This is a genomic window from Methylobacterium komagatae (assembly GCF_042661665.1).
Taxonomy (GTDB): Bacteria; Pseudomonadota; Alphaproteobacteria; order Rhizobiales; family Beijerinckiaceae; genus Methylobacterium; species Methylobacterium komagatae.
In genome coordinates this window covers 2,091,267-2,148,937 of the sequence record NZ_JBHSWN010000001.1, presented here as the reverse complement: position 1 = coordinate 2,148,937, position 57,671 = coordinate 2,091,267, and the positions used below count along the sequence as shown (strand labels likewise).

Below are 57,671 nucleotides of genomic sequence, written 5' to 3'. Positions count from 1 at the left end.
CGGCTCGGGCCATCCCGTCGAGCAGGGCGTCGAAGGCGTGCGGCCAGTCCCGGGCGGTGGCGAGACCGGCCGAGAACACCTCCGGATGGCGCTCCGCCGGAAACTTCGAGAGGGCCCCGTCGGCGCCGCCGAGCAGGGCGACGCCGAACCGCTCCATGGCGTCGCAGGCCTCGGCGAGCGTCAGGCCGTCGAGGAGGGGCACGCTGGTCCGGGCCATGCCGCCGAGTCGGCCGACCACGTAGGCGTCCGCCAGCGTCGTCGCGGGCGGGACCCTGGCGCCGTCGCAGGCGAGAAGGGAATGGCCGTTCCTGCAACGGGTCAGCGAGCCGGCTTCCCAGGTGACGCCCGTCCGGCAAATCGGGCAGGACGCCTCCAGGCGGACATGATGGAGGGGACAGGTGCCGACGGCGGCCACGTCCCACCAGAAGCGCCGGTGGATGTTCCAGTGCGCGTGTCGTCCCGACGGCGTCCTGCGAAGGTCGTCCTGCCAACAGCAGGGGCACCACCGCCGCACGTTCGTCGTCCAATCGTCCCGGTGGACCACCTCGTCCGCGATCACCACCTTTTTCTTGGTGATCTCGGTGGGCGTCCAACCCCGGAACGCGTCCTCGCCACGGCCGAGCCGATCCGCGAGGGGGCCGGCGGCGCGACCCTGCAGGATGTCGCTCATGGAATGGCCCGCGGTCCTGAGGCGTTCGCGGCTCCACGGCTCGCCGTTGACGTCGAAGGCGCGCAGCAGGTGCGCCGCGGCGGATTCCCCGTCGATGACGGGCGGGATGATTGTCAGCCGCATCGGTTTTCCCCTACGCGTCGTCGGCTTGCGTCTCGACCCCGGCCTCGGCGGTCCCCGTCAGGCGCGTGAGCCTCTCGAACTCGATCTCCTTCATCTTCGGCAGGGTCGAGATATCGACCACCAGGAACGGGTTCCTGCGCGGACCGAGCTCGAAGATCTCCTCGAAGACGAAGCCGAGGTGGTCGACCTGCCCGATGCTCGGCTTGCCCGACTGGATGGCGCGGAAGGCCGCCTTCTTGACGAGGTGCATCATGCGACCGGTGTAGCCGTTCGAAGCCTTGAGCATGCGCTGCACCATGTCGTGCTCCGACAGGCCGCACGCGGCCGGGAAGCCGAGCCTTGCCTCGACCAGCGACAGGAATTTCGTGGCCTTCTTCACGCAGGCTTCCGAGTGACCCAGCGGCTTGATCGGCTTGAAGACGCAGCGCCGGAGGAGCCTGGAAATCCTCCTTCAGCACCTTCTTGAGCCAGGGCATGCCCGAGAGCACGAGGGAGACGGGGCGCAACTCCGCGCCGGGCGGTCGAAGCGGGTCGTCCGGATCCGGGATGACGAGGTTCTTCAGCGTCTCGACCAGGGTGCGCCGCTCGTCACCGGTGCGTCCACGGAAGGCATGATGGAATTCGTCGATCATGATGATGGAGACGAGTTGGGCGTGCATCTGGTGGCGCACCCGGGTCCAGATGTCGTGCTCCTTCAGGTTGGCGCTGAGCTCCTTCTCCGTCATGGCGAGGTACAGCGCGAGACCCAGCGTCTTCAGCGTGCAGGGGCTCGGCGCCTTGATGTAGACCAGCGGCCGCACGGGGCCGAACTCGTCGCGGAACGGCACGAGCGCCGGGCGGATCTGCAACCGGGCGAGCAGATGCGACTTCCCGGCCCCGGAAGCGGCCGGGATGACGAGGCATTGCCCCTCGACATCGTCGCCGAGGTCCTTGAGCATCTCGTCGAAGCGCGCGACGGTCTTGATCACGACGTCGGTGTTGACGTGGATGGTGTCGACGCGTCGCTTCCAGGCCCGCCGTTCGAGGTCCTGCGGGCTCAAGCGGATCGCGAACCGCTCACGGCGGACCGGGGCGGCCTGGGGGCCGGGGAGGATGGTGACGTCGGGGCGGAAGATCTCCCCGTCCTGGCTTTGCGGCATGCGATGGCCCTCACTCGGCAGTCCAGTTGTCGGGATCGTCGGGGTCGAACTCGGCGCCGACGTCCGCCGTCACGCTCCGCGGATCGGCCTCGGCGGCGACGGGCCTCGGACCGGCCGGCCGGGCCGCCGGCGCGGCGTCCTGCGGGGCGCTGGCCGGGCGCGGGGCGGTCTTGCGGCCACCCTGCCCGACCCGGGGCGCGGGTGCCGCGTCGGCCGCGGCCGGCGGCGCGGCCTTCCGCGGGCGTCGGGTCCGCAGCCGCTCTTCCTCGTGGGCGCCCTCGTCCGCGGCGTCCCAGGCGACCTCGAACATCGGGTCGTCGGCATGGTCGCGGAACCAGTCGACGTCGACGCTGGCCAGGCGCTTCGGCTTGACGCCGGCCTTGCGGCATTCGGCGCGCAGCAGCTCCATCGCGCGGACGAGCGTCGCGCGGGCGACGCGCTGGCCTTCCTGCGTCATCCGACGCGCCGTGCGGACCACGTCTCGCCACTCCGCCAGGGACGTCCCGTCGGCCAACCCGTCCTCGCAGGGGACCTTGATCCACCGGCCTCCTCGTCCACCAGGACGAGGAGGTGGCCGAGATCGGACGCGTCGGCCTTGACGAGGAATTCGTCGCCGAAGTGGAAGCCCTTCCTGCGCCGGACGCCCTTCAGTTCGTCGGACTGGTAGGTGAGGCCGAGGAAGGTGATCCCGTTCCGCTGGATGGTCCGCGGGACCACCAGGGCGATGAGCGGGTCGAGGTCGTCGGCCGACGGCGGCAGGCGCGTGCCGTAGCCCGCCAGGTCCTGCCAGCGCAGCAGGGGCGTTCGTCCGAGCAGCCCGCCGTGCTTGCGGTTGTGGTAGATGTCGACGACCCAGATCGTGAAGAACTCGACGAGCTGGGCCAGGGTCAGGGCGGCTTGCCCGACGCTGTCGTAGTCGCCGCGCTCGCGCACGTCGCGGAAGGTCCGGCCGGGAAGGTAGGCGCAGAAGTCACGCGCGATGGTGCCGAGGGCGCGCTCGACCTTGCCCTTCAGGTGGGGCTTGCGCCGGGGCATGTAGCGGAGCTCGAACCGCAGCTGCCCGGCGGCCGCCTTCATCGACCGGGAGTGGAATTCCTTCCCGTTATCGAGCTTGACCACCTCCGGCACGCCGAACACGGGCCACGCCGTGTCGACCCGGATGCCGGTCAGGTCCTTCGGCAGCACCGCCATGCGCAGGCAGTGCATCACCGAAGTCCAGGAGGGACGCTCGTCGCTGAGGTGGAATCCCACGATCATGCGGGTCGCGGCGCAGATCGCGACCGTGAGCCAGACCCGCCTCGTGCGCTTGTCCTTGCGGCGCCGGTCGCGCGCCGGCGTGCCGTCGCCCTCCAGGACCAACACGTCGAGGGGCGTGTGGTCGACCTCGACGATTTCGAGCGGCCGCGTCGCCTGCGGGGCCTTCTTGACGTGCCGGAAGGCCTGCTCCGCCGCGGCGGGGCCCTCGCGATGGTAGATCACGTCGAACTGGCTGACGTTCGCCTTCACCCAGCGCCGGATCGTCATGCCGTCGGGCACGTCGAAGGGCACGGTGCGCGTCTTGTTCTCGCGCTCGATCCTACCCTGGATGAAGACGATGACATGGCTCAGCGGCGGTCCGTTCCGGGTGAGCCAGTCCTCGCGCACGCGCTCCGCGATGATCATCTCGACCTCGGGATCGAGGCGGAAACCCGCCCGTCCCTTCAGGTCGTCCAGCGGGATCAGCGCCACGATGGACTTGCCGCCCTTGCGCCAGCGCCCGTACCAGCCCTTCAGCGAGGAGCCGCTCACCCGTTCGAGCGGCACGTCGTCGGGATGGGAGCCCTCGTTCTCGATGGCCCGCTGCCGGCGCTCGGCCGCGACGAGCCTCGCGATGTCGGCGTAACCCTTCGGGACCTTCCTGTGGGTCCGCTCGGCGAAGCACCGGTCGCACGCCTGCACGTAGTCGAGGCGCATCAGCGCCGCGTCCTGCTGGCGAACGTCGAAGGTGTCGATGTTGCGCAGGAGGTTGTCCCTGACGCCTTGGGGGAGCCCGGCGGCGGTGTCCTCCACCAGTTGGAGCCGCCTGGGCTCGCCGAAGTAGAGGTCGGCCAACTCGGCATGGGTCTTCGTGACCGTGACCGGCCTCGCCCCGAGGGTGCGCAGCGTGACGCCGGCCTCGTCGCGCGAGAGCACTTTGTGGTAGACGCCCTCGACGATGACGAGCGCGTCCGCTTGGAGACGGATCTGGCACGCGCCCATGGTCAGCGCCGCCCCCCGCATGCGCCGGGTCCCGCCATGCGCACCCTCCCGCCGCGGTGGAGGTCCACCAGGACGGCGTCGCTCAGGACGACGGTCTCGGAACCGCCCGCGAGCCTGCGCAGGGCGAGGCCCGCCCGCTCGCGGGCGACGGGTGCGTAGGGGACGCCGTCGACGACGACGACCGCGCCGATGGGAAGGCGGAACTGCTGGTCGAGCCTGTTCAAGGTGCACTCCTGGGGTTCGCGGGACGGCGGATCACGGCGTTGTCGTCGAAGGGCCGGCCGGGGTCGGCCAGCTCGGCCTCGCCGCGCGCGACCAGGGCCACGACGGCCCGGAAGGCGCGGGCCTGGAGCCCCGACGCCGCCCGGAGTTCCCGGACGAGACCCCGGCCGCCGAAGCGGTCGAGGACGACGCGCATGGTGTGCTGCTCCGCCTCGTCGGCCACGAAGGTGCGCTCGCTCGCGACGAGCGCGGCGTTCGCGACGCGGAGCGCGTCGATCTCGACCTCGGTCCAGGCTCGAAGCCGTCGTAGCCGGCGGCCCTGGCGCCGGCCTCGATGCGGGGCCGGAACCCGTCCCAGCCCAGCCTGATCACCCGCTTCCGCGGCTTGACCTCGACGGCGACGCGCCGCCCGTCGTCGATCTCGACGGCGAAGTCGGCCGTGTAGCTGCGCCACCGCACGCCGTCGTGCCACCGGAAGGGAGCGGGTTCCTCCTGGTAGCGCAGGACGGCATCGTCCTGCTCCAGGATCAGGATGAAGTCCCGCGCGAGGAGGCCCTCGTAGGCCACCATGCGGTAGCCCATCCCCGCCTTGCCGGAGGGGACCTCGCCCGTGATGCAGTCCCGTCGGCCGGTGACGACCGGGCGCGACGGGCTCGGCTTGCCGACATGGCGGCTTCGCAGGGTCGCCGCCATCAGGGCCTCCGCCGGGCGTCGCGGCCGTCGGGCCCCTGGGCCGCGTCGGCGCCGCCCGATTCCTCGCCGGCCGGGATCGCGGAAGCGGTCCCCGGCGGCAGCCGGATGGGATAGCGAGCGACCCCCTCCTGCCAGCGATCCAGCGGGGTCCGCCGGTCCGCTCCGGAGCGGCGGAAGTCCAGATCGGCGAGCCAGGCGTGGGCCCCCGCCATCAGGCTTCCTGCGTCCCCGACCGCCTCCCCCCGGGCCGTCAGCCAGCGCTGCAGGCCCGCCACCCGGCAGGGAGCGCCCGGATGGTCGACCCCGGCGAAGTGCAGCCGGATGCCGAGCGCCGCCGCGGAATGCCGGAACGTGGCGCCGTGGAAGGCGGGATCCCGGTCCAGCACGAGCACCTCCGGCAGCCCCATGCACAGGCGGGCGGCGCCGAGCGGCTCCGGGGCCGCCGTCGCGGTCCGCGCCCCGAACAGGCCGAGTAGGTCCTCCCCGTCCGGCGGCGCGGTGCCGAGCGCCGCCGCCACGATCACGCCGCTGTAGATGTCGCGTGCGGTGACCAGGTGAACGCGGTCGGCGCCGAGTTCCGGGATGGCGAGCCGCAGGGCTTCCCGGGCGACGACGACCTCGGCGAGGGGACGCCCGCACGAGAGGTGCCGGAACCGGTACGCCTGCTGCAGGGGACGCAGACGGTCGCCGACCATCCGCACGAGGGTGCGGAAAGCGGGAACGTCAGCGGCCGCGCCTTCCCGCGCATGGGACGCTTCCAGGCACCTCGCCTGTGCGAGGCGGGCCATGGCCGTCAGCGTGACGCCCCGGCGCGGGTCGGCCTCGGCCACGACCTGGTCGACAAGCTCGCCGATCCACGGGGCCCAGTGGGTCTGCTGCCGGGGCGACCGCGCCATCCGCCGGTCGACGAGGCTGGCCGGGTTCCCGCCGGCCTCCCGGAGCCGCGCTTCCCATGCCCTGACCTGGCGCGGCGTGGGCGGATCGACGTCGTCGCTCAGCTCGCAGACGGCGCGGATCGCGGCCCGCAGGTGGCGGTCGCCCCGCCGTCCCGGCGGGAGGTCCTCGACCGCCCGCACGTAACGGTGGCGGCGCAGCGCGGCGGCGCGCTCGCGCTCCGTCATCTCGTCGAGGGCCTGGATCTCGGCCCGGAGCCGGTCGGCGTCGGCGGTCGTCGGGGGAAAGAGTTCGAGCTGCGTCATGATCGCGCGGATCCTCGAAAGGCGGACGGGGCCGGCCTTGGTGGTGGGATGGGCGGTGACCCCGGCCCGGAGGCCGGGGCTTCGGCGGCGGCTCAGAACTCGGTGGGCTCGCTGGCCTCGGTCTCCGGCTCGAACGACCCCCGCGGGACGCCGAGCAGCGCGGCGACGTCCCCGTCCCAGGCATCGAAGGCCCGGTCGATCAGGGGGGCGAGGGGCGGCTGGAAGTCGGCCGTGAGGGGCTCGACGCGGTACGGCTCGTTCATGGTGCTCTCCTCGGATGGGGTCGCGCGGGGCCGGTCCGGATCCGTCGCGGGGACGGTCCGGGCGCGGCCGGCTTGGGCCGGCGGATCCCGAGGAGGCGGAGCGCAGCCCGCTTGCTTTCGCAGGCGAGAGCTGGCATACGTCATCGGTCTCGAATGTCGGCCTTGATCCCGGTGGTTGGCCGGTCTGGTATGCGGCGGTCGTGATCACGAGGTCCGGCGGTGACGTGGTCGAGAGGGCTCAAGCTCTCGTCCGGCGTGCCGGACCTTATCCGCTACAGCCTTTCGGCTGCGTAGCGGGCAAGCTCAAAGCGTGCGGCCCGGATCGGGCCGTGCGCTTTTATTTTGCCTCGACGATCACTCCCTGGCCTGGTGGGTCGCGGGAGCGCGCGCGGAGGGCTGCGCGATATCGGTTGCGCATCGGAATTCTCCTCGATGATTGATGAGTTGTTGGATCTAGACTGATCTTATGATGCTGAGGACTTCGTTGGATCTTTTAGATACCAATGTTGTGCCTTCCGATCATGGTAAACGAGGTTTTTATTCTTAAGACGGGTCTTGTTTTTCTCCGAGGCATCGAGCGTGAAGCCGGCGTCCCGGACCGCGTCGTTGACTTCAGTCCCCGACAACCCCTTGGCGCCAGCCTTCGCGAGAGCGTCGACGATGACCTGGGCGACCAGGCCGGAGACTTTCGGCGCCGGCATCCGTTCGGCCTCGTCCGGTACCGGCTCGTCGTCCGGCGCCGGCCGGGCCTCCGCTTTCGTCTCGGCCTGGTCGGCCGCCTGGGCCGGTTCCGGGGCGTATGCCGCCCCTTGCCGCAGGGTCGCGATCACCTGGTCGAGGCGGGCCGCTTTGGCGGTCTCCGCCGCGATGGCGCTCACGTGTTCCAACACGAGCCCTGAAGCTGCCGCGTCCTGTCCGCGGCGGCTTGCCGGGCCCGGTCGCGCTCCTGGCACATCTGGGTGATCACATCCATTCGACACCCCCGACCAGGTCCAGGTCCGCATCCAGGTCCGGAGGAGCTCCGCGACCTGATGATCGGACCATAGACCGGGTGCCCGCCCAGCCGCAAGTTCTTTCGCCCAGGTCCACCGGACGTGGTAAACGGAAGCTGACCCGGTCGACCCGGTTGAGTGGCTGAATAAAACCGGGTCGCGCCCCCGGCCAACCTTGTCCGTCCCGTCCCCGGGTCATCCTCCGGCCGAGTGTCGCGTGTCTCCAACGGCGGGCGGCCGTCGACGTACCCTAGGACACCCGCAAACGCGACGTCCGCGTTCGTGGATCTTCAAATCGACGAAGCATTCATTCGAGCACAGGCCGCCGTAACAAATGTCGGTCTCCGTATTCTGATCAGCATCGGCGCCGAGACGAAGGCGTATGCCGCATTTCATCGAGCTGGCCCTCGCGGGTCGGCGGGTAGCGCGACCCTCGCATTGGCCGAGCGGCATTGCCGTCGACAGGGCCCCCGATCCGGCCGGCGACCCGGCCGGGACGTCTCGGACCTGGTCGTCACGGGCCTGGCCGACCGGTGGGTTGAACGGGGGCGCGGAACAGGCACCGACCGGCCGGCCCGTCGTGCCACTCGAAGCCGATCTCGACCAGGCCCGACGCCAGCACGAGGTCGCGGACCGGGTCGAACCTGACGGCGCTCCCCTCCTCGTCGGCGGTGCGGACAAGCTCCTCCAGCAGCCCGGCATCCAGCGCGTGAACGGCCTCCGGAGCGACCTGGGCTCGCCGGTCCCGTTGACTTGCATGGGGAGGAGTGATGCGCCGTCCAGCCGCGAGAGGCGACGCATCGCGCGATGTGCGGGCGTGTTGAGCTCGTCGGGGATGGACGCATCGAGGAGCGCATCGGCGTCTTCGGGCGCGAGCGTCGTCGGCGCGCCGTCCGACGAGACGACCGCGGATGATTGCTCGAACCGTCCGGCGGCGACGTCGAAGCGGACCGCCAGGAGCAGCCTGACGCCGGCGCGGGACAGGGCGAGGTCCAGCCGGCCTCCGTGTCCCTCGCCCCGGGCATAGCGGGCGTCCCCGATCTCCAGGCCGGCATGCCGGCGCAGCAGTCGACCTGCGGCCGGCGCGAGCGCCTCGTCGATCAGGTCGCGCGAGAGCGCGCCGGCGAGGCTCCGGCGCCATTGCGGACCGCCCCGGTCCGATGTCCGTGTGCCGCGCGCGGGCGGCGCGAGGAGCGCGGCGGCCGTCCAGCGCAGCGCGGGGACGTCGGCCGCGGCCGCGGGGCCGCGGTGAACCAGGTCGGCCAGGTCGCCGATCAAGGATGGAAGGCCCGGCGACAGCGCCGCCTTGAGCCGGCGCTGGACCAGTGCGGCGGCGTCGGCGAGGGCCGACGAACCGGGTCCGGATGCGGGGCGGCCCGTTCGTGTGGCGCCCGGCGCGAGGCCTTCGAGATCGGCGAGGGCCTGTAGGATGAGCGGCAGCATCCGCAGGTACTCGAAGGCCCGCCCGAGCTGCGCCCGCGTGCCGTCGGCATCCTCGGGGACCCAACGGGCGATCCGTTCCAGGGCGGCCAGCACCTCGGCGTGGGCCCTCAGGGCGAAATCCTTCGGGATCGCGTCGAGCACGGCGCGGTCGGCCGGATGGCGCGACCGGGCTAGGGGGGCGACGATGCCGTCCATCCAGGCCTGCCTGACGTGTTTGCGGATGGCGCTCTGCAGCCCGGGGATCTTGGAGACCTGGAGACCGCCCCCGGAGAGCGCCGCATGCAGGGTGCCCATGGCCGTGTCGACGATGGGCCGCGTGTCGGGATGGGCCAGGGCGGAGATGGCCTGCCGCGCCCGCGCGAGTTCGTGCACGTCCGCCCGCATCGGGCGGACGTCGGCGGGGGAAAGCGGGAAGTCGGGGTCGGGATGCATGGCCGGACGGTGCCCCAGGCGCGCGGGCGTCCGGTCGAGGCGCACGGCACGGCCTCGCACCGGGACTGTGCGCGGAGGCCGGGCCGGGTCGGTCCTGTCCTTGGACGGCGCCCGGGAATCGGGCGCACAGCCCATTGTGCGAGGCGCGCGGCAAGGCACAAACGCCGTCCCCGACCCTGCCGGGACGTGCCGCCGCGCCGCCGTCGGCCGCGACGTTCCCGACGGCAAGCCCGGTGAAGTTCCGCTCGCGCGTTCCGCCATGTCCCGCCTCGACATCCAGGGGTTCTCGGGGACCGGGCCGCCTCAGGCGGCCCGGCGCGAACGCATGGGGCGCCGGACCGCGGCGCGCCGCTTCGGCATCCGTCGCACGACGGCGCCCGCGGTGGGCGTCACCGGTCCGGGCGCGGGCGCCGCCGGCCGGTCCGTTGTGCCGGCGACGCCGCGCGGCCCGGGCCCGAGACGCGGCGATCTGGACCGGGGCCCCGAGCCCGATCCGGGTGCCGCGCCCCGCGCCCTCGGGAGACGGGGCCGGGACCCGAGGGCGAGGGTCATCCGCCCCGGCGGTCCCTGTCGACGACGAACGCCGGCCGCGTGTCGGACAGGCGTCGCCAGGCGTCGAGGTAGGCGCCGAGATGCGGTCTGCGGGTCCGCTCCAGCCCAGGTAATCCTGGAGGCCCGCGATCGCCCTGTCGTGGGCCGCGGCGTCGGTCCGCCCGGCGAGATACGCATGGCGGACGTAGATGCCGAAGGTCGTCATCGTGTCGGTCTCGCAATACGCCCGGACGCGCTCGATCTCGCCGGCGGCGACCATGTCGGCCACCAGCGACCCGTGCTCGCCGAGTTTGCCCGGCATGCCGACCAGCGCGGCGGCCTCCTCCAGGGTGAGCCGGCTGGCGCACCCGAACCCGGACATCTCGTCCATGACGTCGACGTGGGCGCCGCCGTACCGGTTGCCGTAGCCCGACCAGCGCGTGCCGCGCCGGAACCAGGCTTCCGCCGAGATGCCGTGGAGCATCGTGCGGTGGAGCAGCGTCGGCATGTCGAAGCCGCGGCCGTTCCAGGTGACGAGCCGGAACCTGCCGGAGGCGAAATGCCGCCAGAAGCCGCGCAGGATGCGGGCCTCGTCCCAGCCCGCCTCGCCGCCGCTCCTGCAGGCGGTGACCCGATATTCCTCCAGTCCCGTATCGCCGTCGCGCAGGATCTCCGCCTGCACGAAGCTGACGGCGACCACGGCGTGCCACGCGCATTTCGGAAACCTGTCCCTGGCCCACACCTCGGGCGGCGGCATCAGGGTTTCGTCCGGCACGGTCTCGATATCGACGACGAGGAGCGCGTCCGCATCCGCGCCGGGTTCCGCCGCAGGCCGACGGTCGTGGCGGACGGCGGAGCGCGCGCCGGCTGCGGGTGCGCTCGCGTCGGACATGGAGGGGAGCCGAAGCCGGGGCGACGGGGAGCGGGTCTCGTGCATGGGGCGGTTCTCCGGGGCGGCTGTCAGACCAGGATCGTGCGGCTGGCGTCGAACCCGTTCGTCGGGTCGTCCGGGTCGTAGGGGTTGCTCACGACGCGCGTGCGCCCGAGCCGCAGGTCGCAGGCCTGCGGCACGTTCCCGTGGATCCAGACGGCCGGGGCGCCCCACCCCTCCATCACGGGTTCCAGGGCGGAGGCGTGCCAGCAGACCCGCCACGGGTCGAGCACGGGCCTCGCCAGGGTGGGCGGCAGGCAGGACCGTGATGGGGCGAAGGCGGTGACGACCGCGGCCCGGTCGCCCGGGCCGATGTCGCGCAGGACCGGATTCGGCATATGGCCGTACGAGCCGGCACCGACGGCGACGGCGTTGAGGGCGTCCTCGATGAAGGCCCGCGAGCGGGCGTGCGCGCCGGCCGCGTCGTGCGGGCAGAAGGGCACCCCGGGCGCGCTCGCCGCCCTGTCCGTCACCGTCCAGCGGCTGCGGGCGTGGGCGCGGGCGGTCCGGGCGTTCTCGACGCCGTCCAGGGCGAAGTCGGTCCAGAGCGTCGCCCCCAGGATGATCAGGCCGGGCCGGAGCGGATCGCCGAGGCGAACGGCGCCGTCGTGGAGCACGGTGATGCCCAGCGCCGCCCCGAGCGGCACGGCCTCGGCGAGCGCCTCGCCCACGGGTTCGCCGTCGAGGTACTCCGCCGGTCCCGGGACGAGGACGACCGGCCGCCGACCCTGGCGGCCGCCGAGCGCGTCCGCAAGCCAGCGCACGGACCGGCACAGGCCGGGCGCGATCCCGCCCGGGACGAGCAAGGCGTCGAAGTCCGGCAGCGGGTCCGGCAGCACGTGCGGCGCGCGGTCGACCCTGAGATCGGACAGGGTCCACAGACGGAACGGGACGGGCTCCGACGGGGCGGACCGCGCCCCGGGGGCGGCCGGCACGGCGGACGGGCCTTCCGTCGGTACCGGTGCATGCACCTCGGCCCGGGCCACCGGATCGGGAACGTGGAGCGTCACGGCTGTCCTCCGTCCTGCGCGGCGCGGTGTTGGTCCGCCTCGGCGATCAGCGCCCGGAGCGCGTCGCCCGAGACCAGGCGCCGCGCGATCAGCAGCTCGGCGACGGCCGCCACGGCGGTGCGGTTCGCCTCCATGACGGCCAAGGCCTCGCCGCTCAGCCGGTCGAGGTCGCGCTCGACCACCCCGAGAAGGGCGGGGTCGAGCGACAGCGCGACCGCGACCTCGTGGGGGGCGCCGCGATACGCCAACCGGTCGCCGAGGCCGAGCGAGGCGTGGTTGCCGGCGAGCAGGGTCGTCACGCGCGCGAGGTCCGAGCGGCTATCGCCGCCCGCCCCGGCGCTCGGCTCCCCGAGGAACAGGATCTCGGCGGCCCGTCCGCACAGGAGCGCGACCGCGAGGCCCTCGATCTCCGCGCGGGTCGGCGACTGGCCGAGGCGGGTCGCCACGGAGGTCGCGCCGAGCGAATCCCGGCGCGGGACCAAGTCGACCTGGGCGACGCGGGCGCCGATCCGCTCGAACGCCACGGCGTGCCCCGCCTCGTGGTACGCGCTCCGACGTCGGTCCGCCGGGCTCCCTTGATCCGGCGGCGCGACGCGGCCGAGCAGGTCCTCCGGGCGCATCGGCCGTCCGGCGGCGCGCGCGGCGGCACGGGCCTCGGACACCCACCCGGCGACCTGGGCGCCGCTGGCGCCGAGCGCAAGCGCGCCGAGCGGCGCGAGGTCCATGTCGGGCACCTCGCCGTCGTCGAGGTGTTGCCGGAAGATGACCGCCAGGTCGGCGGCCGAGGGCGGCTTGATCTCGATCACCCGGCCCAGCCGTCCGGGCCTGATCAAGGCGGGATCGAGCCTATCGCCGTAGTTCGTCGCCGCGATGATGCACACCTCGGGGGCGCCGGGCGCGTTGAGCGCATCGAAACCGAGCAAAATGCTCGTGCACAAGGGGGTCCACCACTCGCGTGCGTGGTTGTCCATCGTGGCCCTATTAGGAATACTATCAGCTTCATCTAGGAATAAAATACTCGGCGCCAGCGCGCACGCGTGCGTGTACGCGGCATCCCAGGCGCGGAGCACGCCACCCAGGTGTCCGTCGGATCCGGTGAACCAGGCGCCGACCGAGGTCGCGACCAGCGGCAGGCCCGCGGCCTTCGCGAGCGAGCGGACGAAAGATGATTTTCCTAGTCCCGGGGCGGAGCTGAGGGCGACGTGCCTATCGAGCCGCTGGAACGCGGGCGCGCCGCCGGAGGCGCGCCAGGTCGCGATCTCGTCGATGAGGCGCGTGCCCCAGGCGTGGGCATCGCCGAAGCCGACCAGGGTCGCGAAATCGGGCGCCGACCCGACGGCGGGATCCGCGGTGGCCTTCGAGCGCGCCGCCGCGGCGAGGCGCGCGACGCAGGCCCGCGCCGTCGTCCCGCGCACCGCGGCGGCGATCTCGAAGAAGTCCAGCCCGCGCGCGATCCCGGGCGGCAGGGTCGGACGCCGCCCCGTGGCGGCCCGGACGACCCGCGCGATCACGGCGTCGGTCGCGCCCGGGAGCCGCACGTGCAGGTCCGCCGCGGCGACGAGGGCCGAAGGCAGGTAGCGCGCGGGCGATTGCGAGACGCCGAGCACCCGGTCGCCGCGGGCGAGCCGGTCCGCCACCCGGTCGTTTCCGCGGTCCGCACGGTCCTCGCTTCTCGAAGCGCCGGTGCGCGCCGCCACGTAACCCCACGCCGCCAGGCGCCCGCACGCCTCGCGGACCGGCTCGACCCAGTCTGCGGCCGGAACCTGGACGACGAGGGCGAAGGCGGGGTCGGCGGCGATGCGGCGGCGCTGGGCGGGCGAGAGCGCCGCTTCGAGCGCGAAGGCCGCGAGCGTCTCGGTCGCGGGACGGCGCTCGTCGGCGGCGACGTCCCCGGTCTCCGCCTCGTTCAGGTCGTCGCGCAGGAATGTCAGGTGGGGCATGGTCGCCTTGCTCCGAGGATGGGTCGAGGTCCGGGGCCGGGTCACGTCGGGCCCGGGTCGCGGCAGGCATCCGCCGGCGACGGCCTACGACGGCACCTCGACGACGCAGGCCGGGTCGAAGGCGGGGTTCTCGCCGTCGTAGCCGAGGGGGTTGCACAGGATCCGGGTCGGACCGATCCGGTGGTCGCGGCTGGCGTGGACGTGGCCGTGAAGCCAGAGGTCCGGGCGGCTGGCGGCGATGAGGCCGCCGAGGTCGCTCGCGAAGGCCGGGTTCAGCACGCTGCCGGCGAAGCTCGGGTCGAGCGAGGCACGGGCGGGGGCGTGGTGCGTGACCACGACGTGCGGTCGCGCCCGCGCGCCCGGCGGGTCGACCTCCAGCAGCGCGCGTTCCAGGAAGGCGCTGCTGGCGGCGTGCAGGGCCGCCGCGTCCCCCGGCCGGAAGGTGCGCCAGCCCGGGTTGCGCGTCGTCGCGATGCAACGGTGATCGTTGAGGCCGGCCTGCGCGGCCGCCATGGCCCGCCGGCGGTTTCCCGCGCCGTCGAGCCCGTAGTCGGTCCAGAGCGTGCCGCCGGAGAAGGCGACGCCGCCGATCTCGACGGTGTCGTCGTCGAGCAGGGTCACGCCGTGCCGTTCCGCGGCCCGGCGTCCGAGCGCGCGCTCCTCGTCCACGGCCGAGCCGTAGAATTCATGGTTTCCCGGCACGACCACGACCGGCATGATCGGTCGGATGGCTTGGCCCAGCCAAAGGATGGTGTCCGCCAGGCCCTGCCCGACGTCGCCCGCGACGACGGCGACGTCGGCGTCGGGGATGTGCCCGGGCGTCCACGGCGCCCGCGACAGGTCGCGGTGCAAGTCGCTGAAGGTCCAGATCCGCACGTGATCGACTCCTGGTTTCTCGGCATCGTCCCGCTGTTCGGGAGGCGGCGGTGGTCACCGCCGCGACGGGGGGCGGCGCCCGGGCCGCCTCCTTCCGGGTCGGCCCGGACGCCCGCCGCGCAGGTCCGGCGGCAGGCCGGCGAGGACGTGGGCCAGGACGGTGCGAGCCGCAGCATCGCCCCGCCAGGCGGCGACGAGCACCGTCGAGAGCGCGAGGTCCACGACGGCGGGGTCCGGTTCGGCGCGCCGCGTGAGGTCGAGCGTGACGGCGATGGCGGCCGCGGCCTCGCCCCTCCGGGCCGCGGGCCAGGACCGATGATGCAGGCAGACGCCGCCGGCGAGGGCTCGGCGGACCTCCCGGATCGCGGAGGGCTCGATGTCCGGAAGCCGTTCCGTGCGCCAGAGCGCGAGCGGATGGCTTCCCGTGGGCGGCTCGCGGCGCGGGAGGGTCCGGTCGCAGGGATGGGAATCGTCGCTCGCGCGCATGCGTCCTCCGGGCTCGTGGCGGGCAAGACGGCCCCGCTCCCGCGCGCCGAGGCGCGCGGGCGGGGTTCGTCGGACGGGATGGCGGTGGCTAGTGCCGGTCGAGGCGCTCGGCGCCCGTGTCGGGTTGGCCCAGGACGAAATACCTCGACAGGGTGCGCGCCCAGCGCCGGCCATCGGACGCGTACAGATCGCTCGTGGTGATGCGGCGGCCGTCGGGGAAGTTCGGATGCCCGTGGACCTCGCCGGTGAGCACCCTCACGGACCGGGTGGAGGCCCGCCATCGCTCAAGGCGCGGGGCGCCGTGCAGGTCCTCCCGCGTCGGTTTGACTTGGTCACGGATCCCCTGGGCTCGTCGGCGAGGTCGCGCAGCCGGTCACCGGCCTCGCGCTCGTCCGGCGCCCGAGACTGTTCGACGTCGACACCGAGATTCGCGGCGAACGCGGCGGGGTCGACCTCGGCGGCGTGCGGGTTCGCGGCGGCGGCGCGCAGGGCGGCGAGCAGCGTGACGGAGGCCCCGAGGCTGCGGCTCGTGCGATCCCCTTCGGCGATGCGCTGTGCCTCCCCGCGGCCGAACGCCGGCACGACCGTCGGCAGGGTCCGGACACGTCCTCGACCCGGCACGAGCGCCTCGTGCCCGCGCATGACGCGGCCGAACGCGTCGGCGGCGGCGGCGCCGCCGCTGCGCCCGCACCCGAGGAGCCAGGGCGGCGAGACCACGTCCAGACCGAAATCCTCCGACGGGTTCATGCCCGCGAGCGCCGACGCCGCGGCATGCTCCTCGAAGGGGGTCGGGCCCACCGGCAGCACCGGCGCGTCGATGCGCGCCCTCAGCCCGAGGTTGCCCAGGCACGCCGCGGGCAGGTCGAGGACGAGTTCATCGTCCCGCCCCACGGCCTCGGCCGCGATCTCGCCCGCCTCCCGTGCGTCGCGCGCCTCGCGCTCGCTGACGGTGAGGCCCTCCTCCGTGACCGTCCGGCCCGGCAACGGGGCGTCCTCGGGGAACTTGACGCGCAGGAACGTGACGGGGCGGCCGAGAACGCCATAGGCGTCGGCGAGGAGGAGCGCGGCGTAGGCGGCATGGGTCCGGCCAGCGGAACCGAAGAAGGCAGAGATCAAGGGCAATCTCCATGACGGAATCCGGACGCCGGCACGCCCGGTGGAATGGCCACCGGGCGTGCGACGTCGGACACGTTGTGATTGATCCGTGAATCTTAAGGCAAAAGAGCGGAAATGAACAGCATATTCTGCCTGTCATCAAGAGCCATATTTTCGGGATAGTTAACGGCGGCGTGGCGTACAGTCTTGGGTGCCTCGGATTACTTACGCATACGCGCTTGGTAGGCCGGCGTGACGGCGCCGGAGGTCCGCTCCCCGCGACCGGCGAGAGGCATCGTGTGACACTTCCGGACCGCGCCCGGCGACCCGAGCGGCTAACCGCGGTCGAAGCCGGCCGGTCCTTGGATTTCCCCGCCCCACGCCGTCGTCGCGCGGATGACCCGCTGCGCCCCTGAGAGCCGGCCTTGACCGACCGTCGTGACCGCCGGTTCGGCGCGACGGGCGCCCGTTCAGGCGCCGATGCCGGGACGAGCCGGCGGCCGCGTCGCACGGCGGGACCACACCTCAGTCCGTTCAGAGATTGACGGGTGCGGATGTCGCGGGCGCTGACGGACGCGACAAGGCGCCGTGCCCACGACCCGGCCTCCGAGGAGGGCGGGACGCCGACGGCGGTCGGCACGAGCGCGGGATTGCGCGAGGCGCGATGGACAGTGCGCTTTGGGCGGCCAGGGATCCGATAACCAGTAATTTCGATACTTCTAGATTTATAGAAATAAAGGTGGCAGGATTCCCTCGATGCATCGGCCCAAAGGAGGACGCCGTGATCGCGACCATCCATTCCAACGACCGCACCGGCCTCCTGGCCGCAGCGCTGGTGGCCGGCGGCCTGACCGCCGCCGGCACCCGTCCGACCGTCGTCGCCGTCGGCGCCAACGGCGCCCAGGCCTGTGGCCTGGCACGCCTCTCGGGTTCGTTCGACCTGCTCCGCCCCGATCCCCGCGACGCGGCGGCCATCCTCTCGGGCCTGGCGGCGCGGTCGGAACGCGACGTGATCGCCGTCCTGCCGACGGACCTGCTTCGCGAGGGCGGTCCGGGCGAACCCGGACACCTGCGCGTCGTGGCCACGGCGTGCCGGCTGACCGCGGCCCAGGCCCTGCACGCGACCGCGTCGGGGGCGTGGCACCTTCGGTGCGACAGCGAGCTCGGCCAGCCGGCCTGGCGGATCGCCCCGCGCGTCCTGCCGCTCCGGCTGCCGAGGCTCTCGCCGCTGGAACAGATGCGGCTGCTCGCGGGCGATCTCGGCGAGGGCATGCGGTACGCGGCGGTCGCGCTCGCCGCCACCCTCCTCGCCGTGTCGGCGGATCCGGACGCCGAGCGCTTCGAGGCGGGTGACCTGGCCGCGCTCATGTCGCCGCTCGCGCCGGCCCGGGACTGTGCCCTGCACGAGCGGCTCCTCGACTGCGCCGCCGCCCTGGGCGACCCGGTTCTCCGGGACGCGCCCGTCGACACCGCCGAGGCCGCCGGCGACCGCGTCCGCAAAGCCCGCCCGACGCCGGTGGCGACCGCTCGCCTCCGCGCCACGCAACCCGCCCGCCTTCGCGCCTGACGAAAAGGACCAGAGCGATGATCAACCGCACGAAGCCGAACCGCGTCTCGTTGGCTCCCCGGCCGCGCGTCGCCTCGCCCGGGACCGCTCGTCCCGGTCGCTCCGGAAGCGCTCGCCGGGTGCGCGCCGGGGCGGGCTCCTCGCACGCCCGGATCAATCAGGGCGACCTATCCCGCGACCGGGCGCCGACGGCGGCCCCGCGCCGGGACGCGAACGCCTACGAGGCGTTCTACGCCTTGTCGGCGGACGGGGTGGGCCTGCTCGATCCCGGGTTCGACGACTGGGACTTGGACCCGTGCGTCCTCGTCGGCCTGGCGCCGAACGGTGGCGGCGAGCGGGACGACACGTGACCGTTCTTCCGAGCGGCCCGCGACCGGCGTCCGGACGACGCGGGCCGGGACAGGCCGGCTTCCGCTTCGCCGCGGGAGCCGCGGCCCGGCGAAGGATCAGCCTTCCGGGTTCCGGAATCCGTATGGCACCTGTGACGGGTATCGCTACGCATAATCCGTTTCGGGTTGCGATTTCCGGGCATGATCCGAGAGCCGGGGAATGGGGAAATTGGCCGCGAGCGGAGAGCGCTCGGTCGTGTGCGGCCCGAGCCGTCCCCATGAGGGCGCCTCGGAATCGCCGCGTCGGGATTGCCGCTTTGCCGCCAATGACCGAGGTAGACGGTGGAATCGGCGACGGTTCGGGTCCGCCCGGCGTGCCGGAGTATGGAGCCGGGCGGCGTGGTCACACGTCGGCTCGCGGCCGATCTCGGCGCCGATGTCGGTCGATCCGATACCCTCACGACGTCGCGCCGAGCTGATGGGGCGAGACTTCCGAACGCGAAGCAGCCCCGCCGCGGTCGCGAAGGATCGCACCCTCCGGCATCGACGCGCCTCGCCGAATGCCGATAGCGGTGCGGTCGTGCTCGACGCATCGAGTAAGGGGTTGCGCGGCCCGTTACGCTTCTTCATGCTAATTCCATGGAGATCGAATTAGCGGCACGACAATTGGAGGCGCTCGGCAATCTGACCCGCCTAAAGGTGTACCGTACGCTCGTCCGGGCGGGCCATGACGGTCTGCCGGTCGGTGCCCTCCAGCAGCGCGTCGACGTGCCGGCCTCGACGCTCTCCCATCATCTGCACCGTCTGATCCATACCGGACTGGTCGTCCAGGAGCGCCGAGCCACGACCCTGATCTGCCGGGCGGCCTATCCGGCGATGACCGATCTGGTCGGCTTCCTCGGCGAGGGAGGGCACGGCGGGGGATCGGCCGGATCCGCTTCGTGAGGACGTGATGAGTACGAGACGACGACGGGGCATGGAAGCGTCGTTCGAACGGCGCTGTTCGACCGCGGCGGCCCGTCGTGGCCCGCGCACTTGCGCGCGGGCGGGCGGCCCGGACCTTGACCGGCGCGGGATGCTCGCAGCGGGGGGCGCAAATCCCGGGGCCGAAGCGGTCCGCGCCCAGATCGAGCACGCCGGCCGTCGTGGGGCCCATAGCCATGACGAAGCATACCCCGCCCTTCTCCCTTCAGGTTCGCGAGCGGACCGTCCGGCTGGTGCGGGAGCACGGGAGCGAGCACGGCTCGCGATGGTTCGCGATCCGGTCGATTGCCGCCAAGATCAGCTGCACAGGTGAGACGCTGCGCAACTGGATCCGGCAAGCCGAGAGGGACCAAGGCGGGCCGGTCCCGCGAGCGAAGAGCGCGAGCGGATCAAGGTGCTGGAGCGGGAGGTGCGTGAACTCCGGCAAGCTAAGGAGATCATGAGGAGGGCATCGGCGTATTTTGCCCATTCGAAGCTCAACCGCCAGTCCAAGCGATGATCGCCTTCATCGACGGTCACAGCGCGCCCTACGGGGTCGAGCCGATCTGCTGGGTGCTGCCGTTCGCCCCGTCGACGTACCACGCCCACGCCGCGCGACGGCCGATCCCGGCAGGCTGCCGGCTCGGGTCAAGCGGGACGCGACGCTCGTGGTCGCGATCCGGCGTGTGCACGCGGCCGAATTCGGCGTCTACGGGGTTTATGGCGCGCCGTCTGTTCCGGAGAAGCGCCTCTCCGTACGCTGGAGGATGGTGCGGATCGAGGGCGCGCCGCACCTGCTGATCGAGTTGGCCGAGAACAGCGGCCCGCCCGTCACGCCGCCGACACGAGGGGGTTCGGCCCGCGGCTGGTACAGCGTGGCCTCGCGCAGGAACTCGGGGGCGGGATCAAGCTCAACTTCGCAGCCGCCGGCCTGTTCTGCGTCATCACCTTCCCGCTCGGCGGGACGGCCGTGCCGGAAGCCGGGGGCGCAGCCATCCCCACGGCGCCGTGTCCGTGACGCCCGGCCGGTTGCCGACCTGAACGGCGGCCTCAGTCTCCGTTCAACGACGCGTTGCCAGAAGGTCCCGGCTCGATTGCCGGCTCCGAGAAAGGCCGGCAGGCGTCAGGAGGAGGCTCTTCGATGCGTTCCGGGAAACACTGTCACCGGCCCGTCGCGGGCGAAGTCGGCGCGTCTGCGAGGTCGGCTCGCGGTTTGCCTGCGTCGGTGCGCGACCACATCGGCGCCGAGTTGCGGGCAGCCTACGCCGGCTTCGAAGCGGGCGACCTCCCGGGCCGCATGCTCGACCTGCTTTCCCGTCTGGACGGCGCCCTCTCGCGCGAGGCGGCGGCCGCCGGAGCCGCCTTCCGGGACGGGCTCATGAGCGCCGTTCCGGGCTTGCGGGCCTTCGCGCTATCGCTCGGGGTCGACGCGACGCAGGCGGAGGACCTCGTGCAGGAGACGCTGATGAAGGCGTGGGCCAACCAGCACCGGTTCCAGTCCGGCACGAACCTGATGGCTTGGCTGTGCACCATCTTGCGCAACCATTTCTACACGGAGTGCCGCAAGCGCAGGCGCGAGGTCGAGGATGCCGACGGTGCCCTGGCGGCGAAGCTGACGGCGCCAGCCGCCCAGGAGCACGGCTCCGACCTCAGGGCTGTCTGGGAGCACCTCGGCGGATTGCCCCCGTTGCAGCGTGAGGCTCTGATGCTGGTCGCGGCCCGGGGCATGACCTACGAGGCCGCGGCCGAGGTGATGGGGTGCCAGGTCGGCACCATGAAGAGCCGGGTCAGCCGTGCCCGCTCCTTCCTCGTCGAGTCCCTCGGCTTGGCGGAGACGTCCGCCGCGTAGGCCTTGGACGCAGCATCGGGCCCGGCTCGCTCGCGGTCAGAGTTCCCCCCACCGGGCCGGGCATCTGGCCGCACAGGCTTGCCGGGTGGCCCCGCTGCGGTCCGCGACGTCGATGCCTATCTGCCACCGGCCGCCAGCCGGCCCTTTCCCTCAACCCGTGTTATGCGTATGACCGAGAATGCGGACGACGAGATCACGTGGCTGGTGCTGACCCTGGCCGAAGAGGCAGACGTCTCCGGGGCAGCCGTAGGCCTGATGGTGGAGCGGCTGCGCCGCATGGAGGACGAGGCCCGCCTGGGGGGGGCCGACAGCCAAACGTTACAGCGGATCATGTCCGGTCGCCGCGTTCTGGGTGACAGGGTGGATTTCGGGCTGGCTCCGCGGGTACCGGTCAACCGACAGGGGGTCGCCGTAGGGCGGCGTGGATCCTGAACCGGCCTCAAGGCACGGGAGGCAACGAGTCGTCGACAGCCGGAAAGTCGACTGCTCGACGTCAGGCGAAGGGGCATGAAACCGGACCGTAGTCATAGCCCACCGGGCGATGCCCGAACCGTCGTGGCCCATGATAACCGCTACGCTCTTCCACAACCTCGCGGTCCACTGGACCAGGCCGGTAGTTGGCCCGGGTCGCCACCAGGGGCTACGTGGGGTGCCGGCTGGTCAGCATCAGGCAGGCCACCCCTGCCGCCACCGGCAGCGGTAACCGGACGCCTTCGAATAGCTTCAGCGTGCAAGCGCTGAAGAAGGTTCGGTTTACAATCAGAAAGAAGCCATTGCATGCCAGTACGAACAATGGGCGCAAGCTTCAGCGCAGGGCGATCAGCCTTGCCAAGACGGTGTTGATCGTCATCAGCGACACCGCAACGCCGTAGGCGCCCGAAACTGCAGGGCCCGATCAGCCGGAAGAACAAGCATGATCCTCGGAGGCGGCAGCCGTGAAGTGGTTGCGGCATTTCTCCGCCTGGAAGCGAAGACATTGTGGACCGTCTCACAGAGATCGCCGTCGGTGTGGGCCGCCGCGCGGCGCAGGAGCGCTTCCGGTTTCGCGCAGGTACATCCAATCGGATTGAACTCAGGGGAGTATGGCGGGAGTACGGGAGCCAGGCTTCGGCTGCCTCGATGGCCTCGCGTACGCCCGCGACCTTGTGAGCGCCGAGGTTGTCCAGGATGAGTGTGTCGCCGCGTCAGGCTCTGGACCAGCGTGTCGGCCCCGTAGGCGCGGAAGCGCTCGCCCGTCACGGGCCCGTCCGGTGAGGAAACCGCCCTTGGCCCACTCGTGCGCAGCCAGCCAATGGCAGTGGCGGTTCCAAGTGCCCGGCTGGCGCCGCGATCCGGCAGTGTTCGCAGCGCGAAGCCCAGTCGTAACGGCGAACCATGCCGGTCAGCGGTCGGATAGCTCCAAAATCCGTCCTGAGCGACGCCGTGGCTTTCGTTCCATCGCTGCGTTGGTGCACCGCGGTTTGACGACCATTCGCCTAGCCGCCCGCCGCCCGCCGACGAACAAGCGCGGCCGGAGACGTGCCCGTTCCGGCAGGTGATCAAGGCGAGATCCCGAACACGGGCCGAAATCGGGACGGCGGTCGCGGGCGACCTTCAGGACGGCTCGGCGCGAGGATCCGAAAGGCCAGGTAAAAGGCACGGGTCCGGGCCGTTCGGCCGATGCGCCCAGGATTACGTTAAGATTTCGCTCCGATCGTCGTATCGAGATGGCGGGTGCCGCCAAGGATGATCCAGCGGGAGCGGCAACCATGCCCTGCAGAGAAGCGACGACACGAGATCCGCTCGACACGCTCCAAGCGTGGCGGAAGGTAGGGACGTGGGCCGCGCTGGTTGCGGCCTGCTTGATCCTCGCCGCCGCCGACCGCGGCGTCCCGGAGGCGGGGATGGCGGCGCTCTTCATCCCGCTCATTACCCTCGCGGGCTGGCGACTCGGTCCGCGCGAGGCCTGCAGCGTTGCGCTCGCCGCGGCGCTGCTGAACGTGTCCACGCCGCACGCCGGCGACGCGGGGCTGCCGCCGGTCCTTGCGGTCCTCCAGAGCATCCTGCGCCTGGGCACGAACGCGTTCGTCGTCTGGGCCGTCTGCACCCTGCGCTCGGCATACGACCGCGAGCGGACCGCGGCCCGGCACGACGGACTGACGGGTGCGCTGAACAGGGCGGCCTTCGAGGAGCATGCGCGGGCGATTCTGGAGGCCGAGCCGTGCGATCAACGCGTCGCCGTACTGGCGCTCGCTGACATCGACGACTTCAAGGTCGTCAACGACACGGGCGGGCATGCCGCGGGCGACGCGGTGCTGAGAGCGTTCGCTGAAATCGCCGCAGCGTCTCTCGACGGCCGGGAACGGCTTGGGCGGCTGGGTGGCGACGAGTTCGTGCTGCTGCTGGAAGCCGATACGGTGGAGGCCGCGCGGTCCAGGATTGAGGCCGTGCACCGGCGATTGACGGATGACCTCGGGTCCGCGACCGTTCCTGCGACGGCCAGCATCGGTGCGCTGGTCCTGCAACCGGAACGCCGTCACGACTGGGTCTTTGCGCCGAAGGCAGCCGACCATGTCATGTACGCGGTGAAGGCGTCGGGCAAGAATGCATTGCGGGTCGAGATCGCCGGCATGGTTGCCGCCTCCCCGAATATGTCGCGCCTACCGGCCCGGGCCTTCGCGGTCGCTTGATCGTCGGGTGCGAGCGAACGTGTCGCCCGGCGGCGTCGGGCTGGCATAAGGTAGGCTGTAACACCATTCGTCTGCACCCCGGCCTGCGCATGCCCTTGTCCGAGAGATGCTCAGCCGAAGTGCATCGCTCCACCCCACCGTCAGACCGGTCAAACAAGGTGCACCCCGGTCACGTGCTGTGTTCTTCGTGAGCAAGCACGGCGGAGCTTGAGCGCATTCCGGAGCAGACTGGAGTCGTTCTAACCCGTCTTATTCACGAGGGCAGTGGACCTTGGTTGGCGAGCGTAGCGTAAGACATTGATGGGGCTTAGGGATTGGGTGCTGACGCCAAGCCCCCAAACCAGATCGAGCCCGCCACGCCCGCCATGTCCGACCCTACGGTGCTCCCGTTCGCGTTTCGATCCGTAGCCAATTTTCGAAGGTCGTTCGGGCGGGTGTCTCGCGGCCCCAGCTATGGCCCTCGCTAGCTATGGTCTCACGAACGGACGGGACCGGTTCGGGGGGGCGACGGCCTGCTGCCGATGGGCCTGCTGCCGATGTCACGGACAGCCGGCATGCACCGCCGGCTCGCGTTCCCAGTACCGCAGCTTGCCACACCGCAGAACGAACGCCGTGATGTCGCTGGGACTTTTCAACTCGATGCAACCGTCATCCAGCTCGGTGACACCCGCCTTCTCGAAGAGCGGCTGTGCGGTCTCTACCCAAGCGATGAACTTGGCGTGCGCGAAGGCATCGCTGACGAAATCTCGCGCTGTGGCCTCCTGCGCCAGCAGCGTTCCGCCCGCTCCGGAGGGTAGAAGTGCCACGGCATCGTACAGAACCGAAGGACCGCCGTTGATCTTCTGCTGCGTTGCAACGGTACTACCGTCGCTCGCCGTTACACCGCCGACGGTCGGCGCGACGAGTTCCAGCATTGCGCCCTCCGCCGCGAGAGCCTTCTGCAAGGTCTTCAGCAGTTCGGCATCGACCCCGTCCGTGACCAGAGCCCCACCTTGCGTCCCTTGAGACTCCTTGGTCCGTTCTGAACGATGCTCAGGGCCGGCGAGGCCGGAAGGTCCTTTCGAACCGGACGCGCCGGTTCCGCCGCAGATGGCAGCGTCTTCAGCCCAAGACCGTCGGCAACCTTCCTGGCCAGTTCCTCGTCGACATTCAGTAGATGCGAGATCATCCTCGCACGGATGGCGGGTGTCTCGACCTTGCTTAGTTCGAACACGAATGCATCCTTGATGTGGGTCTGCTCCGGCAGCGTCTGACTCACGTAGAACTGCCGCGCCTGGCTGTAATGGTCGGCAAACAGCTCGGCCCGGATGCGCAGTTTGTGGCCACTCTCCTCGACCGGAGCGCTGCGGAAGCCGCGATCTGGGGACTCCCGGGGCCCGCCCGCCGTCCCGCCCCAGGAATTCGGCTCGTAATTTGCCCGGCCCTTCGGGTTGTGCAGGGCCATGTGACCATCCTGCTGGAACGTGTGGAACGGGCACTTGGGCGCATTGATCGGGATGTGCGTGAAGTTCGGGCCACCCAGCCGCTTCACCTGCGTGTCAAGATAAGAAAAGTTACGCCCCTGTAGGAGCGGGTCGTTGGTGAAACCGATGCCGGGCACGATGTTCTGCGTGCAGAACGCCACCTGCTCGGTCTCGGCGAAGAAGTTGTCCACGTTTCGATCGAGGACGAGCCGTCCGACGCGCTGGATTGGCACGAGCTCTTCCGGAATGAGCTTCGTGGCATCGAGGACATCGAAATCGAACGACTTGGCGAAATCCTCGTCGAAGAGCTGAAGGCCGAGCCCCATTCGGGAAAATCACCGGCCTCAATTGCATTCCACAGATCACGGCGGTGATAGTCGGGATCTGCTCCATTTACTTTCACGGCCTCATTCCAGACCACCGACTGCAGGCCGAGTTTCGGTTTCCAGTGGAACTTGACGAACGTGGATTTTCCCGTCCCGTCCACCAGCTGGAAGGTATGGACCCCGAATCCTTCCATGAAGCGGAAGGAACGCGGGATCGTCCGGTCGGACATGATCCAGAGAGCCATATGCATGGCCTCCGGGCTCAAGGAGATGAAATCCCAAAAGTTATCATGCGCCGTCTGTGCCTGCGGAAAGCCGCGGTCCGGCTCCTGCTTGGCGGCATGCACCATGTCGGGGAACTTGATCGCGTCCTGGATGAAGAAGACCGGGATGTTGTTGCCGACGAGATCCCAATTGCCTTCCTTGGTGTAAAACTTGACGGCAAAGCCGCGCACGTCACGCGCAAGGTCGGAGGATCCCTTGTTGCCGGCGACCGTGGAGAAGCGCACGAAGACAGGTGTACGCTCGCCGACACGCTGGAAGAGATCGGCACGCGTGATCTCAGACAGCGCCTCGGTGGTCTCGAAGTAGCCGTGTGCGCCAAAGCCCCGAGCATGCACGACGCGCTCCGGAATGCGCTCGTGGTCGAAATGGAAGAGCTTCTCGCGAAGGTGAAAATCCTCCAGCAGGGTTGGGCCGCGGGCGCCGACCTTCAGGGAGTTCTGATCGTCGGCAACGGGAACGCCCTGCTGCGTGGTCAGGAACGGAACGTCACCACCGGCGACTTGATGGGTCTCACCACCTGGGCCGCGCAGGATCTTCGCGTCACCGATGTGAGCGGGTACGAGCTTGTGGGCGTTTGGATCGGCAGCCATTCGGATCTCCGGTTTCGGGCTAAGCCTGCATCGGCGTCGGCAAAGGGAGGTGGGCTTTTCCTGCTCGCGTCAGCGGTCCTACGGCTGGCGCTGCGGCGTTCGGCCGGCCTGTGACGCTGCGCCCGTCGCAAGACTCGCGGGCTGAGATTGCGCACCGGCCGCGGAAAGGACGGGCGTCGGACGGCGAGCCCAGCTCCCCGGCAGCATGCGGCCGAGCACGGCGTCTCTCCAGACGTAGCGGTGAATCAGCGCCGCTGCGGCGTGCAAGCCCGCCAGCGCCAAGATCATCCAGCCGATGGTCCCGTGCAGTTCCTGCACCTGGTGGGTCAGGACGCGGTTTCCAGGGTCGTAAGCGGGGATGCTGACTAGGTTGAAGAGGCTGTCGCCGCGCACCCACACGAGAAACATGCCCACGAGCACCATCATCACGAGCAGCGCATAGAGTCCCCAGTGCGTGCCCTTTGCGAGCAGGTTGAGGGCGCCGGTATCCGGCAGCGGCAAGCGACGCCCGCGTGTGGCGCGCCAAGCGAGCCTCATCAGGAGCAGCACGGCCAGGAGCAATCCTCCGGTGATGTGCACCGAGCGCGCGTCGACGCGGGGAGAACCAGCCGGGAACAGGTCGATGACCTGAGCCCCGATCCACTGAGCCACGACCAACACAGCCGTCGCCCAGTGGAACGCGATGGTGACGGCATCGTAGCGGTCCGCACGAGGGTTCACAGGTTGCATGGCGAAACCTCACGCGTTGCCGATGAGGATGCCGGTGGCGAGCACGAGGGTTCCTCCCAGCATGACCTTGGCCGCAGCCGCGAAGGGCGGCGTCTCCATGAACCGCCACTGCACCCAGGCGATGGCCAACAGCTCGATGACCACGACGACGCCTGCGGCGACGGTGGCCATCACGAAATCGTTGATGAGGTAGGGCAGCGTGTGACCGATGCCGCCAGCGATCGTCATCAGGCCGCACACCAAACCTCGTAGCAGCGGAGTGCCCCGACCGGACAGCTTGCCGTCGTCGGCCAGCGCCTCGGCAAACCCCATACTGATGCCCGCCCCTAGCGAAGCCGCTAAGCCGACCAAGAAGGCGTTCCAGGGATCACGCGTAGCGAAGGCCGCCGCAAAGACCGGCGCGAGCGTCGAGACCGAGCCATCCATTAGACCGACAAGGCCGGGCTGGATCACCTGCAGAACGAAGCGGCGTTGCGCGCCCTCATCCTCGGACGTCCGAACTTCGCCGGGCAGGCGCTTTTGCTGGATCTCCTCGGCCGCTCGCTCGTGCTGCGGCTCATCGGCGGCCAAGTCACCGAGCAGCTTGCGTATGCCGGCATCCGAGGCGCGGGCTGCCGCCTGCTGATAGAAGCGCGCGGCGTCGTGCTCCATTTGCTGCACGTGGCGGCGCACGGCCTCGATACCTTGAGCGCGGACCTGCCAGACAGGCTTGCGCTGCACCCAGCCCCGCACGTCCTGGCGTCGCACGAGCGGGATGTGCGCGTCGAAGCGGGACTGGAACAGGTCGATCAGTTTGCGGCGATGCTCGTTCTCCTTATCGGCCATGTCGCTGAACATCTGGGCACTGTCGGGGTAATCGCTTCGCAGTTCATGGGCGAAGTCGGCGTAGATGCGGCCGTCCTCCTCCTCGCTGGCGATCGCCAGGGCGAGCAACTCGCGCTCGGTCAGGTCGATGAAGGCACGCATGGATGGGGCCGTCCTAGCTTAGGCGTTCGGTGACGAACGGCAGCCCGGTCCTGGCTTGCAGGACCGGGCTGCCTGTTTGTCAGCGCTGGTTCAGGCTGCCCGCCGGGGCATGGGACGGAAGTTCGACGGGCTTGTTGTTGTTGAGATCCCAGCCGGTATTCGGGTCCGTGCCCGTGCGCTGGAGCTGGGCCCGCATCTGCCACTGGTACTTGGCGACCCCGTGCTCAACCTCTTGCAACAGGTTCGAGGTGGTGGGATCGACCTTCTCGGTGGCCTTGATGGCGGTATTCACCTCCTCGCCGACCCGCTTGTAGGCGTTGGTAAACCACACCAGGATCTGGGCATCGTCGAGGAAGCCGCCGGGGATCTCCGGCACACCGGAGGTCTTCACGATGGTGTTGGGCCGCCCGTCCGCCGAGGCGCCGACGGCCAGGAGCCGCTCCGCGATGGTGTCGGCGTATTTCGACAGGCCCTCGTAGTGCTCCTGCAGCAGGAGGTGCAGGGGGTAGTATAGGGTGCCGGATGCGTTCCAGTGCGCCTGCTTGGTCTGAAGCTGGAGCTGCTGCAGCTCGGTCAGGGTCTGCTGCAGGGCAGCCACGTCCTTCTTGTGTCCCTCTTCGCCGGCCCCGAGATCGATCCAGGGCTGCTGGCTGATCTCGTTCGTCGGGAAGGGCCCGATCGGTTGCTGGCTGGTCACCTGCGTCTGCGACGATTGACGGATGTCGCCGATCTGACCGCCTGCCCCCTGCTGTCGCTCGGTTGGCGACTTCTGGCCGCCCAGTTCGGTCTGGCTCGCCTGTGCAAGCTCGATACGCGAGAACACCGTCATGGCGTTCTGCGCCGAAGAGGGAGCCGAGCGTACCCCGGTGCGCGGGCCGCCAGCACCCGTGCTCACGCCGGAGTCCGATGTCGCTCCGGACAGTGCAAGGGCCGGCGTGCAGAGGGCGGATCCGGCAAGCAGAACGACCGGGAGCAGGCGAAAAAATTGCATGAAAAGACTCGCGGCTGATGGCAGAGGTTTGTGCTCTGCTCACGCACCAGGGCAGCAGCAACACAGGCCGAAAACCGGCGCTACATCAGAGCCGTTCCAAACTAAACCAGAGTTTAGCTGAGACGACCTACGCGGACATATCGGCGGCGGTGGGAAGATCACCCCGGTCGATCGTCGCCGGGCAGAGAATGTCGAATCGGCAGCCACCTCCGGGCGCATCGGTGATGACGGCCTGAACCCTGCAACTCGACGATAGCGGCTACGAGCCCAAGGCCGAGGCCGTTGCCGACGGTGTGACGTGCGGGCTCGGCGCGATAGAACCGCCGAAAGACCTGATCACGTTCCGCCGGAGGAATGCCGGGCCCCGTATCCTCGACGGCCAGGATGCAGATCGCGCCTCGCCGCGACACCTCAAGGCGTACCAAACCGCACGCCGGTGTGAACTTGACAGCGTTGTCAATGAGGTTGGTCACGGCTTCGAACAGGGGGGCGCGGTCGCCGGTGAGGAACGGAAACGGATGAGTGACCTCAAGGCAGATCCGGATGCTCTTGTCCTCCGCGATCGGCTCATAAAGCTCGGCGGCCTCCGCCAGGACTTGCGCCACGTCGACTCGCGAAAATGCGGCACAGCGATGTTTATGCTGGATCTCGCCGATGCGCAGGACGGCGGTGATGATCGACAGGGTCTGATCGAGCCAGACGAGGCTCTGGTCGATCACCTCCTCAAGCTCCGCCAGGGAGTGCGCGCCCGTTCGGCTGCGTTCCAGTCGCGCGCGTAGACGCGTCAGGGGCGTTCGGAGATCGTGCGCGATCGCATCGCCGCCTGTCCCGAAGCCGACCTGATCCGCCATCTTGCGACTGCGCTCGCCCCGGCACCGGCCTGAACGACGGCGCTGCGACGCCCCGACGAACCCGCTCCCCTTCCTCCAGCGCCGACCGAACAATCCCGATCCACACGCGTCAGAACAGACGCGCGATCCCGCGCGCCATCAGCCCAAAACGCAACGTACGCCGATGCCCGATGAATAAGTCGGGCTAATAGTGATGCGCCGCAGGCCTCTGGCCGTCTGCGTGCGTCATCCGCCCCCTTAGGACGGACTGGTATCACCGATGTGAAAAGCGGCTTGCAGTCAGGGCGAGCGCAATTTTCAGACAGTGAATTTTTGCGAAAGTTGCGCTTCGAAGTCGGAGATCGTGCGGAGTTGCGCAAGTTTTGGGCAATAGTTGAAAGACCAGCGTTGATCGGTGCGCGCGACCTGCTTTCCTCGCAAGCCATCGATGAAGGTGTTGAAGCGCTCTCGTTCGATTGTCATCAGGCGCAGGGTTGTAGAGCGCGTGAAATCTGCCGGAATGGCGCGCGCCTTCATCGCAGCCACGCCTTCTTGGACTGCCCGAGGATTGTCATCCACGATCAAGGTCGTGTCCGGGTGAAAGAACGTATCGCGTCCGCCTTTGCTGCGGGTTGAAACGACAGGCAATCCGGCCAAAAGATACTCGATGCTCGCGTACATGGCGCCCTCCAGCTTTGAGAGACATAAGCCAACGTGAGCCGACGCCATTGCTTCATTCACTTGGACGTGATCCATGAACACGACATTGTCGTCCTCGATTTCGTTGATGATTACGTGACCGCGGGGCAGCCCGTGGAGGAATTTATGGAGCTGTGCCTTCTTCAGATCTGGAGACCAGCGACCGAACAGTTTTGTCACATAGGCGCAGCTTGGCACAAGCCGCGCCAATTCATGCCGCTTTAACGGGACGAGCTGCGCATTATAGATTGCATCGTACGTCCGCGGTCGGTCGACGATCGGGTGGAACATGGTCTCGTCAACGAACATGTTCTGCGGCGCGAGGTATACGTCGACGCCGAACCTGCGCAGCGACTCTTCTTCCCCCGGCGTGTTCGCCATGACGATCAGGCGCGCTCGGCGATGGGCTTTGCGAAAACGTCTGTATTGTTGAGCGACTGATAAGGCGAAGGTCGGCCGCTCCAGGCTGTGGGTGACCGCATGAAGGAAAACGAATGGCGTCTCGGGAAAGCGCGCGGCGAGGTAGCTTGCAGCCCCGAACGGCCTCGGTTGCGGTTGGGCGCAGAAGATTGGGGGATCGAGAGACAAGAACAGGCCCGCGACTTGTAGGTCCCTGGACCATGTGCGCGGTTCTCGAACGAAGCAATCGACCAGGCCGGCGGCTTCTGACAGGACCGGTGTTCCAAAAAGATATGGATTGCGGAGGGCGTGCAAACTGAGCATGCGCGGAAATCCGATCCACATATCCGAGCAGAGCTAAGACCGCACGAGTCGGCGGCTGACGCTCGCACAAGCTTGAAAAGGACGGGCGAAAGGCAGCCGTGCCTACATAGGCGCACGTGAGATCGATGCTACTAAAAAGTTGTTCACGCTTTATCTGTCCCAGGACTGGCATCATCGCGAGGCCCAACCTGTTGCTGCTTCGGACGTGCCGCCTTGAGGTGAGCGTTGATGTGCTAGCCGTCCGGACTTATTGGCGCCGCGATGAACAACACTTCGCTCGTCGTGGCCGCTCCATGCTCAGTCGATAGTCTTGCCCCGTGACGCCGCGGGCAACTCGAACGTTTCAGATCCACCATACGATGCGCGCTAACCCAAACCTGACCAGGCGTGAGCTGGCGTTGGCTGTCGCCGACGAGGAGGAGGACGGTCGAGGCTACGATGACTTCGCTCGCGACCTGCAAAACGAACAGCTCGACGGTGCCCGCATGTTCGGCGACATGGCCGAGGAGGAGACTGAATACTGCCGGCAGCTCATCGATCTGTTGTCGAGCGCTTTAACCCGCACACTCCGTTGGCGCAGCGGCAGGAGCCGCGCCTACACCATCACGCAACTTCGTCAGGCTTGTTCCTCGGCGCGGATTGGGCCGAGGCCGACGGCACATGACCCTGGTCGTGCGGACGAGTTCGGTGGGATGGCCGGCGACCTTTAGCGGACGCTCGACGGCCAGTCGGTGCCGGTGACCTCGAATAAGGAGGCGCCGTTCGAATCCAATCGGCTCGACGGCCAGTCCGTGGCGGAGGCCGCCCGGCTTCGCTCGGCGTGAACCGCGCCCGTGAGACTTCCCGATGACAGCGGCAACCGTGGCTTGGATGGTATGCTCCGGACCGAAGCCGGATTTCGGGAATGCTGCGCCGATGCGCCTGATAAATGACACTGGCGCGGAACGCGCCCCTTGGACGACGCCTGGATCGGCAACCTGATCCGGCATTGGCGCGAGGACCCCGGCGCCTCCTACCGGACCTGGTTCCTGTGGGAGGAGCGCATCAAGAACTTCCGCTCGATCCGGCGCGGCCTCCAGGCGGTCATCGATGAGATCCGGGCCGACGCATTCGGCAACGCCTATCGTGGTTCGTCGCTGGAGACGGTTGTCCACTCCATCGCGGAGCAGCGCCAGGTCTTCAAGGGCGCCGACCACGCCTTCCTCTGGAAGCCGAAGCTGCGCATCCCCGACATCTACGAGGACCGCACGAACCAGGTCGCGTTCGGGCGGTTCCTCGACGCCTGCCTGTGCTGCAGCGCCGAGGACGGGGTGCTGTCCGCCATCCACGCGCTCGACCGGCACCGCATCAAGGGGCTGGGCCCGGCCGCGGCGAACCTGCTGTACTTCCTGCACCCCACCCTCGTGCCCCCGTTCAACACGGCCATCGTGAAGGGCTACAACGCCGTCGCCGGCGCCAACGTGAAGCTCGGCAAGTGGGACGAGTACCTCGCGATGCGCCGGGGCATCGTCGCCCTCAACGCCGGCCACCGCGGCCTGCTCTCCAACGATTACGGCGCCATCGCGGGCTTCCTGTTCGACGTCGGGTCCGGGCGATACCCGCTGCCGGAGCGCGACGGGGCCGCCGCGCTCGCCCGCTGGCGCGAGGACCTCGACCGCGTGCGGTCGGAGGCCGCCGCCACGGCCTCCAAGGCGGCGCTGGCCGCGCGCGAGGCGGACCACACCCACACCGAGGTCCAGGGCTGGCTGCGCGACCTCGGCCTCGCCCTCGGCTTCGACGTCTGGATCGCGTCGAACGACGGCAACCGCCCCTACGGCTCGGGCCGCCTGTCCGACGGCTGCCTCGACCGCCTGCCCGGGCGCGCGACGGCGAACGGCTCGGCCGAGACGGTCCGGCTCATCGACGTGATCTGGCTGGACAAGGCGGGCGGCGACGTGGCGGCCGCCTTCGAGGTCGAGCATACGACGAGCATCTACTCGGGCATCGTGCGGATGCTCGACCTGGCGCTCGGGGTCGAGGGCGGGGCGGCGCGCAACTTCTTCCTGGTGGCGCCCGACAACCGCGAGGATGACGTGCGCGCCCAGTTCGCCCGGCCCGCCTTCTCGCGGGTGGCCGAGCTCGACCTGCGCTACCTGCCCTACAGCGAGCTGCGCGGACACAGGGAGTCGATCGCCCGTTTCGGGAGCGGCCTGAAGGGCATGCTCGCCATCGCCAAGCCCGTCGGGCGTCCGCGCTGAGCCCGGTGACCGGTCCGACGGAGCCGACCCTACCGATTCCGGCGCCATCGCAGTGGCCGGCCGACGTCGCCGCCCCGGAAGCGGAACGTTGGCGGGACGACGACGCCGCACCCGCGCAACTGGATCGGCCGGGCGCGAGCCACCACGGCCGAATCCGCGCACACACCGGCAACGGCGAGACCGTTCTCGCTTCGGCGGCCGGGAACGCTCGTTTTGCTCCGGACGGTAACCGGGCCAGTCGGCCGCCGCGCCGCGTCGACCCCGCTCGCCGCCAACCGCGGCCGCGGGGCGTCGTCCGGACCTCGCGGCCCGGCCCCCGACCGGGCTCTCGCCGTCCCAGGGTACCTCGCCCGCGAGGACGGCGAAGCGTCCGTCCGGGAGGTCCGCGAACGGCCTCCGCTCGGCTATAAGCTGGCGCAGCTTCCACCGGAGCAGCCCGGGCGTGATCCTCTGGAACCGCCCGGTCGCCGCGTCCAGCTCCGCGTCCAGGCCGCCGAGGATCCCCTCCGCCGACAGCGCCCCGCCCATGACGAGAAGGGCGTGGACCTCCCGCATGAACCGGCGCCAGAACGGCCGTTTCGCCATCGCCGCGACCGCATCGGCAGGAAGCGGTCCGGTCGTCGCCGCGATGTCGGGCTCGGGCTCGGCCAGCCCGAGCCGGTCGCCGACGAGGGTCAGCCCTTACGGTCGTCCATGAGGCGCAGGAGGGGATAGCGCAGCCAACGCCTCCGTGAGCGGGTGGCCCGCCCGCTCGCCCCCTCCTCCAGCCGGGTCGGCAGAGCCCTCAGGAGGGGGTGGACCGCCATGGGTCCGCGTTGGCGCGCCGCCGCCGCGACCGCGTCCCGCACACGCCCCCGGAAGTCGTTCGCCGCTCGCGCCAGCTTCAGCCCGTGCGCGGTATCGACGAACCCGGTGCGGGCCCGACCTTGCGGAACGGAGCCCGCCTCGCCCGCCGCGGAAGCGGGCGGCACGCTCCCGGTCGACGGGGCGCCGTCGACACGCACGCGGTCCAGCTTGGCCTGCAGCGCCGCGACGCGCTCCTCCAGGAGGTCGATCCGGTCCAGGGCCTCGTCGAGCGTAGCCCTCGCCATGGCCCCGCGGTCCTCGGCCGCGACGAACCCCTGCAGACCCGCCCGGTCCGCCTCGACCCGGCCCAGCTCAAGCAACCCCCGTCCGATCACCGCGAGCCGCCTCTCGAAGGCCTCCGGTAGGTCCGCCCGCGCGATGGCCGGCCGGGAAGTCGACGTTCGCCCTACCACTTCAGGCGGCGAACTTGCGGATCACCGCCTCGATCCTGCGGCGGTCGAAGGGCTTGCCGAGGACCACGCCTCGCTCCGGGATCCGAGCGGCGTCCCAGGGCTGCGAGGACACCATGAGCAGCTCGATGGGCGGCCAGCGGTCCCGGATCGTCATGGCCATCTGCATGCCGATCGTAGAGCCGCGCATGTCCAGGTCTGCGAACACCGTGCGGATGTCGGCGCGGTTCTCCAGGATCTGGAGCGCCTCGGTCACGCTGGTCGCCTCGACGGCTTCGCAGCCCGCCTGTTCGACGAAGTCGACGAGCGACATCATCAGGATCGGGTCATCCTCGACGACAAGCACGTAAGTCAGGCGTGGGCCTTGGGACTGAGCCATAGGGGTTAATGAACCAGCACTTCAGCGAGCGGCGCGCGGAACTCGGCGCGAAGGCCGACAGGAGCGTAATCGAGGGCGGCCACCCGCGTTCCCAGCAGGCCCATGCGGATCAGCTTCGACCCGAAGCCGCCACGGGTGCTCGGCGGTACCACCGGCGGCCCATCGGTCTCGGCCCAGTCCAACACCAGCGTCGGCGATGGATCGGTCTCGGTGCGCCAGCTCGATCCGTACCTTGCCGGCTCCGGCCGACAGCGACCCGTACTTGAGCGCGTTGGTCGCCATCTCGTGCAGGAGCAGCGACAGCGACAGGGCCGCCTGCGGACTGATGTCCAGGTCCGGGCCGTCGAGCGCGAAGCGGTCGAGGTCCGCCTGCATCGCCAGCACGCTCTCCATCACGCTGCGCATTCGGGCGGCGGCCCAACTCTTCTGAACCAACACGTCATGGGCGCGCGACAGGGCGAGCACCCGGCGCTCGAACGCCTCGACCAAGTGCCGTTCGGTGACCCCGCGGAGGGTCTGTGTGGCGATGGACTGCACGATGGCCAGGGTGTTTTTCAGGCGATGCGACAGCTCATGGTTGAGGATGTCCTGCTGCTCTGCGGCACGCTTGCGCGCGGTGAGGTCGGTGACGGTGACGACCGCGCCCACCACCTCTCCGTCGCGGAGCAAGGGAGCGTTGGTGCACGTCACCGGCACCGGCGTGCCATCCTGCCGGAAGAAGACCGTCTCCTCGGCGACGATCGACGTTCCCTCCCGCAAGGCTCGCACGAAGATGCACTCCTCGGCCGGGAATGCGGTGCCGTCCTCCCGGTGATGATGCAGCGTCTCGTGCAGGTTCCGGCCCACCAGCTCGTCGGCGGGCCAGCCGAACAGCCGACCGGCCGGCGGGTTGGCCAGCAGGATCGTGCCGTCAGGGTCGAGCCGGAACACGGCTTCGCTGACGTGATCGGTCACGGAACGCAGGATGTCGGTCTGCTCGGCCAGGGCCCGCTCGACCTCACGCTGGCTGGTGCGGTCACGCAGGATCTTGAGGAAGCCGATCACCGCGCCGGCCTCGTCCTTGAGCGGCATCAGCTCGCCGTTGGCCCAGAACCGCGAGCCGTCCTTGCGCAGGTGCCAGCGTTCGTCGATGCCGCGCCCCTGTTCGAGAGCCGCGCGCATTTCCTGCGCGGGGATGCCAGCGGTGCGGTCCTCCTCGGTGAAGAAGGTCTCGCTGGGGCGGCCGACCATCTCCTCGGCACGCCAGCCCAGGACGTGCTCGGCGCCTGTGTTCCAGGTGGTGATGGTGCCGGACAGGTCCATGGCGACCATCGCGTAATCGGTCGAACTCTCCACGATCGCGCGGTAGCGGGCATCGCTGGCAGTGAGCGCCGTCTGGGTGTCGCGCGTACCTACAACGTCTGAGGTCACATCCTCAACGTAGTGGATCAGGCTCAGCACCTCCCCACCCGGGCCCGTCACCGGCACGGAGAGCGGTCGCCAGTGCCGCTCCACGAACACGCCGTCCGGACCCCGGATGTTGTAGTGCTGCACGGCCATGCGGTCCGGCAGGCCGGTCTGGATGGCACGGTCGAGCGAGGCGCGCAGGTTGCGTTCGCCGAAGGCCTTCGGCGTGGCCGGATCGTCCGGGAAGACCTCGAACAGCGACCGGCCCGTGATCGCCTCGCGCTCGGTCATGGTCGCGCGCAGGTAGGCCTCGTTGACGCCGATGATCGTGAAGGTGGGGCTATCGGCGGCGAGCAGGAGGTACGGGTTCGGAGTGGCCTCGAACACGTCGTGGGACGGAATGGCAGCCCTCATCGGACAGCCTGCGGAAGCTGCGCCACCTCTCCGGCCCGATCTACGCGAGCAAAGGCGTCGGCCACCCGATCCGGGATGGTGACTTGGCGCTCGTGGCGACGTGCGCCGGCTGTAGGCGAAGGCTCATCCAACGGCCCGCTTCTCCAGGTGCAGGTACGCCGGATTAAATGGAGAAACCCGGAGAAGTTCATCCCGTGCCTCGATCATCAGGTAGATCATCGCCTGCCAAACGACCGCAGAGGGGACCATCCAGGGGGCGGCAAAGGTCTGTGAGCGGTCCCCGTGGCTACGGCCGCTTCGATCCATCCGCCGTTCGGCTGGCCTTCTCGCTCGTTGACGGCGAGACAGCCGCAAAGGCGCGGTTACGTGCCCTGGCTCTCGTGGCACGCCCGATGTCCGTGTCCCCCTGAGCAGCCCTTCACACGGCTAAGCTGATTGAGTGCAGGCCACAGCCGGCTTCCCAGCATCTACGGGACAGCCTGATCCTCCCTGTCCTTCCACTTCCTAAGCGCGCGGCCGATCCCACCGAACGATCCCCAGCCGAGTTCCCTCCGGACCGTCCGGACCGAGACCCGGTCCTAGATGCCGCCGGGCGGCGCCGGCCTGGACCGTCTCCAATCCGCCGCCTTCCAGACCCCGTTTCGCGTGACCATGCCCGCCATCCCAAGCCGTCACCGGCATCATGGCCGCGAGCGGTGAACAAACGGTCGCGTCCCGCCCGCGAACCCCGGTTCGGCGTAGAGGAGGCGCCCAACGGTCACCCGGACCCGTGTAGCGGCATCCCGGAGCCGGCTCCCGGGCCGAAGGACCCCAACCAACCGGGGGAAGCCCTCCCGGTCGCGTGACGCGTACGCCTAACGTTATCCGTTACGCCTACGCCACGGAGGCGCCGCGTACCTCCGGGATGGGTCGCCGCACCCCGGCGCCGGACCGACGTAAGCCCGCCGGCCACCGAAGGCGTAATTCGATGGCCGGGCCCGCCGCGCTACGCAGGTGCCCAGGACCGGCGATGCGCTCCCGATGGCCTGCGCGACGGGCGCCGCCGCCGTGCGGCGACGCGCGGGATTCGGCCAGGGACAGTGGAGGGAGCCCATGCTCCTATCGAGGTGCGAACGCCGCGGGCGCACAATTCACGCCGACGCGAAGCGGTGCCCGTGCTGCCACGCCGCCGCCGGAGCGGAAACGCGCCCTGCCCCGAGCGAGGCCGGCTATTGGATCTGCATGCTTACGACCTCGTGCGCCGTCCTCTGCCGGCTCCTCGTGATCCGCGGGTAGGCGCCGCCCGGCCTACATCCGCTCCTTGATGCCGGAGCCGACGAGCCACCAGTTCACCGGGTAGCTGGTCAGAAATCCCGCCACCATCGCGGCCTGCATGGCGAACCAGAACTCGACCGAGTCCACCGGGGCCTGTCGTCCCGCCAGGAGCGGGTAGAGCCAGAACTGCGTCAGCGCCATGAGGCCGTACATGCCGACCTGCCAGGCGATCAGCGATGCGGTGTCCGCCTTCACCGCCGCCACGAGGCCCTCGCCGGGCGAGAGCCCGCGCATCGGCACGATGGCGTAGTATTGGAACGCGATCCCGAGGGCGTAGGCGAAGACGAAGTCCAGCACCCAGACCGCGTACATCTTCTCCTCGAATAGGGAGTGCCATCCGAACCAGACGGCGACGCCCGGCACCAGGAAGGCGAGCCACTCGGCGGCGACGTCGCCCAGCATGCAGCCGCTGCCGCAGTGGAGCGCGCCCTTGCCGACCATCACCGGGAACGGGGTCTGCGTCATGTTCGGCGGCTTCTCGCCGCGCTCCTTGGCGTGATGGTGCGCCTCCATCGTGGCTAGCCGTCCATAGCGGTAGTACGCCCAGACGACGACGAGCGTCCCGAACAGCGCGCTCACCGGCCAAACGACGTTCATGACCGTCATGTGCTGCGGGTGCCGGATCACCTGCACCGACAGCAGCGCCGAGCAGGCGGCCCCCAGGAGCAGGGACAGGATCGCGAGCGTGTTGAGCCAAGTGGGGAACACGGGCACTCCTAGCGGGGCGGGGCGGGATCGAGGTCGGTCGCCCGCAGGCGCAGGGCATTGCCGATGACGCTGACCGAGGACAGCGCCATCGCGGCCGCCGCGACGATCGGCGAGAGCAGGATGCCGAGGAACGGGTAGAGGACGCCGGCCGCCACCGGCACGCCGGCCGCGTTGTAGACGAAGGCGAAGAACAGGTTCTGGCGGATGTTGCCCATCACCGCCCGCGACAGCCGCCGCGCCCGCACGATGCCGACGAGGTCGCCCTTGAGCAGCGTCAGGCCGGCGCTCTCGATGGCCACGTCCGTCCCCGTCCCCATCGCGATCCCGACGTCGGCCGCGGCGAGCGCGGGGGCGTCGTTCACGCCGTCGCCGGCCATCGCGACCACCTGCCCGGCCGCCTTGTGCCGCTCGACCACGGCGGCCTTCTGGTCGGGCAACACCTCCGCCTCGACCTCCTCGATGCCGAGCCGGCGCGCCACCGCCTCGGCGGTCGTGCGGTTGTCGCCGGTCAGCATCACGACCCGGATGCCCTCGGTCCGGAGCGCCGCCAGCGCCTCGGCCGTCGTCGCCTTGACCGGGTCGGCGATGGCGATGACGCCGGCGACCCGTCCGTCGACGCCGGCGAAGATCGCCGTGGCGCCGTCGCGCCGGGCTCGTCGGCTTCGGCGTCATGGGTGGATACGTCGACCCCTTGCTCGCGAAGGAAGGCGGCGTTGCCCAGCGCCACGCGGCGGCCCTCGACCGTTCCGAGCGCGCCCTTGCCGGTGGGGCTGTCGAAATCCGTGACGGAGGCGGTCGCGATCCCCCGCTTCCCGGCCGCCGCCACGATGGCCAGGGCGAGCGGGTGCTCGCTCGCCCGCTCGACGCTCGCCGCGAGCCGCAGGAGCGTGTCCTCGTCGAAGCCGGCCGCCGCCACGATCCGGGTCACGGCCGGCTTGCCCTCGGTCAGGGTGCCGGTCTTGTCCATGACCAGGGTCGTGACCCGCTCCATCCGCTCCAGCGCCTCGGCGTTCTTGACGAGCACCCCGGCCGCGGCGCCGCGGCCGACGCCGACCATGATCGACATCGGCGTGGCGAGGCCGAGCGCGCACGGGCAGGCGATGATCAGCACCGCGACCGCGGCCAACAGAGCGAAGGTGAAGCGGGGCTCCGGCCCGAAGGCCATCCAGGCGGCGAAGGCGACAACCGCCACGCCGATGACCGCCGGCACGAACCAGCCCGCGACCCGGTCGGCGAGGCGCTGGATCGGGGCCCGGCTCCGCTGGGCCTCGGCCACCATCTGGACGATGCGGGCCAGCATGGTATCGCGCCCGACCTTGGTCGCCTCGACGACGAGGGAGCCGGACTGGTTGAGGCTGCCGCCGATGACGGGGGCGCCGGCCTCCTTGGCGACCGGCATCGATTCCCCCGTCACGAGGCTCTCGTCCACGGAGCCGCGGCCCTCCACCACCGTCCCGTCGACCGGGACCTTCTCGCCGGGGCGCACGCGCAGGCGGTCGCCGACCTCGATGGCATCGAGTTGCACCTCCTCGTCCTCGCCGTCCGGCCGGATGCGGCGGGCGGTCTTCGGCGCGAGGTCGAGGAGCGCCCGGAGCGCGCCGCCGGTGCTCTCGCGGGCGCGCAGCTCCAGGACCTGCCCGAGCAGCACCAGCACGGTGATCACCGCCGCCGCCTCGAAGTAGGCCGGCACCGCCCCGCCGCGCCCGCGCAGCGCCTCCGGGAACAGCCCGGGGGCGAGCGTCGCGACCACGCTGTAGAGGTAGGCCGTGCCCGTCCCGAGGGCGACCAGGGTGAACATGTTCAGGTTCCGGGACAGGACGGAGTGCCAGGCCCGAACGAAGAAGGGCCAGCCGGCCCAGACCACGACCGGGGTGGCGAGCGCGAACTGGATCCAGTTCGAGGTCTGCTGGCCGAGGCGGTCGGTCAACCCGAGCAGGTGGCCGCCCATCTCAAGCACGAACACCGGAACGGTCAGCACCAGCCCGGCCCAGAACCGGCGCGTCATGTCGACGAGCTCCTCGCTCGGACCGTCGTCCGCACCGACCATCGCGGGTTCCAGGGCCATCCCGCAGATCGGGCAAGCCCCTGGCCCGACCTGGCGCACCTCCGGGTGCATCGGGCAGGTGTAGATCGAGCCCGCCGGCACCGGGTCGGACTTCGCCGCGGCGGAGGCGGGGTCGACGTAGCGGACGGGGTCGGCCTCGAACTTGGTCCGGCAGCCGTTCGAACAGAAATAGTACGGATGCCCGTCGTGCTCGGCCCGGTGCTTCGTCGCGTGCGGGTCCACCGTCATCCCGCAGACCGGGTCCCTCACGCGGAAGGCGCCATCGGACGAGTCAGGTGCGGCATGGCTGTGCGCACGGTGGTCGTGCCCGTGGCCGTGCGCGTGCGCGGAATGGTCGTGGCCGCCGGCACGGGCGTGGCCTCCCGCAGCGTGAGGATGTCCCTGCGACGCGTCGCTCATCACCGCTCCTTCCGTATGGCCGAGGGCCTGGCCGCCGGACCGCGAACGGTCCGGCGGCGCGCGGCGCCTTACCGGTTGCCTTCCTTCTTCGCGTTCTTGTCGAGCCAGGCGACGAGCTCCTGAATGCTCTTCTCCTGCTCGCCGATGGTCTTCTCGGCGAGGCGCTTGCTCTCGGCGTTGTCGGCGCCCTTCAGCGCCGCTCGGGCCATGTCGATGGCGCCCTGGTGGTGGGGGATCATCGCGCAGACCCACGCGACGTCGGGATCGCCCGCCATCATCCCCTGCATCATCGGGCCATTCATCGACATCATCGCCCGCTGCAGGCCCTTCTGGGTCTCGGTCATCTGACTGCCCATGCCCTGCATGGCCTGGGACATGTGCGCCTGCATGTCCTTCACCATCGCCTCCTTGCCCGCCGAGGCCGCCTTGCACGCGTCCGGCAGCCTCACGGCGGATTGCATCGAGCCGTGGTCGTGATCGTGGTCATGGTCGGCCGCGACGGCCGCTCCGGCGCCGGCGAACGCCATGGTCGCGGCAAGGACAAGATAACGAACGAGCATGGTTGCCTCCTCTCATCTGGTGGAAGGGGCGGCCGTCGCCGGCCGCCCCGATTGGCTCAGGCGGCCATCTTGCGGCAGCTCTCGGCGCATCGCCGGCACTGCTCGACGCAGTCCCGCATGTCGCCGACCTGCTCGCAGCTCCTGGCGCAGGCCTCGCACACCTCTGCGCAGGCGCGGCAGGTATGCTTGTGCTCGGGGGTGCCGATCAGCATCAAGTGAGCCGAAGTCCGGCACGTCTCCGCACAGGCTAACATCAGCCGGAAATGCGCCGGCTCGACGTGCTTGCCGCCGGCCGGAAGGCAGTGGTTCGAGGCCATGCCGATGCAGGTCTGATAGCAGCGCAGACACTCATCGACGCAGGACTGCATCTCGTTCGAAATCGTATGCATTTTTAATCTCCATCCAGGTAGTTTTTACTGTTCGATAAACTGAGCTTTACGCCAAAAAGCGATTTTATTGCTCAGCACAGCGCAGTCATAAAGATGGTGAACTGACATCTTGTTCAACGCGAAAGACGAAAATCTTTCGCGGTGACGTTCACGTTTGGAAAGACGGTCCCGCGGCCATCGTGGACCGGTCCCGGCGCGCCGGGATCGCCCGATCACGAACGACCCGATGGGACGCCGCCCTTTCGAGCCACGGTTCGGCGCGCCCCGCCGGGGCGACCCGAAGCGGCGCCGCCGCTCTTGAGGCGGCGATTGGACAGATCGACAGGGGATCGGTCTCGACGGCGAGGAAGCGGGCGCAGGTCGTGGCCGCGGGCGCATCTCAGGCGTTGCGCGCCTCAGGCGCGCAACGCCTCACGCGACGGTTCGTGGCGGCTTGCGAAGCGCCTCGGGCCCTGCGCCCTCGTGCCCCGCGACGTCGTCCGGGACCATCACGACGGCCTTGAAGAGGGGGGCCGACAAGGATGTCGGGGCGGCGGGAATACCGAGGGTGCCACAAACGGCCGTCCCGCAGCGGCAGCGCTTGCAGGCGCCGGGGCAGCAACCCTCGTCGGAATCGGCGGCTTTGAGCGAGGCCGTCGGCCGAACCGGCATCGTCCCGAAGAAACGCGGCGCACCGGGAAACCTTCCCGTGAGCCCTGGGACGTGCAGCGAGGTTGCGAGGGCCAGCCCAGCAAGCGGTGCCTTCGCATCGACCATTGCCGCCGCGCGCCGATTGTGACCGCAGTGGACATGGCCATCGTGAGCCTCGACAGCGGACGGCGCGACGTAGGCGATGATCGCCAGGATCATCGCCGCCATCGAACGCACCACATGCCGCTTGAAGGCCATCCCGGTCGCCAACCCCGATCTTGAATGCCGCGACGAAGTCACACCCTGGACGAGAATGCCTGCATCCGCATTTGGTTGCCGGCGCGTCCCATCACGCGGTCGCGCGTACCTGCTCGGCCGGGTAGCCGGCGGCGGTGACGGCCCGTGCGATGTGGCCTGCCGGCCCGACGGCGCCGGACACGGTCACGAGCTTGGCCCCGAGGTCCACCGCGACCTGGGCCTCCGGCTCGATGTCGATGATGGCCCGGGTCACGGACTTGACGCAACCTCCGCAGCCCATCTGGTCGACCTTGAAACGATGCATGACGCTCTCCCTATGACGGCGTCACCTCCAGATGGGGCTTCCCATGGTGGGAAGGTCAAGGCTTGAGGAGCGCCTCGCATCAGGCTGGAGCGCGTTCGCTGCAGGCGACATGGCCGTCCTGACGCTGAAGCCGGTCGACCCTCGACATCCTCGACCGGTGCGGCGACGCTTGGCGTGGTTCCATCGCTCAACCCTGAAGCATCATGTCCATCGGCCTGCGCACGTGCGCTTGGATCCTGATCGATGGGCCTTGCGGCGAGGAGGGTCCTGGTCCGAACGATCACTCCCGGCCAACCTCCTGGTAGTGCGCCTTGAGAAAGCGATTGCTTTTGGTGAAAGATGCCACGACGCTCTGCTCAAGCTCATGATACCATACCTCCTCCCGTGCATGCTCGATGCGGTCGACATTGAGTGTCAGGATGTACTGCTGGTTCTCGTCGAGTCTTGCCCGAGTGAGGATGAACTCCAGGCTTTTGCGCAGGGTGTCGTCGTCGACGTCGAAGATGTTATCGTGAACCAGCAGCCCGGGGTGGCGGGATTTAGTATAATCGTTCAGCAGCAGCGCGATGTCGTAGATAAACACCTTTTCCCTCTCCACGCTATGACTGCCGTCATCGTCGATCCGCAGAACGATATCGACGACGTGTTTCCTGGGGGTGGTTCGCACCTCGAAGGAAGCCTTGCGGTTGCCCTGGATGAAGTGATGAATGGTGAGGATCGTCCGCTCGAAGGACCGCAGCCGGTCCCCGGCGGCAGAGATGCTGGCCTGCAATGCCAGCCTTTCGGCCTCGATCTCGGACTTCTTGGCCTGACGTTCGATCAGCAGTTGGTCGTAACGGCCGAGGAAGCTCTTGAGCTGTCCAAGTTCATCGCTCTTCGCCTGGAAGGAGGCATAGGTCTGGCGTAGGTTGCGCAGCTGCCCTTTCTGGTCGAGAACCGCCACCAGCTTTGCGTACCGCCTATCGAGTTCTGCGAGCTGCTTGTTGAGGTTCCGGATCTCGACGTCCACCACCCTCGACTTCTCGTCCAGCAGGTGACGCTGGAACTGCTCGATCTTGGATTTGAAAGTCATCACCTCCGTGAGTTCGCGGACGATGCTGGTTCCCAGGCCGGCACGAAGCTGGTCGTAGAAGTCGCGGATCTCGCCGCTGTCTATGCCGGGTTCCAGGGCGATCGGCGCCAGGTTCGCAGCGCGCTGGACCAGCACGTCCTTGCTGCGGCGCAGGTCCGACATCCGGTCTTCGATATCGAGGATCTCGCCCTTCACGATGTCGTAGGCCGGGGCGTTCTCCAGGGCATCGATGCCTTGCCGGATCGTCTCGACCTCCTCGTCGAGGGCGTTGAGGTCGGACCGGGCGTCATCCAGGTCCTTCTGGCGAACGAGCCTCACGCTGTCCTTGATGCGAGCCTCCTCGACGGCGATGGCGTCGAGTTCCTTCTGTATGCCCTTGACGGCACGGTAGATGCCGAGGTCGATGCCGAGGAGCATGAGGTGCGGCGCGTAGTTGTCCGGTATCCGGGCCTTGGTGTCGAAGCAGCCTACAATCGACTTGAACTCGGATCGCTCGTCCCGGATCAGCGGCCCCAGGATCTCCCGGAACCCGACCTGCTCATCCTGGTCGGGGAACAGCCTTCCCGTCAGGAAATCGGTCGCATCCTTGAGCTTCGCGTAGACCGTCTCGCGCCCGTCGACGATGATCCGCGGGTGCTCCACCTCTTCGAGCGATCTCTTGATGGTGTAACCGATCCCGTGCAGCCGGAAGTCGACGCAGATGAGGGTGCGCGGATCGAAGCTCTCCTTCGGGATTTTTGCCACGCGACTTTCCGTTTTGCGTTTGAGCAAGGCGAAGTTCAAGAATTCGATGCAGAGCGACTTGCCGACGCCGTTGTTCTTGGAGCTGGTCACGTCGCTCTCACCCAGGATCACATTGACCCCTGCCGTGAAGACGATGGGATCGATGGTCGCGGGCTCGGTGTAGAGACGCTCAATCAACATCACGGACGATCAGGTATGGTTCTTCGAAATCGATCAGGCCAACGGCGTATAGGAAGGTGATGCCATAAAAGAACGAATTCCACGCGAACCAACTCTCGCGTTTGAAACGCTCCACCACGTCGAAGATACTGACGCGACCCTTGCCCGACTGCCTGATGTACCGCGCGATCTCGAAACCGACGATTGCCGGAGACTTGTCGAGTGCCTCGTCCTTGAGGAAGATGCTAGGCATCGAGCGCGCGCTTGTTCGGGAACACGTTGCAGGCAATCAGCTGATCGACAAGGTAATATCGAATGGCGCAATCGTCGAACGCGACGGCGCTGGTGCCCATCATCCGAAGGACCTTTTCGGTCAGCGCGTCGAGGGCGGCTTTGGGATCGCCTCCATATTCCGTCAGGACGCGGTCGCTCCAATTCATGAGGTAGACCTGGAGCTTGCGCACACGCACGTGCCCGAGGTCGGTATGCCTGTTCACTTCCGCCAGCGCCCGTCCATATATCTCGTGCAAGTCGACGAACCGCTGTTCGAGGAAGGCGGCGTGATCCGCGAATCGGTCGCGGATCTTCCTGTCGGGATCGGGGTCCTCCCGGTTGTCGCCGACCGAGATCCCTTCCTCGGCGGCGCTGAGCACCTCTATGAGGCGGATCAGGGTACCAACCTCGTTGGACTGCCGGGGCTCGGGGATCTTCAACTCGTCGCGCAGGAACTCGCAGCAGCGCTCAAGCCTGTCCAAGCGAAGGTCGCCGACCTTCCTCAGGAGCTCGGGAATGTCCCAGACGTCGTCCACCAGGGACATGCTGAACACGCCGTCGCCGCCTAGGAACGACTCCCGGTACCTGCGCTTCTCTCCGATGATGAGAACGACCAGGCGGTCGTATTTGCCGTCCAGGCCGCTCGCCACGAAGCCCTTATGGGTATGCTTGATCTTGTCCAATTCCGACGTCGACGTCACCTGGATGGCGATCCGTTCGTCCTCGTCGCCCAAATCGATAGCTCGCGCGTTCCTCTCTACTATGTTGATGTTTTTCAGCTTATAGTCAAACGCCAAGTTCAGAAAATCTCGAAAAAACGCTTCCGCATGGACGTTGATGTCTTGTAGGTTGAGGCTATTGCGGTGCCCGACCGACATCCTCAATTGCGTCAAATAGTGCAAAGCGACCCCGATGAGGCTTGCGCGATTCATGGTGGTGACGAAACTCTCTCGGATCCGCAAAGTCCTAGCGTTGCGGCGCCCCCTTCGCCACTCCGATCTTCATTCCGTCGGGGCGAGGCTGTGAACCGAGTTCCCGCCTGCGCTAGGCCCGCCTTCGAGGGATGTCCGGGCACGAAGCGGGGCGTCGGCACTTGCGCGGCGGCGCGACGACCGTTCACCACCGTGGACGGCGACGGCGATCACCCGCACGTCGGCCGCGCTCAGGCCGGTTCGCCGCCACGATAACGGGCGAAGGCGGTTCGCCCCTCGGGTCCGAACAGGATCACCGCGTAGGTGGCGGGATCCCTGCCCTCGACCTCCATGCCGGGCGAGCCGGCCGGCATGCCCGGAACGGCCAGCCCGGTTCCGTTCGGGCGCTCGGCCAACAACCGCTTGATGGCGTCGGCCGGGACGTGTCCCTCGACCACGTAGCCGTCGACGAGGGCGGTGTGGCAGGAGGCGAGGTCCCGCGGCACGCCGAGACGCGCCTTCACCGCGGTCACGGGCCCCTCGGTCACCGTCACCGTGAAGCCGGCCTGGCGCAGGTGGTCCACCCACTTCGCGCAGCAACCGCAACTCGGGTCCTTCGTCACGGCGACGGTCGGCAGGCCCCTTGCCGAGCCGGATCGACCGACGGCCAGGGCCGCCGCCAGGCCCACGAGCACGGCTCGCCGGGATGGCATCATGTCAGACTTCATCATCCGCTCCCGTTGCTCACTCATTCGGCCGCCAGGGGCATCCGGGCACCTTCCCCGGCCGCCTCGACGGCCTGCGGCAACCCGCGCCCTTTCACCCAAGCATAGACGGCCGGGATCACCACGAGGGTCAGCACGGTCGAGGAGACCATGCCGCCGATCATCGGCACGGCGATGCGCTGCATGACCTCGGAGCCCGAGCCGGTGCTCCAGAGGATGGGCAGGAGCCCCGCCATGATGGCGACCACCGTCATCATCTTGGGCCGCACCCGCTCGACCGCGCCGACCATGATGGCCCGCCTCAGATCCTCGCCCGTGAGCGAGCGTCCCTCGCGGGCGCACCCGGCCCGGACCTCGTCCCAGGCATGGTCGAGGTAGACCAGCATGATCACGCCGGTCTCCGCCGCGACCCCCGCCAGGGCGATGAAGCCGACCGCCACCGCCACCGACATGTTGAAGCCCATCCACCACATCAGCCAGACGCCACCGACGAGCGCGAACGGCAGGGACAGCATGACGATCAGCGTTTCGGTCAGGCGCCGGAAGTTGAGGTAGAGCAGCAGGAACACGACCAGCAGCGTCAGCGGCACGACGATCCTGAGACGCGCCGCGGCGCGCTCCAGGTACTCGTACTGCCCGCTCCACTGCAGCGTCGTGCCCGGCGGCAGCGTGACCTCGCCGTCGACCGCGGCCCGCGCGTCGGCCACGTAGCCGCCGAGGTCGCGCCCCGTGAGGTCGACGAAGATGTAGACCGCGAGCTGCCCGTTCTCGGTGCGGATCGAGGTCGGCCCCCGGGTGAGCTCGACCTTCGCCACCTCGCGCAGGGGGACCGTACCCCCCGCCGGAAGGGGCACCTGCACCTCGTCGGCGATGGCCCTCGGGTCCGAGCGGGAGGCGCGCGGGTAGCGCACGTTGACGGTGTAGCGCTCGCGGCCCTCGACCGTGGTCGTCACGGCCTGGCCGCCGAGCGCCGTGGCGACGACGTCCTGCACGTCCCCGACCGTCAGTCCGTAGCGCCCGAGCGCGTCGCGGTCCGGCGCGATGTCGAGGAAGTAGCCGCCGACGACCCGCTCGGCGTAGGCGCTCGACGTGCCCGGCACGTCGCGCACCACCGCCTCGACCTGGCGGGCGACCTTCTCCATGGTGCCGAAATCGGTCCCGAGCACCTTGATGCCGACCGGCGTCCGGATGCCGGTCGAGAGCATGTCGATGCGGGCTCGGATCGGCTGCGTCCAGGCGTTGGACACGCCCGGGAACTGCAGCGCCCGGTCCATCTCGGCCTTGAGGCTGGCCAAGGTCACGCCCGGGCGCCATTGCGCCTTCGGCTTGAGGCTGATGATGGTCTCGGCCATCTCCATCGGCGCCGGGTCGGTCGCCGTGTTGGCACGGCCCGCCTTGCCGTAGACCGAGGCGACCTCCGGGAAGGACTTGATGATCCGGTCCTGGGTCGCCAGCAGCTCGGCGGCCTTGGTGACCGAGATGCCCGGCAACGTCGTCGGCATGTACATCAGCGTGCCCTCGTCGAGTTCCGGCATGAACTCCGATCCGAGCTGGCGCGCCGGCCAGACCGTCGCCGCCAGGACACCGAGGGCGAGCAGGATCGTGGGGATGCGCGCCCGCAGCACGCCGGCGATGAGCGGCCGGTAAAGCCAGATCAGGAGCCGGTTCACGGGGTTGCGATGCTCCGGCACGATGCGCCCGCGCACGAACAGCACCATGAGCGCCGGCACCAGGGTCACCGACAGGAGCGCGGCCGCCGCCATGGCAAAGGTCTTGGTGACGGCGAGCGGCCCGAACAGGCGCCCCTCCTCGCCCTCCAGGGTGAAGATCGGCAGGAAGCTCACGGTGACGATGAGGAGCGAGAGAAACAGCGACGGCCCGACCTCGGCGGCGGCCTCGACCAGGACCTCGACCCGTCGCTTGCCCGGCGGCGCCCGCTCCAGGTGCTTGTGGGCGTTCTCGATCATCACGATGGCGGCGTCGATCATGGCGCCGACCGCGATGGCGATGCCGCCGAGCGACATGATGTTGGCGCCGATGCCGAGCGCCTTCATCCCCGCGAACGCCATCAGGATGCCGACCGGCAGCATCAGGATGGCCACCAGCGCGCTACGGACGTGGAGCAGGAACACGACGCAGACGAGCGAGACGATGACGCTCTCCTCGACGAGCGTGTGCCGCAGCGTCTCGATGGCGGCCTCGATCAGCCGCGAGCGGTCGTAGACCGGCAGGATCTCCGTGCCGGCAGGCAGGCTCCTCGCCACCTCGGCGAGCTTCGCCTTCGCGTTCTCGATGACGGTCAGGGCGTTCGCGCCGAAGCGCTGCAGGACGATGCCGCCGGCGACCTCGCCCTCGCCGTTCAGCTCGGCGAGGCCGCGCCGCTCGTCCGGTCCGAGCTCGACCCGGGCGACGTCCCGGACCCGCAGGGGCGTGCCGCCCGAGGTCTTCAGCACGATGGTCTCGATGTCGGCGACGCCCCTCAGGTAGCCGCGCCCGCGCACCATGAATTCGAACTCGGAGAGCTCGACCGTGCGCCCGCCGACGTCGGCGTTGCTCGCCCGGATGGCGTCCCGGAGCTTGTTCAGGCTGATGCCCTGCGCGCGCAGGCGGTTCGGGTCGACGACGACGTTATACTGCTTGACGAAGCCGCCGACGCCCGCGACCTCGGCCACGCCCTCGGCGCGCGAGGCGCCGAAGCGAACGACCCAGTCCTGCAGGGACCGGAGCTCGGCGAGCGTGCGCTCACGCGCCACCACCACGTACTGGTAGACCCAGCCCACGCCGGTCGCGTCGGGGCCCAGCGTCGGCGTCACCCCCGCGGGAAGCCGGCTCGCCGCCCCGTTGAGGTATTCCAGCACCCGCGAGCGGCCCCAGTACGGGTCGGTGCCTTCCTCGAAGATCACGTAGACGAAGCTGACCCCGAAGAACGAGAAGCCCCGCACCACCTTCGCCTTCGGGACCGTCAGCATGGCGGTGGTCAGCGGGTAGGTGACCTGGTCCTCGACCACCTGGGGCGCCTGCCCCGGATACTCGGTGTAGACGATGGCCTGCACGTCCGAGAGGTCGGGGATGGCGTCGAGCGGCAGCGTCCTGAGCGCCATGACGCCTGTCGCGACCGCGAACACGGTCCCGACCAACACCAGCACGAGGTTGCGGGCCGACCAGCCGATCAGGCGCGCGATCATGGCTTGCCCTCCACATTCGCCGCCTGCCGGTCATCCGCCTTCGGGGCCGCCATGGACTTCAGCGCCGCCTTCAGGTTGCTCTCGGCGTCGATCAGGAAATTCGCCGCCGTGACCACCCGCTCGCCGGCGGCGACGCCGTCGCGGATCTCGACGAAGCCGGTGCCGCGAACCCCGACCTTGACCTCGCGCGGCTCGAAGCGGCCTGCGCCCCTGTCGAGTAGCACCACTTGCCGTGCACCCGTGTCGATGACCGCGTCGTCGGGCACCGCCACGACGGGCTTGCCCGTTCCCGAGGCGATCTCGACCTCGGCGTACATGTCCGGCAGCAGCGCGCCGTCCGGGTTCGGCAGCTCGATGCGGACCCGCGTGGTGCGGGTGTCCGGGTTCACCTGCGGGTAGATGACGCCGACCTTGCCGGAGAAGGTCCGTCCCGGCGCCGAGCGGAGGCGCACGGTCACGGCCTGCCCGACGCGGACCCCGGCGAGGTCGCGCTCGGGCACGTCGGCCAGCACCCATACGGCCGAGATGTCGCCGATCCGGAACAGGGTGTCACCGGCGGCGGCCTTCATGCCCTCGACGGCCGAGCGCTGCAGCACCACGCCGTCCCTGGCCGACGACCAGGTGATGGCCATCGGCACCTTCCGGGTGCGCTCCATCTCGTCGATGACGGCTTCTGAGACGTTCAGGTTCTGAAGCCTGCGGCGCGCCCCGTCGAAGCCCGGGTTGGCGATGAGCTGCGCGGCGGCGGCGTTGATCTCGGGCGAGTAGACGTGGACCAGCGGCTGGCCCTTGCGGACGCGGTCGCCGGTGGTGACGTCCTCGACATGGTCGACATACGCGTCCGACCGGGTCGCGATGACCGTGACGCGCCGTTCGTCGAGGGCGACGGTGCCCGGCACCCGCACGGATTGGGCGACGACCCGCCGCTCCACGGTCTCGGTCCGGACGCCGGTCCGCTGGACCTTGCCGGGGGAGACGGTCACGACGTCGCCGCCCTCGTCCTCGCCCGCGTAGACGGGGATGTAGTCCATCCCCATCGAATCCTTCTTCGGGGTCGTCGAGGTGTCCGGCAGGCCCATCGGGTTGCGGTAGTAGAGCACCTTGCGCGCGCCCCCGTCGGGCTTCCCGGCCGCCGCCGTTCCATGCGCCGCCATGCCGTGCCCGGTCACGTCGTGGCCGGCCCTGTCGGGGGATGTCGCCTCGCTCTCTCGTGCCTGGTCGAAGCGCACGTCCTCGCTGGCCCGAACCGCCCGGAAGTCGTGCCCCTCCGCAGTCGTTCTCGGCGACGCGGAGTAGACCGGCTTCCCATCCGGATCCTGGTAGTAGACCACCGGACCCGTGACCTTCGCCGGCGCCGGTGCCTGCGGACCCGGCATGCCGGTCGGAAGCCAGTGGGCGGATTCGGTCCGTGCGCGCTCGACGAGGACCGGAACGGGGCTGCCATCGCGCCCCGCCCAGTACCCGGTGCCCCCCGCCGCCGACGCGGCGAGGATCCCGGCGAGCCATGCCGAGCGGCTCACAGGACCGCCCGGAAGACGAGCCTGTCCTCGACGGTACCTGTTTCGCCCTGGACCTTCGCCCCCAGCGAGAGCCGCCAGCCCCCGGCCATCGTGAGCTTCGCCTTGAAGCGGTAGAGGCCAGGCTCCGTCGACGGGACCTGCTCGATCGTCGAGGTCATCTCGTCCATGCTGTCGGGCGCCATGTCGATGCGCTTGGCGAAGATCACCGCGTCCGGAACGGGCTTGCCGGTGCGCTTGTCCATGAGGTGCACCAAGAGGACGGTCTCGCCGACCTTCGCCTCCGTCCTGGTCGAGCTCGAAGGCGTAGTCCTCGATGCCGGCGAGCGCCGGCAGGACCGGGACCGACAGGGCGGCACCGAGCAGCGCGGCACCGAGGGCGCGCGCGAAGGGATACTTGGTCACGGGTTTCGTCTCCTGAACGCGATGAGTGGCCACGCGCGGACGCGCGGCGTCGTGCCGGCGCTCACGCCGGCGGCATCGGGCTCAGGCTCGGGGGGCTCGGGTAACGGGCGGCCGGATACGCTGGCGAAGGACGCCGCATCGGGCCACACCCGGCTCGTTCGCGTCGCTACCGGGGCCGGGACGGACGCCGCGCTCGGCGGGAGGGAGACGATGCTGGCGAGGCAGAGCGCCAGCAGCGGACAAGCGGCCTTGGCGCAGTCGGGTTGCGCCCCCTCTCCGGGCGGGCAGCACGGCATGTCGGCCATGTCCGCGTCGCCCGCGTCCATACCCTCCATCCCGGCATGTGCGATGGCCGAGGTCGTCCCAGGCGCGGCTTGCGTCATTATGAACGCACCCATCCCTGCGGCGGCCGCGGGAGCGGCCACCGGCGTCAGGGCGAGACTGAGCACCGCCAGGAGCGGCAACACTCGCCGAAGGGCGATCAAGAGCGTCACGCGGGAACGATGCCAGCTTTTCGATCCGGGCGGAAGGCCAGTGTGAAGGGAGAGGGCGCGTCCCACGTCTAGAAGGTCAAGGTTCCGTTTGGTCGGGCGGCCGATCCGCCGACCGACCTCGCCGGGTGGGCGTCCCGGGGACCCGTTCCCCGACGGGCCCGCCGGACCGTGCCATGGCGCGGTCCGCCTCGCGTGCCATGGCCGACGCCGACCGGCGGCGAGAGGCCGGATCGAGGCCGCCATGGAAGCCGCGTCGACGCCATCGGTCCCCTGGTACCCCCCGGGACGGCGGAGCGGCCCTCTTCCGAGCGCGCCATGTGGAAGGCGGCCGATGGAGGGAACGGTCGCGTGCGTCGCCGGCGTGAGCCGGTCGTCGACCTCGGGCTGTCGCGCTGGCCGCCCATCGCCAGGGCGCAGGGTCCCGCCCCCGGCCTCCACGCGCGTGCTGTCCGGGCATCCGGGAAACCCACCGCACTCTTGGCCCTGCGCGCGGTGGGCGGTGCGGGCCGGCGCGCCAAACCCCACCCCGCACGACCCCAATCGGCCGGTCCGGCGGTTCGGACCGCGCGGGAGGTTCAGAAGTGCCGGGCGGGGGACGCCGACCGGCCGGCGGCAGGGCGGCGGGGCACCGCGCTGATCGATCCGGTCGTCAGGCCGACATCCGGAGCTTCGACCCGAGGCGGTGCGGTCCGTTGCGATTGATGCGTCTGGGGCAGAAAACGGGGTGGGACGTTGTCCATCCACCCCGCGAGGGCGTGACCCGGCAGTCCGGCGAGCATGGCGATTCCTGCAAAGGCGGGGATGATCTTGCTTTTCATGGCGGAACCCGTTGACCTGATGAGAAGCTTGACGCTCCTTGTCTTCAAGTCCGGATGTCTCGGAGGTACCGTTACAGCGCGCTGCGAACTTTCGTAGGATTAGGCCGGGGTCGCCCGGGGTGGCGCCTCGCTCATCCGGAGGGACGATCCTGCAAGCGATTGCGGGATGCGCGGCGCCCGGTTTGCCTCGCGCAGCCGGGTGGGGGTTCGTGCCCGTCGACTTTCCGGATCCCATCCGCGGCGATACCGCGGGGGGCCCTCGTCATGAAGCGTCGGCCGGCGACAGACGCTGAAGCCGTCGCGTCGCCCCTCGGACCCCGCGAGGCGATCCGGAGGATGTTCCGAACCGGCTCGCTACCAGCGAAGGAGGCGTGGCCCCAGGAGCGCTCCGACGAGCGTGCACATCGCGATCGTCCCCCCGTACCAGACGGCGACGAACGGTACGGTGTCGTCCATGCAGTGCAGCGAATAGCCGAGCGCGCTCACGGCTCCCGCGGAGAGGCCGACCAGGGCGCCCGCCCGCACGAGATCCGTCGGGGCGCCGAACCGTCGAACCGCCCACGTGACGACGGCGAACGGCACGACGGCGATCACGGGAATCGAGATGAGGCATTCGAGCCAGGTGTGACCGGATACCACGCCGTGCCAATGTTCGGCCGGCGTCATCGTGAGGCTCACGCACGCCAGCGCCGCGACCACGAGGAACGGCAAGGCGGCGACCCCGAGATGGACGCGGCTCTCGCCGCCGGGCCTGGCCGCCCTGACGAGATACCGGAGCGCGAGACCCCCGACCGCGGCCGCGAACGAGAACTTGAAGGCGAGGAACAGCAGCGGCCGGACCTCGGTCAGGCCGGGACGCAGGCCCAGAAACGCCAGCGCCAGGCACAGCGCGGCCGTCGCGCCGACCGCGACCGCCAGCGCGAGCCGGCGGGTCATCCAGGGGGCCCCGACCGGCTCGCGCTCGAAGCTGGCGCCCAGCAGGCCGATGAGTTCGTCGGTCTTCATCTCGCCTTGCCTCCCACGAGATTGGCCAGGGTCTTCAGGCCGCGGTGGACGCTCACCTTGATCGCGGTCTCGGACATCCCGGCGCGTTCGGCCGCCTCGGCGGCGCTCAGGCCCTCGACCCTCGTCGACAGGATCGCGTTCCTCATCTTGGGCGGCAGGTGCGCCAGGAGGCGCTCGACGTCGAGCGAACTCTCCGCCGCGACATGATCGTCGCGAGCCACCAGCACGCCGGCATCCTCGACCGGGACGTCGGCCGCGGCCGCACGCGTACGCCGAAGATGGTCGATGAGCTTGTAGCGGGCGATGGCGTGGATCCACGGCGTCACCGGTTGCGTGACGTCATAGGTGTGCCGCCGCACGTGGATCACCATCAGCGTCTCCTGGACGAGATCCTCCGCCTCGGTGTCGGGACGGCCGGAGCGGGTTAGCTTGCCCTTGTAATACGCGCGCAGGTGCGACCCGAGCCGCCCCAGGAAGCGCCGGTAGTCGGCCGCGCTGCCCGCAAGGCTGGCGATGAGCAGCCCGCGCAGTTCCTCCTCCGTCTGCAGCACCGGGACTAGGCGGGCCGGTTCGTAGCCGCTGAGCGGATGCCGGTGATACGTCGCATGTTCCGCCACCCCGCCGTGTCCCCAAGACCGCAGCACCATCCTGCGGGAGCGTGTCGTACGGCGATCCGAGCCCTGCGGCCCGTCGGCCGAAGGTGACGCATGATCGGCCGCGCCGCTCGGAGAACAATCCGCAAGCGGCCGCCGAAAGGTTACAGCGCTCGCGGCATGCCCGGGAGCGCAGGCATGTGCCGGGCATAATTGCCAAGCCTATGCCCCGATCTTAGACCTCGCCGGGGCCTACGCCACGGGCCGGGCGGGACGCCTCCGGAGCCTCGCCGCCCGCGCTGTCCCTTCGCATGGACAGGTCTGCCGAGAGCGCCGCCGAGAGGGCGATCTCCGATCCTGGGACGACGGCGGGCTCGTCCCGGAGCCGGCGTTCGGCGCCGTCGCTTTTTCCCCCACCCGGGGCGGTCCGGGCAAGAAGCCGGCCCGTCCCGCCTTCGACGTCTTCCCAGGAGTACGATCATGATCGAGGTGATCCCGAACTGGCATCCGGTCGCGGTCCATTTCACGGTCGCCCTACTCATCACGGCCAGCGTCCTCTTCGCCGCGGGGACCCTGTTCAGGAAAGCGGCATCGGGGGGCGCGCTCACGGCCGCCGCCCGATGGAACCTCGCGATCGGCGCGGCCGTCACGGTCGCGACCCTCGCCACGGGGTGGTCGGCGTACAACACGGTCGCGCACGACGCGGCCTCGCACGCGAACATGACCGTCCACCTTCGCTGGGCCATCGCCACCGCGCTCGTGTTCCTCGCCGCCGCCGGCGTCGCCTGGCTGGAGCGCCGGAAGGTCGCCGGCGCGGGCGTCGTGCTGCTGGCGCTCCTCGCCGGAGGTTCCGGGGCCCTCGCGGTCACGGGCTGGCTCGGCGGCGAGAACGTCTACCGCTACGGCCTGGGCGTCATGGCGCTCCCAAAATCGGGCGACCACGTCCACCCCGCAAGCGGCGGCCATCCCCACGACCATGGCGACGACCACGAGACCGCGGACGCCCCGACCACGCCCGATGCCGCCGCGGGCAAGGTAGAGACGCGCCCGGCGCCGGACGCTCCCTCCGCACCGCACGAACACGCTCATTGACGGACGTGCCGCGGCGATACCCGACCCGGGTAGCGCCAACGTCCCTCGCATGAACGCCACGGAGGTTCCGGAACCGGTGCTGCGGTCAATCCGCGGCGTGCGACTTCGCCGTCGACACCGGCATGTGGCGAACTTCCAACACGCTGAGTTTGTGGGACATCGGTTGAGCGCCACGGATTGCAGCTTCCACCCAGGCGTGAGAATGTCCGCGAAGATTAGGCAGGGGCCCTGATCAGTGAATGTCGTGCGCGCATTGCTGCTTGCCGTACTCGCGTTGGCCTTGGCCATCGCGCCGGCGGCGCCGTGCACGATGGGCCGGCAGTCGATGGCTCACCGCCACATGGCCGCCGCCGCGGCGACGCCCTCGCGCACGTCGCCGGCGCCTTGGGCGGCCAGAACGAGCCGGACGAGGCTGGGATACGCGGGATGTCCCTCGCCGTGCCGGCGGCGGCCGCCGACGAAGGGTGCCCTGGCCATCGGCATCGCCCCAAGCATCCTCCCTGCCCGGCGACATGCTGCCCGCTCGCGTGCCAAGCCGCGCTTCCGACCCTGCCATGGGCAAGCATCGCCCTGGAATTCCATCCGTCGGAGCGGGTCCTGATCGTCCAGGTGGACGGAGCCGTCGACGCGCATCCGCTACGGATCGAGCGGCCGCCGAGGCGCCAAGCGTGACGCGCGGGCGGATCTAGCGCCCGCCCTCGGCCGCTCCGACGGGACGGCCTCGCACACCTCCAACGAGCCGACGCCTTCGCCGGGCGCGACGCCGTCGCCGCTGGACCCGCGGCTCGTGCCACGCCTGGGCGTGCCTTCGGCCGTCCGCCTCAATCCGGGAAATCCAAGATGTTCAAGTTGCCGAGACCGGCCGCGCTCGCGGCGGTCCTGCCGCTCGCCGGCTGCTTGCCCGCCGCCGTTCCCGCCGGGCTGGTCCTCCCCTCGGAACCGGACATCCCGGTGCGGCCGCCCCGCTACGCCAAGGTGACGCAGGGCGTGAAGGACTTCGGCGTCGTCGACCCGAAGGATTGGCGCGAGCTCAATCGTCAGGTCACGCCGAAGGCCGGGTCCGGCGGGATGGGGGGCATGCCGGGCATGGACGGGATGCCCGGCATGGGCGGCAAGC

The 57,671-nt window shown here is 69.6% G+C and carries 50 protein-coding genes, 8 pseudogenes and 1 other annotated feature (1 of these 59 only partly in view); of the genes and pseudogenes, 12 read left to right on the top strand and 46 right to left on the bottom strand.

Annotated elements, in window-relative coordinates:
* Positions 1-433: 433 nt before the first annotated feature.
* From ACFQE0_RS10485 to ACFQE0_RS10400, 18 genes and pseudogenes are all read right to left on the bottom strand, one after another.
* Positions 434-793: pseudogene (locus tag ACFQE0_RS10485) on the bottom strand (TniQ family protein); the annotation flags it as partial.
* Between the two features lie 10 nt (positions 794-803).
* Positions 804-1,172 (bottom strand): hypothetical protein, encoded by a 369-nt coding sequence (locus ACFQE0_RS10480; protein WP_378975739.1) that lies wholly within the window; start codon positions 1,170-1,172, stop codon positions 804-806.
* A gap of 133 nt (positions 1,173-1,305) precedes the next feature.
* Positions 1,306-1,731 (bottom strand): annotated as a pseudogene (locus ACFQE0_RS10475) (AAA family ATPase); the annotation flags it as partial.
* Positions 1,732-1,942: 211 nt separating this feature from the next.
* The gene (locus tag ACFQE0_RS10470) at positions 1,943-2,389 is read right to left on the bottom strand and encodes a hypothetical protein (protein WP_378969346.1); all 447 of its coding nucleotides are present in this window, start codon (positions 2,387-2,389) and stop codon (positions 1,943-1,945) included.
* Positions 2,386-4,191: an integrase gene (locus ACFQE0_RS10465; protein WP_378969343.1), complete on the bottom strand. Its 1,806-nt coding sequence runs from the start codon at positions 4,189-4,191 to the stop codon at positions 2,386-2,388. The genes ACFQE0_RS10470 and ACFQE0_RS10465 overlap by 4 nt, the downstream gene beginning before the upstream one ends.
* Positions 4,173-4,394 (bottom strand): hypothetical protein, encoded by a 222-nt coding sequence (locus tag ACFQE0_RS10460; RefSeq protein ID WP_116655304.1) that lies wholly within the window; start codon positions 4,392-4,394, stop codon positions 4,173-4,175. The genes ACFQE0_RS10465 and ACFQE0_RS10460 overlap by 19 nt, the downstream gene beginning before the upstream one ends.
* Before the next feature lie 31 nt (positions 4,395-4,425).
* On the bottom strand, positions 4,426-5,085 hold the full coding sequence (locus ACFQE0_RS10455) for a Tn7 transposase TnsA N-terminal domain-containing protein (RefSeq protein WP_378969341.1): 660 nt from the start codon (positions 5,083-5,085) through the stop codon (positions 4,426-4,428).
* Positions 5,085-6,284, bottom strand: coding sequence for a hypothetical protein (locus tag ACFQE0_RS10450; RefSeq protein WP_116655306.1), 1,200 nt, complete (start codon positions 6,282-6,284; stop codon positions 5,085-5,087). Before ACFQE0_RS10450 ends, ACFQE0_RS10455 begins: the two co-directional genes overlap by 1 nt.
* A gap of 92 nt (positions 6,285-6,376) precedes the next feature.
* A complete protein-coding gene (locus ACFQE0_RS10445) occupies positions 6,377-6,547 on the bottom strand; it encodes a hypothetical protein (protein ID WP_160534105.1) in 171 nt (56 codons plus the stop codon).
* Positions 6,548-7,011: 464 nt separating this feature from the next.
* Positions 7,012-7,425 (bottom strand): hypothetical protein, encoded by a 414-nt coding sequence (locus tag ACFQE0_RS10440; protein ID WP_378969339.1) that lies wholly within the window; start codon positions 7,423-7,425, stop codon positions 7,012-7,014.
* Positions 7,426-7,734: 309 nt separating this feature from the next.
* Positions 7,735-9,459 carry a serine/threonine-protein kinase gene (locus ACFQE0_RS10435; protein ID WP_378969337.1) on the bottom strand — a complete coding sequence of 575 codons (1,725 nt, stop codon included), beginning with the start codon at positions 9,457-9,459 and terminating at the stop codon, positions 7,735-7,737.
* A 673-nt stretch (positions 9,460-10,132) separates the two neighbouring features.
* Positions 10,133-10,702 (bottom strand): annotated as a pseudogene (locus tag ACFQE0_RS10430) (3'-5' exonuclease family protein); the annotation flags it as partial.
* 203 nt (positions 10,703-10,905) lie between these two features.
* On the bottom strand, positions 10,906-11,886 hold the full coding sequence (locus ACFQE0_RS10425; RefSeq protein ID WP_160534108.1) for a metallophosphoesterase family protein: 981 nt from the start codon (positions 11,884-11,886) through the stop codon (positions 10,906-10,908).
* The gene (locus ACFQE0_RS10420) at positions 11,883-13,826 is read right to left on the bottom strand and encodes an AAA family ATPase (RefSeq protein ID WP_378969335.1); all 1,944 of its coding nucleotides are present in this window, start codon (positions 13,824-13,826) and stop codon (positions 11,883-11,885) included. The genes ACFQE0_RS10425 and ACFQE0_RS10420 overlap by 4 nt, the downstream gene beginning before the upstream one ends.
* 84 nt (positions 13,827-13,910) lie before the next feature.
* Positions 13,911-14,702 carry a metallophosphoesterase gene (locus ACFQE0_RS10415; RefSeq protein ID WP_160534110.1) on the bottom strand — a complete coding sequence of 264 codons (792 nt, stop codon included), beginning with the start codon at positions 14,700-14,702 and terminating at the stop codon, positions 13,911-13,913.
* A gap of 54 nt (positions 14,703-14,756) precedes the next feature.
* Complete coding sequence (locus ACFQE0_RS10410; RefSeq protein ID WP_160534111.1) at positions 14,757-15,188, bottom strand: hypothetical protein; 432 nt, start codon at positions 15,186-15,188, stop codon at positions 14,757-14,759.
* An 88-nt stretch (positions 15,189-15,276) separates the two neighbouring features.
* Entirely contained in the window at positions 15,277-15,495 is a 219-nt protein-coding gene (locus ACFQE0_RS10405; protein ID WP_378975410.1) for a hypothetical protein, read from the bottom strand.
* On the bottom strand, positions 15,444-16,304 hold the full coding sequence (locus ACFQE0_RS10400) for a hypothetical protein (RefSeq protein WP_378969332.1): 861 nt from the start codon (positions 16,302-16,304) through the stop codon (positions 15,444-15,446). The genes ACFQE0_RS10405 and ACFQE0_RS10400 overlap by 52 nt, the downstream gene beginning before the upstream one ends.
* 760 nt (positions 16,305-17,064) lie before the next feature.
* Here ACFQE0_RS10400 and ACFQE0_RS10395 point away from each other — a divergent pair.
* The 7 genes and pseudogenes from ACFQE0_RS10395 (at position 17,065) to ACFQE0_RS10365 (ending at position 21,863) form a co-directional block, all read left to right on the top strand.
* Positions 17,065-17,850, top strand: coding sequence for a hypothetical protein (locus tag ACFQE0_RS10395; protein ID WP_160534113.1), 786 nt, complete (start codon positions 17,065-17,067; stop codon positions 17,848-17,850).
* Positions 17,851-17,867: 17 nt separating this feature from the next.
* A complete protein-coding gene (locus tag ACFQE0_RS10390) occupies positions 17,868-18,200 on the top strand; it encodes a hypothetical protein (protein WP_160534114.1) in 333 nt (110 codons plus the stop codon).
* 618 nt (positions 18,201-18,818) lie between these two features.
* On the top strand, positions 18,819-19,124 hold the full coding sequence (locus ACFQE0_RS10385; RefSeq protein ID WP_122160821.1) for an ArsR/SmtB family transcription factor: 306 nt from the start codon (positions 18,819-18,821) through the stop codon (positions 19,122-19,124).
* Positions 19,125-19,339: 215 nt separating this feature from the next.
* Positions 19,340-19,861: pseudogene (locus ACFQE0_RS10380) on the top strand (transposase); the annotation flags it as partial.
* Positions 19,617-19,733: a sequence feature (AL1L pseudoknot), on the top strand. (Overlaps the previous pseudogene by 117 nt.)
* A 506-nt stretch (positions 19,862-20,367) precedes the next feature.
* Positions 20,368-20,991 carry a sigma-70 family RNA polymerase sigma factor gene (locus ACFQE0_RS10375; RefSeq protein WP_342389903.1) on the top strand — a complete coding sequence of 208 codons (624 nt, stop codon included), beginning with the start codon at positions 20,368-20,370 and terminating at the stop codon, positions 20,989-20,991.
* A 168-nt stretch (positions 20,992-21,159) separates the two neighbouring features.
* Complete coding sequence (locus tag ACFQE0_RS10370; protein ID WP_160534116.1) at positions 21,160-21,423, top strand: hypothetical protein; 264 nt, start codon at positions 21,160-21,162, stop codon at positions 21,421-21,423.
* A 185-nt stretch (positions 21,424-21,608) separates the two neighbouring features.
* A complete protein-coding gene (locus ACFQE0_RS10365; RefSeq protein WP_378969328.1) occupies positions 21,609-21,863 on the top strand; it encodes a hypothetical protein in 255 nt (84 codons plus the stop codon).
* A 23-nt stretch (positions 21,864-21,886) separates the two neighbouring features.
* On the opposite strand, the pseudogene ACFQE0_RS10360 reads toward ACFQE0_RS10365, so the two are convergent.
* Positions 21,887-22,373 (bottom strand): annotated as a pseudogene (locus ACFQE0_RS10360) (transposase); the annotation flags it as partial.
* A gap of 459 nt (positions 22,374-22,832) precedes the next feature.
* Between ACFQE0_RS10360 and ACFQE0_RS10355 the strand changes: the two are divergent.
* On the top strand, positions 22,833-23,660 hold the full coding sequence (locus tag ACFQE0_RS10355) for a GGDEF domain-containing protein (protein ID WP_378969326.1): 828 nt from the start codon (positions 22,833-22,835) through the stop codon (positions 23,658-23,660).
* A 539-nt stretch (positions 23,661-24,199) separates the two neighbouring features.
* Here ACFQE0_RS10355 and ACFQE0_RS10350 read toward each other — a convergent pair.
* The 6 genes and pseudogenes from ACFQE0_RS10350 to ACFQE0_RS10325 all read right to left on the bottom strand — a co-directional run bounded on the left by ACFQE0_RS10350 (position 24,200) and on the right by ACFQE0_RS10325 (position 31,262).
* Positions 24,200-26,324 (bottom strand): annotated as a pseudogene (locus tag ACFQE0_RS10350) (catalase).
* A gap of 78 nt (positions 26,325-26,402) precedes the next feature.
* A complete protein-coding gene (locus ACFQE0_RS10345; protein ID WP_116655318.1) occupies positions 26,403-27,053 on the bottom strand; it encodes a cytochrome b in 651 nt (216 codons plus the stop codon).
* Between the two features lie 9 nt (positions 27,054-27,062).
* Positions 27,063-28,019 carry an iron exporter MbfA gene (mbfA, locus tag ACFQE0_RS10340; RefSeq protein ID WP_378969324.1) on the bottom strand — a complete coding sequence of 319 codons (957 nt, stop codon included), beginning with the start codon at positions 28,017-28,019 and terminating at the stop codon, positions 27,063-27,065.
* Between the two features lie 79 nt (positions 28,020-28,098).
* Entirely contained in the window at positions 28,099-29,010 is a 912-nt protein-coding gene (locus tag ACFQE0_RS10335; RefSeq protein WP_378969322.1) for a Dps family protein, read from the bottom strand.
* A gap of 158 nt (positions 29,011-29,168) precedes the next feature.
* Entirely contained in the window at positions 29,169-29,861 is a 693-nt protein-coding gene (locus tag ACFQE0_RS10330; protein WP_116655321.1) for a sensor histidine kinase, read from the bottom strand.
* A gap of 297 nt (positions 29,862-30,158) precedes the next feature.
* Positions 30,159-31,262: a glycosyltransferase gene (locus tag ACFQE0_RS10325; protein WP_160534120.1), complete on the bottom strand. Its 1,104-nt coding sequence runs from the start codon at positions 31,260-31,262 to the stop codon at positions 30,159-30,161.
* A 398-nt stretch (positions 31,263-31,660) separates the two neighbouring features.
* Here ACFQE0_RS10325 and ACFQE0_RS10320 point away from each other — a divergent pair, with 398 nt between their 5' ends.
* Complete coding sequence (locus ACFQE0_RS10320; protein ID WP_133250861.1) at positions 31,661-31,972, top strand: ferritin family protein; 312 nt, start codon at positions 31,661-31,663, stop codon at positions 31,970-31,972.
* Positions 31,973-32,215: 243 nt separating this feature from the next.
* Positions 32,216-33,499, top strand: coding sequence for a type II restriction endonuclease (locus ACFQE0_RS10315; RefSeq protein ID WP_274852099.1), 1,284 nt, complete (start codon positions 32,216-32,218; stop codon positions 33,497-33,499).
* A gap of 674 nt (positions 33,500-34,173) precedes the next feature.
* Here the strand turns inward: ACFQE0_RS10315 and ACFQE0_RS10310 are convergent.
* From ACFQE0_RS10310 to ACFQE0_RS10215, 20 genes and pseudogenes are all read right to left on the bottom strand, one after another.
* Positions 34,174-34,665, bottom strand: coding sequence for a hypothetical protein (locus ACFQE0_RS10310; RefSeq protein WP_378969319.1), 492 nt, complete (start codon positions 34,663-34,665; stop codon positions 34,174-34,176).
* A gap of 94 nt (positions 34,666-34,759) precedes the next feature.
* A complete protein-coding gene (locus ACFQE0_RS10305; RefSeq protein WP_378969317.1) occupies positions 34,760-35,101 on the bottom strand; it encodes a response regulator in 342 nt (113 codons plus the stop codon).
* Between the two features lie 54 nt (positions 35,102-35,155).
* Positions 35,156-36,934, bottom strand: a complete 1,779-nt coding sequence (locus ACFQE0_RS10300) for a PAS domain S-box protein (protein WP_378969315.1) — start codon at positions 36,932-36,934, stop codon at positions 35,156-35,158.
* 1,287 nt (positions 36,935-38,221) lie between these two features.
* Positions 38,222-38,956, bottom strand: a complete 735-nt coding sequence (locus tag ACFQE0_RS10295) for a DUF4396 domain-containing protein (protein ID WP_116655493.1) — start codon at positions 38,954-38,956, stop codon at positions 38,222-38,224.
* An 8-nt stretch (positions 38,957-38,964) separates the two neighbouring features.
* A pseudogene (locus ACFQE0_RS10290) lies at positions 38,965-41,420 on the bottom strand (heavy metal translocating P-type ATPase).
* A 68-nt stretch (positions 41,421-41,488) separates the two neighbouring features.
* Positions 41,489-41,980, bottom strand: a complete 492-nt coding sequence (locus ACFQE0_RS10285; protein ID WP_116655331.1) for a DUF305 domain-containing protein — start codon at positions 41,978-41,980, stop codon at positions 41,489-41,491.
* 56 nt (positions 41,981-42,036) lie between these two features.
* Positions 42,037-42,369, bottom strand: a complete 333-nt coding sequence (locus tag ACFQE0_RS10280; RefSeq protein ID WP_116655332.1) for a four-helix bundle copper-binding protein — start codon at positions 42,367-42,369, stop codon at positions 42,037-42,039.
* A gap of 411 nt (positions 42,370-42,780) precedes the next feature.
* Positions 42,781-43,257, bottom strand: a complete 477-nt coding sequence (locus tag ACFQE0_RS10275) for a hypothetical protein (protein WP_116655333.1) — start codon at positions 43,255-43,257, stop codon at positions 42,781-42,783.
* 91 nt (positions 43,258-43,348) lie between these two features.
* Positions 43,349-43,561, bottom strand: coding sequence for a heavy-metal-associated domain-containing protein (locus tag ACFQE0_RS10270; RefSeq protein WP_116655334.1), 213 nt, complete (start codon positions 43,559-43,561; stop codon positions 43,349-43,351).
* Positions 43,562-43,841: 280 nt separating this feature from the next.
* A complete protein-coding gene (locus ACFQE0_RS10265) occupies positions 43,842-45,557 on the bottom strand; it encodes a DUF2326 domain-containing protein (protein WP_378969311.1) in 1,716 nt (571 codons plus the stop codon).
* Positions 45,547-45,789, bottom strand: coding sequence for a hypothetical protein (locus ACFQE0_RS10260; protein ID WP_059408078.1), 243 nt, complete (start codon positions 45,787-45,789; stop codon positions 45,547-45,549). The genes ACFQE0_RS10265 and ACFQE0_RS10260 overlap by 11 nt, the downstream gene beginning before the upstream one ends.
* Positions 45,782-46,741, bottom strand: coding sequence for an SMEK domain-containing protein (locus ACFQE0_RS10255; protein ID WP_116655336.1), 960 nt, complete (start codon positions 46,739-46,741; stop codon positions 45,782-45,784). The genes ACFQE0_RS10260 and ACFQE0_RS10255 overlap by 8 nt, the downstream gene beginning before the upstream one ends.
* Before the next feature lie 230 nt (positions 46,742-46,971).
* Complete coding sequence (locus ACFQE0_RS10250; protein WP_116655337.1) at positions 46,972-47,448, bottom strand: DUF411 domain-containing protein; 477 nt, start codon at positions 47,446-47,448, stop codon at positions 46,972-46,974.
* 20 nt (positions 47,449-47,468) lie between these two features.
* Positions 47,469-50,630, bottom strand: coding sequence for an efflux RND transporter permease subunit (locus tag ACFQE0_RS10245; RefSeq protein ID WP_116655338.1), 3,162 nt, complete (start codon positions 50,628-50,630; stop codon positions 47,469-47,471).
* A complete protein-coding gene (locus ACFQE0_RS10240) occupies positions 50,627-52,150 on the bottom strand; it encodes an efflux RND transporter periplasmic adaptor subunit (protein ID WP_116655339.1) in 1,524 nt (507 codons plus the stop codon). The genes ACFQE0_RS10245 and ACFQE0_RS10240 overlap by 4 nt, the downstream gene beginning before the upstream one ends.
* A pseudogene (locus ACFQE0_RS10235) lies at positions 52,147-52,552 on the bottom strand (FixH family protein). The gene ACFQE0_RS10240 and the pseudogene ACFQE0_RS10235 overlap by 4 nt, the downstream one beginning before the upstream one ends.
* Positions 52,549-53,046 (bottom strand): hypothetical protein, encoded by a 498-nt coding sequence (locus tag ACFQE0_RS10230; RefSeq protein WP_378969308.1) that lies wholly within the window; start codon positions 53,044-53,046, stop codon positions 52,549-52,551. Before ACFQE0_RS10230 ends, ACFQE0_RS10235 begins: the two are co-directional and overlap by 4 nt.
* Positions 53,047-53,621: 575 nt before the next feature.
* Positions 53,622-53,864, bottom strand: coding sequence for a hypothetical protein (locus tag ACFQE0_RS10225; RefSeq protein ID WP_378969306.1), 243 nt, complete (start codon positions 53,862-53,864; stop codon positions 53,622-53,624).
* A 354-nt stretch (positions 53,865-54,218) separates the two neighbouring features.
* Positions 54,219-54,869 carry an NrsF family protein gene (locus tag ACFQE0_RS10220; protein ID WP_116655342.1) on the bottom strand — a complete coding sequence of 217 codons (651 nt, stop codon included), beginning with the start codon at positions 54,867-54,869 and terminating at the stop codon, positions 54,219-54,221.
* Positions 54,866-55,486, bottom strand: coding sequence for a sigma-70 family RNA polymerase sigma factor (locus ACFQE0_RS10215; RefSeq protein WP_274852097.1), 621 nt, complete (start codon positions 55,484-55,486; stop codon positions 54,866-54,868). The genes ACFQE0_RS10220 and ACFQE0_RS10215 overlap by 4 nt, the downstream gene beginning before the upstream one ends.
* 456 nt (positions 55,487-55,942) lie before the next feature.
* Between ACFQE0_RS10215 and ACFQE0_RS10210 the strand changes: the two genes are divergently transcribed.
* Entirely contained in the window at positions 55,943-56,554 is a 612-nt protein-coding gene (locus ACFQE0_RS10210; protein WP_116655344.1) for a DUF2231 domain-containing protein, read from the top strand.
* Positions 56,555-56,884: 330 nt separating this feature from the next.
* Here the strand turns inward: ACFQE0_RS10210 and ACFQE0_RS10205 are convergent, their stop codons facing one another.
* On the bottom strand, positions 56,885-57,037 hold the full coding sequence (locus ACFQE0_RS10205) for a hypothetical protein (RefSeq protein WP_378969303.1): 153 nt from the start codon (positions 57,035-57,037) through the stop codon (positions 56,885-56,887).
* A gap of 357 nt (positions 57,038-57,394) precedes the next feature.
* Here ACFQE0_RS10205 and ACFQE0_RS10200 point away from each other — a divergent pair, with 357 nt between their 5' ends.
* On the top strand, positions 57,395-57,671 hold the 5' portion of the coding sequence (locus tag ACFQE0_RS10200; RefSeq protein ID WP_116655346.1) for a hypothetical protein. It continues 20 nt past the right edge of the window; 277 of the gene's 297 nt are visible here — the first part of the coding sequence; it begins with the start codon at positions 57,395-57,397; its stop codon lies beyond the right edge, outside the window.

Bases quoted from the DNA above. Each gene is read 5' to 3' on its own strand.
- ACFQE0_RS10470 (WP_378969346.1), bottom strand. From the start codon at position 2,389: ATGACGCAGGAAGGCCAGCGCGTCGCCCGCGCGACGCTCGTCCGCGCG.
- ACFQE0_RS10465 (WP_378969343.1), bottom strand. From the start codon at position 4,191: ATGCGGGGGGCGGCGCTGACCATGGGCGCGTGCCAGATCCGTCTCCAA.
- ACFQE0_RS10455 (WP_378969341.1), bottom strand. From the start codon at position 5,085: ATGGCGGCGACCCTGCGAAGCCGCCATGTCGGCAAGCCGAGCCCGTCG.
- ACFQE0_RS10450 (WP_116655306.1), bottom strand. From the start codon at position 6,284: ATGACGCAGCTCGAACTCTTTCCCCCGACGACCGCCGACGCCGACCGG.
- ACFQE0_RS10445 (WP_160534105.1), bottom strand. From the start codon at position 6,547: ATGAACGAGCCGTACCGCGTCGAGCCCCTCACGGCCGACTTCCAGCCG.
- ACFQE0_RS10420 (WP_378969335.1), bottom strand. From the start codon at position 13,826: ATGCCCCACCTGACATTCCTGCGCGACGACCTGAACGAGGCGGAGACC.
- ACFQE0_RS10410 (WP_160534111.1), bottom strand. From the start codon at position 15,188: ATGCGCGCGAGCGACGATTCCCATCCCTGCGACCGGACCCTCCCGCGC.
- ACFQE0_RS10390 (WP_160534114.1), top strand. From the start codon at position 17,868: ATGATCAACCGCACGAAGCCGAACCGCGTCTCGTTGGCTCCCCGGCCG.
- ACFQE0_RS10385 (WP_122160821.1), top strand. From the start codon at position 18,819: ATGGAGATCGAATTAGCGGCACGACAATTGGAGGCGCTCGGCAATCTG.
- ACFQE0_RS10370 (WP_160534116.1), top strand. From the start codon at position 21,160: ATGACCGAGAATGCGGACGACGAGATCACGTGGCTGGTGCTGACCCTG.
- ACFQE0_RS10345 (WP_116655318.1), bottom strand. From the start codon at position 27,053: ATGCAACCTGTGAACCCTCGTGCGGACCGCTACGATGCCGTCACCATC.
- mbfA (WP_378969324.1), bottom strand. From the start codon at position 28,019: ATGCGTGCCTTCATCGACCTGACCGAGCGCGAGTTGCTCGCCCTGGCG.
- ACFQE0_RS10335 (WP_378969322.1), bottom strand. From the start codon at position 29,010: ATGCAATTTTTTCGCCTGCTCCCGGTCGTTCTGCTTGCCGGATCCGCC.
- ACFQE0_RS10330 (WP_116655321.1), bottom strand. From the start codon at position 29,861: ATGGCGGATCAGGTCGGCTTCGGGACAGGCGGCGATGCGATCGCGCAC.
- ACFQE0_RS10325 (WP_160534120.1), bottom strand. From the start codon at position 31,262: ATGCTCAGTTTGCACGCCCTCCGCAATCCATATCTTTTTGGAACACCG.
- ACFQE0_RS10300 (WP_378969315.1), bottom strand. From the start codon at position 36,934: ATGAGGGCTGCCATTCCGTCCCACGACGTGTTCGAGGCCACTCCGAAC.
- ACFQE0_RS10285 (WP_116655331.1), bottom strand. From the start codon at position 41,980: ATGCTCGTTCGTTATCTTGTCCTTGCCGCGACCATGGCGTTCGCCGGC.
- ACFQE0_RS10280 (WP_116655332.1), bottom strand. From the start codon at position 42,369: ATGCATACGATTTCGAACGAGATGCAGTCCTGCGTCGATGAGTGTCTG.
- ACFQE0_RS10275 (WP_116655333.1), bottom strand. From the start codon at position 43,257: ATGGCCTTCAAGCGGCATGTGGTGCGTTCGATGGCGGCGATGATCCTG.
- ACFQE0_RS10270 (WP_116655334.1), bottom strand. From the start codon at position 43,561: ATGCATCGTTTCAAGGTCGACCAGATGGGCTGCGGAGGTTGCGTCAAG.
- ACFQE0_RS10265 (WP_378969311.1), bottom strand. From the start codon at position 45,557: ATGTTGATTGAGCGTCTCTACACCGAGCCCGCGACCATCGATCCCATC.
- ACFQE0_RS10260 (WP_059408078.1), bottom strand. From the start codon at position 45,789: ATGCCTAGCATCTTCCTCAAGGACGAGGCACTCGACAAGTCTCCGGCA.
- ACFQE0_RS10255 (WP_116655336.1), bottom strand. From the start codon at position 46,741: ATGAATCGCGCAAGCCTCATCGGGGTCGCTTTGCACTATTTGACGCAA.
- ACFQE0_RS10250 (WP_116655337.1), bottom strand. From the start codon at position 47,448: ATGAAGTCTGACATGATGCCATCCCGGCGAGCCGTGCTCGTGGGCCTG.
- ACFQE0_RS10245 (WP_116655338.1), bottom strand. From the start codon at position 50,630: ATGATCGCGCGCCTGATCGGCTGGTCGGCCCGCAACCTCGTGCTGGTG.
- ACFQE0_RS10225 (WP_378969306.1), bottom strand. From the start codon at position 53,864: ATGAAAAGCAAGATCATCCCCGCCTTTGCAGGAATCGCCATGCTCGCC.
- ACFQE0_RS10220 (WP_116655342.1), bottom strand. From the start codon at position 54,869: ATGAAGACCGACGAACTCATCGGCCTGCTGGGCGCCAGCTTCGAGCGC.
- ACFQE0_RS10210 (WP_116655344.1), top strand. From the start codon at position 55,943: ATGATCGAGGTGATCCCGAACTGGCATCCGGTCGCGGTCCATTTCACG.
- ACFQE0_RS10205 (WP_378969303.1), bottom strand. From the start codon at position 57,037: ATGCCGATGGCCAGGGCACCCTTCGTCGGCGGCCGCCGCCGGCACGGC.